Annotated in this window: 54 protein-coding genes, 3 tRNA genes, 2 rRNA genes and 1 pseudogene (1 of these 60 running past the window's edge); 26 read left to right on the top strand and 34 right to left on the bottom strand. The window is 64.6% G+C overall.

Annotated elements, in window-relative coordinates; translation table 11 throughout:
- The 3 genes in view from DNA98_RS14370 to DNA98_RS14360 are tightly spaced (at most 18 nt apart) and all read left to right on the top strand, a layout consistent with a single transcriptional unit that may run on beyond the window.
- Nucleotides 1–177, top strand: partial view of an extracellular solute-binding protein gene (locus DNA98_RS14370; protein WP_158531655.1) — the final stretch only. 1,086 nt of this gene lie to the left of the window's left edge; the window shows 177 of its 1,263 coding nt (coding positions 1,087–1,263); its start codon lies off the left edge, out of view; the stop codon is at nt 175–177.
- Nucleotides 178–195: 18 nt separating this feature from the next.
- Nucleotides 196–1,095, top strand: coding sequence for a carbohydrate ABC transporter permease (locus DNA98_RS14365; protein WP_110531917.1), 900 nt, complete (start codon nt 196–198; stop codon nt 1,093–1,095).
- On the top strand, nt 1,095–1,922 hold the full coding sequence (locus tag DNA98_RS14360; protein ID WP_110531915.1) for a carbohydrate ABC transporter permease: 828 nt from the start codon (nt 1,095–1,097) through the stop codon (nt 1,920–1,922). Before DNA98_RS14365 ends, DNA98_RS14360 begins: the two co-directional genes overlap by 1 nt.
- Here the strand turns inward: DNA98_RS14360 and namA are convergent.
- Nucleotides 1,919–2,980 (bottom strand): NADPH dehydrogenase NamA, encoded by a 1,062-nt coding sequence (gene namA, locus DNA98_RS14355; protein ID WP_110531913.1) that lies wholly within the window; start codon nt 2,978–2,980, stop codon nt 1,919–1,921. The two genes, DNA98_RS14360 and namA, sit on opposite strands and share 4 nt — an antisense overlap.
- A gap of 81 nt (nt 2,981–3,061) precedes the next feature.
- Between namA and pgm the strand changes: the two genes are divergently transcribed.
- From pgm to DNA98_RS14330, 5 genes are all read left to right on the top strand, one after another.
- Complete coding sequence (pgm, locus tag DNA98_RS14350) at nt 3,062–4,708, top strand: phosphoglucomutase (alpha-D-glucose-1,6-bisphosphate-dependent) (RefSeq protein WP_110531911.1); 1,647 nt, start codon at nt 3,062–3,064, stop codon at nt 4,706–4,708.
- Between the two features lie 81 nt (nt 4,709–4,789).
- Nucleotides 4,790–5,185 carry a 4-fold beta flower protein gene (locus tag DNA98_RS14345; protein ID WP_110531909.1) on the top strand — a complete coding sequence of 132 codons (396 nt, stop codon included), beginning with the start codon at nt 4,790–4,792 and terminating at the stop codon, nt 5,183–5,185.
- A gap of 24 nt (nt 5,186–5,209) precedes the next feature.
- Complete coding sequence (locus tag DNA98_RS14340) at nt 5,210–6,355, top strand: acyl-CoA dehydrogenase family protein (protein ID WP_110531907.1); 1,146 nt, start codon at nt 5,210–5,212, stop codon at nt 6,353–6,355.
- Nucleotides 6,356–6,360: 5 nt separating this feature from the next.
- The gene (locus DNA98_RS14335) at nt 6,361–7,113 is read left to right on the top strand and encodes an electron transfer flavoprotein subunit beta/FixA family protein (protein ID WP_110531905.1); all 753 of its coding nucleotides are present in this window, start codon (nt 6,361–6,363) and stop codon (nt 7,111–7,113) included.
- A gap of 24 nt (nt 7,114–7,137) precedes the next feature.
- Nucleotides 7,138–8,085, top strand: a complete 948-nt coding sequence (locus DNA98_RS14330) for an electron transfer flavoprotein subunit alpha/FixB family protein (RefSeq protein ID WP_110531902.1) — start codon at nt 7,138–7,140, stop codon at nt 8,083–8,085.
- A gap of 86 nt (nt 8,086–8,171) precedes the next feature.
- Here DNA98_RS14330 and DNA98_RS14325 read toward each other — a convergent pair whose 3' ends face one another.
- The 3 genes from DNA98_RS14325 to DNA98_RS14315 form a co-directional block, all read right to left on the bottom strand.
- Nucleotides 8,172–9,773, bottom strand: a complete 1,602-nt coding sequence (locus tag DNA98_RS14325) for an MDR family MFS transporter (RefSeq protein ID WP_110531900.1) — start codon at nt 9,771–9,773, stop codon at nt 8,172–8,174.
- Complete coding sequence (locus DNA98_RS14320; protein WP_158531654.1) at nt 9,766–10,206, bottom strand: MarR family winged helix-turn-helix transcriptional regulator; 441 nt, start codon at nt 10,204–10,206, stop codon at nt 9,766–9,768. Before DNA98_RS14320 ends, DNA98_RS14325 begins: the two co-directional genes overlap by 8 nt.
- Before the next feature lie 314 nt (nt 10,207–10,520).
- Nucleotides 10,521–11,054, bottom strand: coding sequence for a DinB family protein (locus tag DNA98_RS14315; RefSeq protein WP_110531896.1), 534 nt, complete (start codon nt 11,052–11,054; stop codon nt 10,521–10,523).
- A gap of 53 nt (nt 11,055–11,107) precedes the next feature.
- Between DNA98_RS14315 and DNA98_RS14310 the strand changes: the two genes are divergently transcribed.
- The 6 genes from DNA98_RS14310 to DNA98_RS14285 all read left to right on the top strand — a co-directional run bounded on the left by DNA98_RS14310 (nt 11,108) and on the right by DNA98_RS14285 (nt 15,430).
- Nucleotides 11,108–11,899: an enoyl-ACP reductase gene (locus DNA98_RS14310; RefSeq protein WP_110531895.1), complete on the top strand. Its 792-nt coding sequence runs from the start codon at nt 11,108–11,110 to the stop codon at nt 11,897–11,899.
- Between the two features lie 81 nt (nt 11,900–11,980).
- A tRNA-Ser gene (locus DNA98_RS14305) sits at nt 11,981–12,071 on the top strand.
- A 38-nt stretch (nt 12,072–12,109) separates the two neighbouring features.
- Nucleotides 12,110–12,204: transfer RNA gene (locus tag DNA98_RS14300), tRNA-Ser, on the top strand.
- Nucleotides 12,205–12,609: 405 nt separating this feature from the next.
- Nucleotides 12,610–13,425, top strand: a complete 816-nt coding sequence (gene folP / locus DNA98_RS14295; protein ID WP_110531990.1) for a dihydropteroate synthase — start codon at nt 12,610–12,612, stop codon at nt 13,423–13,425.
- Nucleotides 13,426–13,782, top strand: a complete 357-nt coding sequence (folB, locus tag DNA98_RS14290; protein WP_110531893.1) for a dihydroneopterin aldolase — start codon at nt 13,426–13,428, stop codon at nt 13,780–13,782.
- Between the two features lie 100 nt (nt 13,783–13,882).
- Nucleotides 13,883–15,430, top strand: coding sequence for a S8 family peptidase (locus DNA98_RS14285; protein ID WP_233493231.1), 1,548 nt, complete (start codon nt 13,883–13,885; stop codon nt 15,428–15,430).
- A 137-nt stretch (nt 15,431–15,567) separates the two neighbouring features.
- On the opposite strand, the gene DNA98_RS14280 is transcribed toward DNA98_RS14285, so the two are convergent.
- Nucleotides 15,568–16,206 carry an MOSC domain-containing protein gene (locus DNA98_RS14280; protein ID WP_110531891.1) on the bottom strand — a complete coding sequence of 213 codons (639 nt, stop codon included), beginning with the start codon at nt 16,204–16,206 and terminating at the stop codon, nt 15,568–15,570.
- Between the two features lie 88 nt (nt 16,207–16,294).
- Here DNA98_RS14280 and DNA98_RS14275 point away from each other — a divergent pair, with 88 nt between their 5' ends.
- On the top strand, nt 16,295–17,485 hold the full coding sequence (locus tag DNA98_RS14275) for an MFS transporter (RefSeq protein WP_110531889.1): 1,191 nt from the start codon (nt 16,295–16,297) through the stop codon (nt 17,483–17,485).
- A 1-nt stretch (nt 17,486) separates the two neighbouring features.
- Here the strand turns inward: DNA98_RS14275 and DNA98_RS14270 are convergent, their stop codons facing one another.
- Nucleotides 17,487–18,287 (bottom strand): DUF72 domain-containing protein, encoded by an 801-nt coding sequence (locus DNA98_RS14270; protein WP_110531887.1) that lies wholly within the window; start codon nt 18,285–18,287, stop codon nt 17,487–17,489.
- A gap of 323 nt (nt 18,288–18,610) precedes the next feature.
- A complete protein-coding gene (locus DNA98_RS14265) occupies nt 18,611–19,951 on the bottom strand; it encodes an MFS transporter (protein ID WP_233493230.1) in 1,341 nt (446 codons plus the stop codon).
- A gap of 105 nt (nt 19,952–20,056) precedes the next feature.
- On the opposite strand from DNA98_RS14265, the gene DNA98_RS14260 reads away from it, so the two are divergent.
- Nucleotides 20,057–20,701, top strand: coding sequence for a helix-turn-helix domain-containing protein (locus DNA98_RS14260; RefSeq protein ID WP_110531882.1), 645 nt, complete (start codon nt 20,057–20,059; stop codon nt 20,699–20,701).
- On the opposite strand, the gene lysA is transcribed toward DNA98_RS14260, so the two are convergent.
- Nucleotides 20,698–21,882: a diaminopimelate decarboxylase gene (lysA, locus tag DNA98_RS14255; RefSeq protein ID WP_110531880.1), complete on the bottom strand. Its 1,185-nt coding sequence runs from the start codon at nt 21,880–21,882 to the stop codon at nt 20,698–20,700. The genes DNA98_RS14260 and lysA overlap by 4 nt on opposite strands.
- Nucleotides 21,883–21,923: 41 nt before the next feature.
- Here lysA and DNA98_RS14250 point away from each other — a divergent pair, with 41 nt between their 5' ends.
- The 7 genes from DNA98_RS14250 (at nt 21,924) to DNA98_RS14220 (ending at nt 28,157) form a co-directional block, all read left to right on the top strand.
- Complete coding sequence (locus DNA98_RS14250; protein ID WP_110531878.1) at nt 21,924–22,625, top strand: gamma-glutamyl-gamma-aminobutyrate hydrolase family protein; 702 nt, start codon at nt 21,924–21,926, stop codon at nt 22,623–22,625.
- Nucleotides 22,626–22,705: 80 nt separating this feature from the next.
- Nucleotides 22,706–23,275, top strand: a complete 570-nt coding sequence (locus tag DNA98_RS14245) for a GNAT family N-acetyltransferase (RefSeq protein ID WP_233493229.1) — start codon at nt 22,706–22,708, stop codon at nt 23,273–23,275.
- A gap of 208 nt (nt 23,276–23,483) precedes the next feature.
- A 23S ribosomal RNA gene (locus DNA98_RS14240) occupies nt 23,484–26,366 on the top strand.
- Nucleotides 26,367–26,443: 77 nt separating this feature from the next.
- Nucleotides 26,444–26,560 (top strand): 5S ribosomal RNA (gene rrf, locus DNA98_RS14235).
- Between the two features lie 11 nt (nt 26,561–26,571).
- Nucleotides 26,572–26,647, top strand: a tRNA-Gly gene (locus DNA98_RS14230).
- 59 nt (nt 26,648–26,706) lie between these two features.
- The gene (gene alr / locus DNA98_RS14225; RefSeq protein ID WP_110531874.1) at nt 26,707–27,822 is read left to right on the top strand and encodes an alanine racemase; all 1,116 of its coding nucleotides are present in this window, start codon (nt 26,707–26,709) and stop codon (nt 27,820–27,822) included.
- Complete coding sequence (locus tag DNA98_RS14220; RefSeq protein WP_110531872.1) at nt 27,819–28,157, top strand: DUF3208 domain-containing protein; 339 nt, start codon at nt 27,819–27,821, stop codon at nt 28,155–28,157. The genes alr and DNA98_RS14220 overlap by 4 nt, the downstream gene beginning before the upstream one ends.
- Before the next feature lie 10 nt (nt 28,158–28,167).
- Here DNA98_RS14220 and DNA98_RS14215 read toward each other — a convergent pair whose 3' ends face one another.
- From DNA98_RS14215 to DNA98_RS14105, 23 genes are all read right to left on the bottom strand, one after another.
- A complete protein-coding gene (locus DNA98_RS14215) occupies nt 28,168–28,974 on the bottom strand; it encodes a glucodextranase DOMON-like domain-containing protein (protein WP_110531870.1) in 807 nt (268 codons plus the stop codon).
- Nucleotide 28,975: 1 nt separating this feature from the next.
- A complete protein-coding gene (gene yvcK, locus DNA98_RS14210) occupies nt 28,976–30,301 on the bottom strand; it encodes a gluconeogenesis factor YvcK family protein (RefSeq protein WP_110531868.1) in 1,326 nt (441 codons plus the stop codon).
- Between the two features lie 64 nt (nt 30,302–30,365).
- Nucleotides 30,366–31,187, bottom strand: coding sequence for an RNase adapter RapZ (gene rapZ / locus DNA98_RS14205; RefSeq protein ID WP_110531866.1), 822 nt, complete (start codon nt 31,185–31,187; stop codon nt 30,366–30,368).
- A gap of 25 nt (nt 31,188–31,212) precedes the next feature.
- Nucleotides 31,213–31,704, bottom strand: a complete 492-nt coding sequence (locus DNA98_RS14200; protein ID WP_174719989.1) for an FKBP-type peptidyl-prolyl cis-trans isomerase — start codon at nt 31,702–31,704, stop codon at nt 31,213–31,215.
- 57 nt (nt 31,705–31,761) lie between these two features.
- Nucleotides 31,762–32,796 (bottom strand): 23S rRNA (adenine(2503)-C(2))-methyltransferase RlmN, encoded by a 1,035-nt coding sequence (gene rlmN / locus DNA98_RS14195; protein WP_110531864.1) that lies wholly within the window; start codon nt 32,794–32,796, stop codon nt 31,762–31,764.
- Between the two features lie 125 nt (nt 32,797–32,921).
- Complete coding sequence (locus DNA98_RS14190; protein WP_129865605.1) at nt 32,922–34,925, bottom strand: sensor domain-containing phosphodiesterase; 2,004 nt, start codon at nt 34,923–34,925, stop codon at nt 32,922–32,924.
- A gap of 138 nt (nt 34,926–35,063) precedes the next feature.
- Nucleotides 35,064–35,297, bottom strand: a complete 234-nt coding sequence (locus DNA98_RS14185) for a hypothetical protein (RefSeq protein ID WP_110531859.1) — start codon at nt 35,295–35,297, stop codon at nt 35,064–35,066.
- 6 nt (nt 35,298–35,303) lie between these two features.
- On the bottom strand, nt 35,304–36,005 hold the full coding sequence (gene moaD, locus DNA98_RS14180; protein WP_110531857.1) for a molybdopterin converting factor subunit 1: 702 nt from the start codon (nt 36,003–36,005) through the stop codon (nt 35,304–35,306).
- A 125-nt stretch (nt 36,006–36,130) separates the two neighbouring features.
- Nucleotides 36,131–36,916 (bottom strand): NAD(P)/FAD-dependent oxidoreductase, encoded by a 786-nt coding sequence (locus DNA98_RS14175; protein WP_158531653.1) that lies wholly within the window; start codon nt 36,914–36,916, stop codon nt 36,131–36,133.
- A 12-nt stretch (nt 36,917–36,928) separates the two neighbouring features.
- Nucleotides 36,929–37,471 (bottom strand): FAD-dependent oxidoreductase, encoded by a 543-nt coding sequence (locus DNA98_RS14170; RefSeq protein ID WP_110531853.1) that lies wholly within the window; start codon nt 37,469–37,471, stop codon nt 36,929–36,931.
- A 276-nt stretch (nt 37,472–37,747) separates the two neighbouring features.
- A complete protein-coding gene (locus DNA98_RS14165) occupies nt 37,748–38,725 on the bottom strand; it encodes an MDR family oxidoreductase (RefSeq protein WP_110531851.1) in 978 nt (325 codons plus the stop codon).
- 4 nt (nt 38,726–38,729) lie between these two features.
- Entirely contained in the window at nt 38,730–39,248 is a 519-nt protein-coding gene (locus DNA98_RS14160; RefSeq protein ID WP_110531849.1) for a hypothetical protein, read from the bottom strand.
- Between the two features lie 52 nt (nt 39,249–39,300).
- Nucleotides 39,301–39,681 carry a VOC family protein gene (locus DNA98_RS14155; protein ID WP_110531847.1) on the bottom strand — a complete coding sequence of 127 codons (381 nt, stop codon included), beginning with the start codon at nt 39,679–39,681 and terminating at the stop codon, nt 39,301–39,303.
- A gap of 106 nt (nt 39,682–39,787) precedes the next feature.
- Nucleotides 39,788–41,065, bottom strand: coding sequence for a cytochrome bc complex cytochrome b subunit (locus tag DNA98_RS14150; RefSeq protein ID WP_110531844.1), 1,278 nt, complete (start codon nt 41,063–41,065; stop codon nt 39,788–39,790).
- A 9-nt stretch (nt 41,066–41,074) separates the two neighbouring features.
- Nucleotides 41,075–41,707 carry a ubiquinol-cytochrome c reductase iron-sulfur subunit gene (locus DNA98_RS14145; protein WP_110531843.1) on the bottom strand — a complete coding sequence of 211 codons (633 nt, stop codon included), beginning with the start codon at nt 41,705–41,707 and terminating at the stop codon, nt 41,075–41,077.
- Nucleotides 41,708–41,757: 50 nt separating this feature from the next.
- Nucleotides 41,758–42,267: a cytochrome C gene (locus tag DNA98_RS14140; protein WP_110531841.1), complete on the bottom strand. Its 510-nt coding sequence runs from the start codon at nt 42,265–42,267 to the stop codon at nt 41,758–41,760.
- A 9-nt stretch (nt 42,268–42,276) separates the two neighbouring features.
- On the bottom strand, nt 42,277–43,080 hold the full coding sequence (locus tag DNA98_RS14135) for a cytochrome c (protein WP_110531839.1): 804 nt from the start codon (nt 43,078–43,080) through the stop codon (nt 42,277–42,279).
- A 163-nt stretch (nt 43,081–43,243) separates the two neighbouring features.
- Nucleotides 43,244–44,014: a sugar phosphate isomerase/epimerase gene (locus DNA98_RS14130; protein WP_110531837.1), complete on the bottom strand. Its 771-nt coding sequence runs from the start codon at nt 44,012–44,014 to the stop codon at nt 43,244–43,246.
- A 115-nt stretch (nt 44,015–44,129) separates the two neighbouring features.
- The gene (locus DNA98_RS14125) at nt 44,130–45,323 is read right to left on the bottom strand and encodes an ABC transporter substrate-binding protein (protein ID WP_110531835.1); all 1,194 of its coding nucleotides are present in this window, start codon (nt 45,321–45,323) and stop codon (nt 44,130–44,132) included.
- A gap of 117 nt (nt 45,324–45,440) precedes the next feature.
- A complete protein-coding gene (locus DNA98_RS14120) occupies nt 45,441–46,646 on the bottom strand; it encodes an ABC transporter substrate-binding protein (protein WP_110531983.1) in 1,206 nt (401 codons plus the stop codon).
- Nucleotides 46,647–46,726: 80 nt separating this feature from the next.
- Nucleotides 46,727–47,500: a carbohydrate ABC transporter permease gene (locus DNA98_RS14115; RefSeq protein WP_110531833.1), complete on the bottom strand. Its 774-nt coding sequence runs from the start codon at nt 47,498–47,500 to the stop codon at nt 46,727–46,729.
- Complete coding sequence (locus tag DNA98_RS14110; RefSeq protein WP_233493228.1) at nt 47,497–48,375, bottom strand: carbohydrate ABC transporter permease; 879 nt, start codon at nt 48,373–48,375, stop codon at nt 47,497–47,499. Before DNA98_RS14110 ends, DNA98_RS14115 begins: the two co-directional genes overlap by 4 nt.
- A 65-nt stretch (nt 48,376–48,440) precedes the next feature.
- A complete protein-coding gene (locus DNA98_RS14105; protein ID WP_110531979.1) occupies nt 48,441–48,941 on the bottom strand; it encodes a bioflim formation protein in 501 nt (166 codons plus the stop codon).
- 117 nt (nt 48,942–49,058) lie between these two features.
- Between DNA98_RS14105 and DNA98_RS14100 the strand changes: the two genes are divergently transcribed.
- Nucleotides 49,059–49,799 carry a hypothetical protein gene (locus DNA98_RS14100; protein ID WP_110531831.1) on the top strand — a complete coding sequence of 247 codons (741 nt, stop codon included), beginning with the start codon at nt 49,059–49,061 and terminating at the stop codon, nt 49,797–49,799.
- 10 nt (nt 49,800–49,809) lie between these two features.
- Nucleotides 49,810–50,886 (top strand): enolase C-terminal domain-like protein, encoded by a 1,077-nt coding sequence (locus tag DNA98_RS14095; RefSeq protein WP_110531829.1) that lies wholly within the window; start codon nt 49,810–49,812, stop codon nt 50,884–50,886.
- Here the strand turns inward: DNA98_RS14095 and DNA98_RS14090 are convergent.
- Genes DNA98_RS14090 through DNA98_RS14080 form a run of 3 tightly spaced genes read right to left on the bottom strand, consistent with a single transcriptional unit; the run spans nt 50,883 to nt 52,987 of the window.
- Nucleotides 50,883–51,524, bottom strand: a complete 642-nt coding sequence (locus DNA98_RS14090; protein WP_110531827.1) for an HAD family phosphatase — start codon at nt 51,522–51,524, stop codon at nt 50,883–50,885. The two genes, DNA98_RS14095 and DNA98_RS14090, sit on opposite strands and share 4 nt — an antisense overlap.
- Nucleotides 51,505–52,572 (bottom strand): sugar MFS transporter, encoded by a 1,068-nt coding sequence (locus DNA98_RS14085; protein WP_110531825.1) that lies wholly within the window; start codon nt 52,570–52,572, stop codon nt 51,505–51,507. The genes DNA98_RS14090 and DNA98_RS14085 overlap by 20 nt, the downstream gene beginning before the upstream one ends.
- A gap of 43 nt (nt 52,573–52,615) precedes the next feature.
- Entirely contained in the window at nt 52,616–52,987 is a 372-nt protein-coding gene (locus tag DNA98_RS14080) for a helix-turn-helix domain-containing protein (protein ID WP_110531823.1), read from the bottom strand.
- A 101-nt stretch (nt 52,988–53,088) separates the two neighbouring features.
- Here DNA98_RS14080 and DNA98_RS14075 point away from each other — a divergent pair.
- Nucleotides 53,089–54,135, top strand: a pseudogene (locus tag DNA98_RS14075) (YifB family Mg chelatase-like AAA ATPase); the annotation flags it as partial.
- Nucleotides 54,136–54,296 lie beyond the last annotated feature (161 nt).

The raw sequence follows: 54,296 nt of genomic DNA, 5'->3' as shown, positions 1-54,296 counted from the left end.
GGCTACTACGGCACCCCTTTCTTGACCCTGGTGGGCTTCCGTTACGCTACCCCTACCGGCACCGAACTCATTCGCAGCGGCCTGCAAAGGATGATCCTGGGCCAAGCCACGGGCCGCCAGGTCGCCGAGGAGATGACCAAGGGCGTGGCCACGTGGTTCAAACCATTCCAAAAGTAGCCGACCTCCAGCCGGTCTATGCGCTTTCAACGGAACTTATGGCTGACCATCTTCCTGGCCCCGGCGCTTTTGCTGATGCTGGTCTTCACGGTCTGGCCGGCCCTCAACGCCTTGAGCTTTAGCCTGTACTCCTGGACCAGCTTCAACCGCGAGGGGTTTGTGGGGCTCGAGAACTTCCGCAAGCTCTTGAGCTTTCCCTTTCGCGAGGCCTTCCTCCGGGCTTTCTCCCACAACCTCTCGGCGTTTGTCGGGCTGATGGTGATCCAGAACGGGGTGGGGTTGCTGCTGGCTTACGCCTTATGGCGGCAACTGCCCCTATTTAGGTTCTTCCGGGTTACGGTGTTTTTGCCGGTGATTCTCTCGCTGGTGGTGGTGGGCTTTTTGTGGCTTCTCTTTCTCGACCCCCTGGTCGGTCCCATCACCAAGATGGCCAACGCCTTGGGGGTGGCGAGCTTCGCCCCGTTGGGGGACCCCAAGTACGCCCTTTTGACCTTAATTCTGGTGAACGCCTGGCGCTGGGTGGGCTTTCCCACCCTGGTGTTTTTGGCCGGATTGAACAGTATCCCCGAGGAGTACTACGAGGCCGCCCGCCTCGATGGGGCCACCGAGGGGCAGGTCTTCCGCCAGGTGATGCTCCCCCTCTTGGCTCCGGCTTTCACCATCGTCGTGATCCTGACCTTTATCGGGGCCATGGAGTGGTTCGAGTTGCCTTATGTGATGGCTGGGGTGAGCGGGAACCCCGGTGGGGCCACCGACACCTTGGGTTTGATGTTTTATCGGCTGGCCTTCGGAGCAGCCTCTGAAGCCACCTCCAATGTGGGGGTGGCCTCGGCCATCAGCGTGGTGCTCTTTGTGATCGTAGGGGCAGGGTCGGCGCTAGGCTCGCTCTACCTGCGCCGCCGGGAGGTGGAGGGCTGATGCGCCGTTTGAGCTTTGCCGATGCTCTATTGCTCGGGGCGCTTGGCCTGAATGCTTTGGGGGTGATCCTCCCGTTGGCCCTGATGCTGATCTCGGCCCTAAAGCCTACCGCGGAGATCTTCGCTTCGCCCTTTGCCTTGCCCAAGGTATGGAGCCTGGAGAACTTCGCCAAGGTTTGGGAGTCGGGCCGCTTCGACCTGTACTTTCGTAACTCGGTCTTCATCACCCTGGGGGCCGAGCTTCTAATCCTGGTCTTTAGCGCGATGGCCGCTTACGCCCTGGGGCGCTTTCGCTTCGGGCTCAACAACCTGCTGTACGTGGTCTTTCTGATAGGCCTGCTGTTCCCGGCCAAGCTGGTGCTGGTGCCGCTTTTCGTCCAACTCAAGCAGATGGGCCTCCTGGACTCGCACCTGGGGCTCATCCTGGTCTACGCAGCGGGGGGTGTTCCGGCAGCGGTCTTCATCCTCACCGGTTTTTTCCGCTCGCTCCCCGCCGACCTCGAGAGCGCCGCGCGGATCGACGGGGCTAGCGAGTGGCAGGTGTTTGCGCGGATCATGCTGCCTTTGGTACGGCCTCAGCTCGCCATCGTGGCCATCTACACCGCCATCCCCATCTGGAACGACTTCCTGCTGCCGCTGGCTTTTCTGCAAAATCCCGCCCTCAAGACCGTCCCCCAGGGCCTATCGGTCTTCTTTGGAGAGTTCGCCACCGACTACGGGCCGCTCTTCGCTGGGCTTACGCTGGCTGCGTTGCCGCTGATCCTCTTGTATTTGCTCCTCTCCGAGCAGTTCATCAAGGGGCTCACCGCCGGGGCCACCAAGGGCTAGCCGGGAAAGGCCCGGTCGTACTGGCGTGGCCAGACCTTTTCGGCTCCCAGCGCCCGCGCGGCCCGGTAGGCCCAGTAGGGTTCGGCCAGGAGGGCTCGAGCCAAAAACACCACATCGGCCTGTCCCTCGCGGAGAATGGCCTCGGCCTGCAGAGGGTCGGTGATGAGGCCCACTGCTCCGGTTTTGAGGCTGGCCTCGCGCCGGACCTTCTCTGCAAAAGGTACCTGATACCCCGGCCCCAGCGGGATCTTCACCCCGGGAACGATCCCACCCGAGGAGCAGTCGAGCAGGTCTACCCCGCGCTTCGCCAGTTCTCGAGCCAAGGCCACCGTGTCTTCGACGCTCCACCCGCCTTCCACCCAGTCGGTCGCCGAGACCCGCACCAGAAGAGGAAGCTCCTCCGGCCAGACTTCGCGCACCGCCTCCACCACCTCGAGCGGGAAGCGCATACGGTTTTCCCGGCTCCCGCCGTACTGGTCGGTGCGGTGGTTGGAGAGGGGCGAGAGGAAGGAATGCAGCAAGTAGCCGTGGGCCATGTGCAGCTCAATCACCTGGAAACCGCCCTCCCAGGCCCGCCTTGCAGCCTGCTGGAAAGCGTTTTTGACCTCCTCGAGCCCCGCTTCGTCCAACTCCTCCGGAACCGGCCAGCCCGCTTGAAAGGCCAGCGCGCTAGGGGCCACCGGGGTCCAGGCATAAAGGGGCTTTCCTCCCTCCCAGGGGCGTGTGGTTCCGGCTTTGCGCCCGGCGTGGGCGAGCTGGATCCCGGCCACCGCCCCATGAGCCCTGATCTTGGCCGCCAGCTCCCGCAACCCCGGGAGGTGGGCGTCCGACCAGATGCCCAGGTCCTCCGGGCTGATTCGCCCCCGCGCCTCCACCGCGGTGGCCTCCACTATGATCAGCCCCACCCCGCCCACCGCTCGGGTGGGGTAGTGGAGGAGGTGCCAGCCGTTTACCTGGCCGTCTTGCTCTTCGCAGGAGTACTGGCACATGGGGGACATGGCGATGCGGTTTTTCAGCGTGACCGAACGAAGCTCGAGCGGCTCGAACAGCAAACTCATAGGCCGGATTGTAGAGGGCGTAGGGAAGAGCGAAGGTGCTCTTAGGGGCAAATTTGGGTAAGCTCTTCTCAAGGAGGCCCTATGTCGCTGCACCCTTTGGCTGGAAAGCCTGCCCCACAGGACATTTTGGCCAATATTCCGCGCCTGATGACCAGCTATTACACCCTCCGGCCCGACCCCGCCGACCCTTTGCAGCGGGTAGCCTTCGGCACCAGCGGGCACCGGGGAACCTCCGCCCACCGCACCTTCAACGAGGCCCATATCCTGGCCATCGCCCAGGCCGTAGCCGAGTACCGCGCCCAGCAGGGCATCAGCGGGCCGCTGTACATGGGCATGGACAGCCACGCCCTCAGCGAAGCCGCCTGGGCGAGCGCCTTAGAGGTCCTGGTGGCTAACGGCGTCCATGTGCGCGTTGAGAAGGGTCGCGGCTATACCCCCACCCCCCTGGTCTCCCACGCCATCCTCTCCTACAACAAAGGCCGCCGCGAGGGCCTGGCCGACGGCATCGTGATCACCCCCAGCCACAACCCGCCCCAGGACGGGGGGTTCAAGTACAACCCCCCCTCCGGCGGCCCCGCCGATACCGGCGTGACCGGGGCCATCCAGGAGCGGGCCAACGCCCTCCTGGCCGAGGGCCTCAAGGGAGTCAAGCGCATCCCGCTCGAGCGCGCCCTGCAAGCCGTCGAAGAGTTCGACTTCGTCACCCCTTACGTGAGCGAGCTCGGCCAGATCCTCGACCTCGCCGCCATCAAGGCCGCGGGCGTGCGCATCGGGGTGGACCCGCTGGGTGGGGCTTCGCTGGCGACCTGGCAGCGCATCGCCGAGCACTACGGCCTCGAGCTCACCGTGGTCAACCAGCGCATCGACCCCGCCTTTGCCTTCATGAGTGTGGACAGGGACGGCAAGATCCGCATGGACTGCTCGAGCCCCTACGCCATGGCCTCGCTGATCTCCCTCAAGGAGCGCTTCGACGTGGCCGTGGGCAACGACCCCGACGCCGACCGCCACGGCATCGTGACCCGCGATGGGTTGATGAACCCCAACCACTACCTCGCCGTCGCCATCCACTACCTCTACCAGCACCGCCCGCAGTGGCCCGCCCGCCTGGGCATTGGCAAGACCCTGGTTTCCAGCAGCATGATCGACCGGGTAGCCCAGGCGCTGGGGCGTCCCCTGGTCGAGGTGCCGGTGGGCTTCAAGTACTTTGTGGATGGGCTCCTGAACGGAACCTTGGGCTTTGGCGGAGAGGAGAGTGCCGGGGCGAGCTTCGTGCGCATGGACGGCTCGGCCTGGAGCACCGACAAGGATGGGATCATCCTGGGGCTCTTGGCGGCGGAAATTCTGGCCAAAACCGGTAAGTCGCCCAGCGAGCACTACCGTGGGCTCGAGGCCCGCTTCGGCGCTTCGGCCTACAGCCGCATGGACGCCCCCGCCACCCCGGCCCAGAAGAAGGTGCTCGCCAACCTTAGCCCCGAGATGGTCGCCGCCACCGAGCTGGCCGGAGAGCCCATCCTGGCCAAGCTCACCCGCGCCCCCGGCAACGGCGAGCCCATCGGCGGCCTCAAGGTGGTCACCCAGAACGCCTGGTTCGCCGCCCGCCCCTCGGGCACCGAGGACGTGTACAAGATCTACGCCGAGAGCTTCCGGGGGGCGGAGCACCTCGAGCAGGTGATGCGGGAGGCCAGAGAAGTGGTGAACGGAGCCTTCCGCTCGGCAGGGGTGCTGTGAGGGGATGCCGGCGGCTGGCCTCGGGGTTGTTGGGCTTGCGGGAGGGGAGAGAAAAACTTATACTCGGTCAAAGGAGCGTCTGTGCGTACTGTCCTGTGGGATAAAAACGGGGATCCAATCCTCTACTGCACGGGGAGCGGCGTGGTCTACACCCTGGCCAACCGGCCGGTGGGGGTGCTGCTCGAGCCGGGGGCGGATGGTTACCGCCAGGTCGTGGACTTCATGGGCGGGCATCGCGGTTGGTATCGAGGCGGGCTCATGTGGGACCGCGAGGGATGCCTTTTCGCCTTTGGCAAGGGGGTCCAGGCGCCGCTGGAACTGCCCCGGGTCAAACCGCTGCGGGCCGAACTCAAGCCCATTCCCGCCCCTGGCCACCCCCTGGCCTTGCCTTCTTCCTTGCCCCCGTTCAGGCCCCAGTGGAGCCAGTACGACGCCGCTTCGTTTTTCGGGACGGAAGAGGAGGTGGAGAGGGGCTGAGGCTTCGGCGCAGGCCATCCGCTTATGGCGATTGATTTTTCCCTCACCGACGAACAAAAACAACTTCAAGCCCTAGCCCGGCGTTTTGCCCGCGAGCAGATCGCTCCCGTGGCCGCCGAGTACGACGCCCGCGAGGAGGTGCCTTGGCCCATCATCGAGAAACTGCACGGGGTGGGCTTGCTCAACGCCATCATCCCCGAGGAATACGGCGGGTTGGGGCTGGGGATGCTCGAGGAGGTCATCATCGGCGAGGAGTTGGCCTGGGGCTGCATGGGCATCTACACCATCCCCATGGCCTCCGACCTGGGCATCACTCCCATCCTGCTGGCCGGCTCCCACGAGCAGAAATCTCGCTTCTTCAAAAAGCTCACCGAGAAGCCGGCCTTGGCCGCCTTCGCCCTCTCCGAGCCCGGCAACGGCTCCGATGCGGCCGCCCTGCGCACGCGGGCGGTGCGAGATGGCGATGACTACGTTTTGAACGGGACCAAAACCTGGATCTCCAACGGCGGGGAAGCCGAGGTCGTGGTGGTGTTCGCCACCGTCAACCCCGAGGCCCGGCACAAGGGCGTCGTCGCCCTGGTGGTGGAAAAGGGCACGCCCGGCTTCAAGGCCAACAAGCTGCACGGCAAGATGGGGCAGCGGGCTTCCGGGACCTACGAGCTGGTGTTTGAGGACTGCCGGGTTCCCGCCGCCAACCTGCTGGGCAAGGAGGGGGATGGCTTCAAGATCGCCATGAACACCCTGGACAAGACCCGCATCCCGGTGGCGGCAGGCTCCATTGGGGTGGCGCGGCGGGCCCTGGACGAAGCGACCAAGTACGCGCGTGCGCGCGAAGCCTTCGGCCGGCCCATCGCCGAGTTCCAGGCCATCCAGTTCAAGCTGGCCGAGATGCTCATGGGCATCGAGACCGCCCGGGCCTACACCTACTACGCCGCCTGGCTCACCGACCAGGGCCTGCCCCAAGCCCACGCCGCGGCCATCGCCAAGGCCTACGCCTCGGAGATGGCGTTTGAGGCGGCCAACCAGGCCATCCAGATCCACGGCGGCTACGGCTACATGCACGAATATCCCGTCGAGAAGCTGTTGCGCGACGTGAAGCTCAACCAGATCTACGAGGGCACCAACGAGATCCAACGCCTGATCGTCGCCCGGCATATCCTGAAGGGGTGAATCCGATGAAATTCATTGCGGTCATACGGCAAGTACCCGACAACGAAGCCAAGCTCCGCGTCGAAGGGGGGCGGGTGGGCTACGAGGGCGCCACGCTGATCCTCGACCAGATGGACGAGTGGGGCGTGGAGGAGGTGATCCGCCTCAAGGAGCAGCACGGCGGCGAAGCGGTGATCGTAGCGCTCGGCCCCGAACGCTTTGAAGAGGCCATCCGCACCGCCTTGGCGATGGGGGCAGACCGGGGGGTTCACCTCGTCACCGATACCCCCCTCGACCCCATCACCCAGGCCCAGGCCTTGGCCGACACCATCCGCGACGAGGCCCCTACGCTGGTCTTCACCGGCGGGCAGCAGTCCGACTGGGACTCGCAAGCGCTGGGTGCAGCCATCGCCGAAGCCCTGGGCTGGCCGGTGGTAACCTGGACGACCCACCTCGAGCTCGAGGGCGAAGGCGCTTCCGCCAAGGCCAAGCACGACCTGGACGAGGGGGCAGAGGTGGTGCGGGTGGCCCTCCCCGCCGTCTTTACCACCCAGCAGGGCCTCAACGAGCCGCGCTACCCCACCCTGCCGGGCATCATGAAGGCCAAGAAGAAGGAGATCCGCAAGGTTCCTATCGCTTTCGAGGGCAAGGTGGAGATCCTCGAGCAGACCATCCAAGAGCGCCAGCGCTTGAACAGAATCATTGACGCGACCAAAGACCCGGTGGCCGCAGCGAACGAGCTAGTGCGCTTGCTGCACGAAGAGGCGAAAGTGATCTAGCCGCAGGAGTTGCCCGGAGGAAAGATGATCTTAGTCGTACTCGAACACGATGGAACCCGCCTGCGCAAAGGGGCCCTCGAGGCCCTCACCCGCGCCCGAGAGCTCAACGCCATCGCCGGAAGCGTGGCCGGCGTGCTGATCGGCGAGAACCTCGCGGCGGTGGCGGAGGAGGCTAGGAAGTACGTCCATACCCTCTACTTAGCCGAGGTTGGCGCCTACACCGCCGAGAAGTGGGCGGCGGCGGCCTATGCCGCGCAGCAGAAGGCCGGGGCCCAGGTGGTGGTGGCCACTGCGAGCCGCCAGGGGCGCTCGTGGACCCCCCGGCTAGCCTTCAAGATGGGGGCGGCCCTTCTCGAGGACACCCTCGAGACCCACACCGACGGCTCCAAGATTATCGCCACCCGTTACAGCTTCTTGAACCGCGTCACCGAAAAGCAGGCGGCTGCGCTTCCGGTGGTCTTCACCGTCAAGCCCAACACCACCCCAGCGGCTGCGCCGCTGGGTTCCGAGGGTGCGGTGGAGAGCCTAGACATCGAACTCCCGGCACCCCGGGTAGAGGGGCTCGAGCGCGTAGCCGAGCAGAAGAAGGGGGTTTCCCTCACCGAAGCCACCGTGGTAGTGACCGGCGGGCGCGGGCTGGGTGGCCCCGAGGCTTTTGCCAAGGTGGAAGAGCTGGCCGAGCTGCTGGGTGGCGCTGTAGGGGCCACCCGCGCGGTGGTGGATGCAGGTTGGCGGCCGTATAGCGAGCAGGTAGGGCAGACCGGCAAGGTGGTGCAGCCCAATGTTTACTTCGCTTTGGGGGTCTCGGGCGCGGTGCAGCACCAGGCGGGGATGAACAAGAGCAAATACATCGTGGCGGTGAACAAAGACGCCGAAGCCCCTATCTTCAAGATCGCCGACTACGGCATCGTGGGCGACGTGCACCAGGTGCTTCCGGCGCTGATCGAGGCGGTGAAGAAGCTGAAGGACTAGGCCACGGGCGGGGTTCGCGCGGTACGCTAAACGGTGGGCTCGCGCCGGGCGTGGGTAAGGCCCGAAGTACCCCGCGCAGGGCGAGCCTAGTCATCCGCCGCCGAAGGGGCCGGTTGGGTGGCAGGAGCGGGCCTCGAGCCTCGCAGCTCGAGCTGCGGCAGCCGCGTTACCACCAAGAGGGCCAGCAGGCTCGAACCTGCGGCCACCAGGAAAATTTCCGATAGGGCCCCGCTTACCGTCAGGCGCAGGCCATGCAGGACGTGCTCGGCGAAGCTCGGGCCGCTTAGCCGGCTCAGGGCCGCCTGGGTGCGCTCCAGGGCTTCGGGGCTGTTGAGGATCTCCGGGTTGGCGAGCTTGGCGATGGCCGCCGCCGGGAGCTGGCGCGCGGCGGCCCCCAGGTGCTCGAGGAGGTGGTGGTTCAGGTAGAGGCTCATCAGGCTGCCGAACACGGTGGCGGCCACGGTGGAGCCAATCTGGCGGAAGAACTGGTTGGCGCTGGTGGCCATACCCAGTTCGGCCTTGGGCGCGGCGTTTTGTACGGCCAGGGTCAGCAAGGAATTGATCGGACCCAGGGCCAAACCCAACAGCACCATGGCGGCGAAGGCCAACCACAGCGGGGTTTCCGGGCCTAGCCGGCTGGTCAGGGCCAGCGCCACCACCATCGCGGCGGAGCCCGCCAGGATGTAAGGCTTGTAACGTCCGGTGCGGCTCACCCTCTGTCCGGCTAGGGTGCTGGTAACGATCAGCCCCAGCATGAGAGGGGTGAGGACGATGCCTGAACCGGAAGCCGAGGCTTGCCGCACGCTTTGCATATAGAGGGGCAGGTAGAGAATAGCCGCGTACATCCCGGCGGTGTTGAGAAAGCCGGCTAGGTTAGCCACCCGGAAGGTGGGGTTTTTAAACAACCGGAAGTCGAGGAGCGGGGCCACGGCCCGCCGCTCCCATTGCACGAAAAACCCCCCAAAAACCGCCGCTGCCCCCAATAGGCTGAGGGTCTGCCAGGAGAGCCAGGGGTAAGTGCTACCGCCCCAGGTCAGGCCCAGCAGCAGCGGGACCACCGCCGCTGTGAGCAGCACTACTCCCGGGTAGTCCACTCGGCTTTGTGCCGGAGCCCGGCGGGAGGGCAGGTAGCGGGCGATCACCCATAAAGCGATAACGGCGAAGGGCAAGTTGACGAAGAATACCCAGCGCCAGCCCATGTGATCGGTGAGGAACCCGCCCACAATCGGGCCGATCACGCTGGAGAGCCCCCACACCGCCCCGGTGTAGCCCTGGTAACGCCCGCGTTCGAGGGGGGTGAAGATGTCGCCGATGGTGGTAAAGGCCATGCTCATCAGCACCCCGCCCCCGATGCCCTGGAAGCCGCGGAAGAGGACCAGCTCGAGCATATTCTGGGAAAAGCCGCTGAGTACTGAGCCCGCGGCGAATAGCACGATGCCCAGCAAAATCAGGGGCTTGCGCCCATAGAGGTCCGAGAGCTTACCGGCCACCAGTACTGCTAGGGTGGAGGTGAGCGAGTACCCGATAAAGGCCCAGGCATAGTATTGCAACCCGCCCAGCTCGGCGATCACCCGGGGCATAGCGGTACCCACCACGGTGAGGTTCAAGGAAGACAGGAAAAGCACCACCAGCACCCCTACAAAGGCCAGGATCTTCTCTTGTTCGTTCATGGGGGTGGATTCAGACATATTGGGCCTCCCGCAAATAGGGCTCGAGGGCCTGCAAACCTTCCAGGGCTCGCTCGAGTACCGGCTGAGGGATCTGCCGGTAGCGCTGGGTGAGGATCTGTTGGGCAGTTTGCCGGGTTTTTTGACGAATTCGCTGGCCTTCAGGGGTCAGCCGCAAATGGAATCGGCGCAGGTTGAGGTTGTCCACATCCCGTTCCACCAGGCCGCGCTCGACCAAGTGGTTGAGGATACGGCTGATGGTAGGGGCGGGTATTTGCAGCTCGCGCGCGAGGTCACTGGGGCTATGGACCCCTTGGTCAATGAGGCGCAGCACGTTGATCTCGCTGAAGTTGAGCTGTAGGGTGGCCTCGAGCGGACCGTCTAGGGCTGCCCGAATCTGCCGGGAGAGCCGAAGGATGGCCGAGGCGAGCTCGAGAAGGGAGGTGTCGTTCACTGCTTTATTTTCATATGGAAGACTTTCATATGAAAGTAATTCAGGGCACAGTCCTGCCCTCCGGCGGCCTGAGAGAGAGGGGGCGTGGGGCTATTTGAAACCGGGGTTGCTGTGGCGAGGCGACCCCCGCGTCCACCGCAGGTGAAGCGGGTAGGGGGCAGGGCCGCACCACCGGCGAACCCCAGGGCGGGGCATCGTCGCGAAACCGCCGCTGGGGGATGGGTACGGCCCGTGGTCACGAGCGCAAGCCCGTACCTTGTGAGTGGCGCGGTTTTCGCCGCGCAGCGGGGTAAGTCGGGTCGCAAAATTTGCGCCTAGCTGTTCAATCGCGCCCTAATCTGCTCGAGGTGGTGCTGCTCGTTATAGACCAAGGTTTGTAGCCAGCCCAACGCGGTGAGTTCCCCGAAAAAGGGGTGGCGGAAAGTGGGAGGCTGGGCGATACCCCCTTTGCTTTCGGCGACCTCGAGCAGCAGCCGTTCCCGCACTGCCCGCAACCTGTCGAGAACCTCCTGTCGTGAGAGCCCTCCTTTGGGCTGGACAGCGGGCGGAGCCACCAGGCGGCCATCGGGCCGGGTCTGGCCAGGGGGACCAGCGGGGGGAAGCTCCATCTGCCCCCGGGCCACCTTCCGCAGCATGCGGATCACCTTTCCGCCTGCCTCCTCCACCAAAGCGATGTGTTCCATTTCCTCTGCGGGGCTCCACTGCTCGGGCTTGCGCCGGGTGAAAAACTGCTCGTCGCTCAGGTTTTCGGCCAGGTGCAGCAACTCCCGCCGCGAGCGCTCCAGCTGTTTCAGGCAGTGCTCGGCGTCACCGTAGCGGGCGAGAAAATCGCTAGAGAAATGGAGCATGGGGGACTCTCCTTTGCGTACAGTCTACCCCTCCTGGGCGGTAGAATACCGCCATGATGGAGATTGACCTTTCCGGCAAGCGTGCCCTGGTGATGGGCGTGACCAACGAGCACAGCCTGGCCTGGCCGATCGCCCAAAAGCTGCGCCAGGCTGGTACGAGTCTGGCCTTCAGCTACCAGGGTGAACGCTTACGCGATAAGTTGCACAAGCTCACCGCGGACATCCCGGGGGTGCTGCTCTACGAGGTAGACGTAACCAACGAAACGGCCCTCAAGGCCATGTTCGCCGACCTCAAGGAGAAGTGGGGAAGCCTCGACTACTTGGTGCACTCCATCGCCTATGCCCCCCGTCAGGCGATGGAGGGCCGTTTCATCGAGACCACCGCCGCCGACTGGAACACCGCCCTCCAGGTCTCGGCCTATTCTTTGGTGGCGGTGGCCCGTGAGGCCGAAGCGCTATTGAATCCGGGGGGTTCGATCATCACCCTGACCTACTACGCCGCCGAGAAGGTGGTCCCCAAGTACAACGTGATGGCCATCGCCAAGGCTGCGCTCGAGGCCAGCGTACGCTACTTGGCGTACGAACTCGGCCCCAAGAACGTGCGGGTCAACGCGGTAAGCGCAGGGGCCGCCCGCACCGTGGCGGCCATGAGCATTCCCGGTTTCCGCAAGATGACCGCCAAATATAGTGCCATCGCCCCCCTAAAGCGCATGATCACCCACGAGGAGGTGGGCAACCTGGGCTTCTACCTGCTCTCGCCGCTCTCTTCAGGCACTACCGGGCAGACGGTGTATGTGGATGCTGGCTATTCCATCATGGGCATGGACCTCTCGGAGGAAGGGTAGGGCTCCTGCCCTCTCAGCTTGACAACTGCCCCGCCCTTTCGCATAGTGATAGAGCGGCCATACGAGGGTGACCTCGCTTTTGGAGGGATGGCCGAGCGGTTGAAGGCGGCGGTCTTGAAAACCGCTATGGGCGCCAAGCCCATCGGGGGTTCGAATCCCTCTCCCTCCGCCAAGCTGACCCCGTTGAGGGGAGCGGACAAGGGAGTTTTTGGAGAGGTGGCCGAGTGGCTGAAGGCGGCGGTTTGCTAAACCGTTATAGGGGACTAAAGCCCCTATCGGGGGTTCGAATCCCCCCCTCTCCGCCAACAGGGACTGGGAAACCAGTCCTTTTTCTTTGGGGTCGTCTGCTCTCGGTCGAGAAGTGGTGGACGTACCCCCATGAATGGCGGATGGCCACGGCGACCCCAAACCTCGCAGGCGTGGCCCTCCTACGCCCTCAAGAACCAGGGTCTGGACCACCCAGAGGGGTTATGACCTGGCCAAGTTCGGCATGGGGGACGATGATGGTCGCCGCCCGGATGGTGGGCGAGCCGCTCCCCTCCGGTAGGCCCGGTGTCCACCTCGAGACCAGGCCCTCACCCTCTGGATGTAGGAGCACGGTCATGAGCGCGCCGGAGCGCCCCGCGAGGGCTATCTGGTCGGCCCCGGCCAGGTGCCGAATCCCGCCTACCGCAGCGAGATTCTCGATCCGGCCCTAAAATGCGCTTGTGATCCTGCACCTGCGTGAGCACAGCTTGGATTTGTCTCGAGTGCGCTTGATGGGGATTTTGAACCTCACCCCGGATTCCTTTTCCGACGGCGGAAAGTATCAGGAGGTGGAAGCCGCCCTCGCTCGAGCCCGTGAGATGATCGCTGAGGGTGCGGACCTCCTCGACCTGGGCGGGGAGTCCACCCGCCCCGGAGCCCTTCCGGTATCGCCGGAGGAGGAAAGGAGGCGGGTGCTGCCGGTCCTCGAGGCCCTGCTCCCGTTGGGTATCCCGCTCAGCATCGACACCCGCAAGCCGGAGGTCGCCGCCGAAGCCCTGGCCATGGGCGCCCACTTGCTCAACGACGTGACCGGGCTGCGCGATGGGCGGATACTCGAGCTTTGCGCTAGATATCAGGTCCCGGCAGTCATCATGCACATGCCGGTGCCCGACCCAGCCACCATGCAGCAGCACGCCGAGTACGCCGACGTGGTAGCGGAGGTCAAGGGGTTTTTGTCGGCGCAGGCCGAGAAAGCCCTAGCCGCTGGGGTTCCTCAGGTGGTGCTCGATCCGGGGTTCGGCTTCGGCAAGAAGGCGGCGGGGAACCTCGAGCTGGTGCGCCACCTGGATCAACTGGTGGAGCTGGGGCATCCGGTGCTGCTCGGGGCCAGCCGCAAGCGCACCATCGGAGAACTCACCAGGGTGGAGCGGCCCGAGGACCGGGTGGTGGGCTCGGTGGCGATGCACCTCTACGGGGTGATGAAGGGAGCCCGCATCTTGCGCGTTCATGATGTGAAGGCCCACCGGGAGGCCCTGGACGTTTGGGAGGCGGTGGGGTAGATGGGGCGGATCGTGCTGGCGGGCCTCGAGTTTCACGCGCACCACGGGGTGATGCCCGAGGAGGGGCGCTTGGGTGCGCGGTTCATCGTGGACGTGGAGATGGAGGTGGCCTTCGAGGGCAAGGGGGACCGGCTCGAGGAGACGGTGGACTACGGCAAGGTGTACGAGGCGGTAGCCTCGGTGGTGACGCGGGAGCGGTTTTACCTCATCGAGGCCCTGGCCGATCACCTGGCTGAGCGGCTCATGCGGGAATTCCCCCGGCTCGAGGGACTTACCGTGCGTGTCCACAAGCCGCATGCGCCCATCGCCGGGGTGTTCCGCGACGTGTATGCCGAGACTTGGCGTTCACGCCGATGAGCCCGGTCTTGAGCGAGGGTTGAGCCAAGGGCTTCGTCTAAAGCGCTTTTAATGCGATCTGCATACTGCTTCGGGTTTGCCCCTCTACCGTGAGGGGAGTATGCGAAGAACATGGGTTTTTACTGCGTTCCTCGGAGTGTTGGCCCTGGTCGCGTGTAGCCCCTCGAGCCCCCCGGCTACCCAACCGCCCTCCATCGGCGAGGGGAATACCTCGGAGTTGGCCCCGGTGTATAACCTGGACAATCCCGACCGCATCCCTGGGCGCTACATCGTGGTGTTCAAGAAAGGGGTGAGCGGGACGGAGGCGCAGCACCAGGTCGGCCTGCAAAGCCAGCGGCCCGGCGTGCGGGTGTTGCAGGTTTACACCGCCGCCGTCAAGGGCTTCGCGGCGGTGATCCCCGACAGCGAACTCGAGCAGTACCGCCGCAACCCCAACGTGGCCTATGTCGAGGCCGACCAGAAGGTGGTGGTGACGGCCATCCAAAACAACCCCGACTGGGGCCTGGACCGCATCGACCAGCGCAACCTTCCGCTGGATGGCAAGTACACCTACACCGCCACCGGCGCGGGGGTGAACGCCTACGTGATCGACACCGGCATCCAGACCGACCACCCCGAGTTCGGCAGGCGGGCCAAAGTCGGCTTTGACGCCACCGGCGGGAACGGCCAGGACTGCTACGGGCACGGCACCCACGTGGCCGGGATCATCGGGGGGAACACCTATGGGGTGGCCAAGGGCGCGACCCTCTATGCGGTCCGGGTGCTGGGCTGTGACGGCTCCGGAACCGTCGCCGATGTGATCGCTGGGGTGGAATGGGTGACCAAGAACGCCCAGAAACCCGCGGTGGCTAATCTCAGCCTCGAGGCCGGCGACTCCACCGCCCTCGACGACGCGGTGCGCAACTCCATCGCCTCGGGCATCCCCTATGCGGTGGCGGCGGGCAACTTCGCCCGCGATGCCTGCGCCAGCTCCCCGGCGCGGGTCAGCCAGGCCCTCACGGTGGGCTCCACCGCTCCCAATGACGCCCGCTCCTCGTTCTCCGACTACGGGAACTGCCTCGACCTGTTCGCCCCCGGCGAGAATATCCGCTCGGCTTGGATCAACGGTGGTGACCAGCTCCAAAGTGGAACTTCCATGGCGGCCCCCTTCGTGGCCGGGGTGGCAGCCCTCTACTTGGAAAACCACCAAGGGGCCAGCCCCGACGCGGTGAACGCGGCGATCCTGGATGGGTCCACCAGCGCAAAGGTGCAAAACCCCGGCGACGGCTCGCCCAACCGGCTCCTCTTCAACCTGCAAGGGAACTCCGGCGGCAGCCCCACCCCACCTCCCAGCGACGCCCCCTGCACGGGCTGCGAGAAGTACACCGGCTCCTTGAGCGGCCCCGGCGACGTGGCCTACCAGCCGAACGGCACCTACTTCCAGGCCGCCAGCGGCATCATCAAGGGCTGGCTCAAGGGCTCGAGCGGCACCGACTACGACCTCTACCTGTGGCGCTGGAACGGCTCGGCCTGGGAGGTAGTGGCCAGCTCAGCTACCGAAGCTCGCGACGAAAACATCAGCTACACCGGACAATCTGGCTACTACATCTGGCAGATCTACGCCTACAGCGGCTCGGGGCCGTATGAGTTCTGGATGCAGAAGCCGTAAAACAGCGGGTCCGTACGTCGAACGAAGAGGATCGGTCCCCTAGGTGTACGGCGGTACGCCGTCCCGATTTTTTCCCCCGCGTTTAGCGTCTGGCGTTTTGCGTATTGCGTATGGCGTACGACGTACGACCCAAAGCACTAGCTTTTAGCCTTCAACCTTTCCTCATACTCTCTTCGCGCTCGGATCGCCAGGGGGGCCTGCAACACCCAGTGCAGCCTGGCGGGGTCGGGCTGGCTTTCGTACCAGAGGGTGAAGAGGTCCTGAAGGGTGGGGTAATCGGCTTGGGTGGGGATGCGCTCGAGCCGTTCACCAGCCCGCACCACCCCTTCCTCCAGCACCCGCGCGTAAAACCCGGGCCGGGCAGCCTGCTTGAACTTCCTGACCCAGCCGGGGTCGCCCATCCGGGCGGCGAAGACCCCGCAGGGAATGCGGGGTGCGCTCACCTCGAGCAGCACCGCCCCCACCTGGAAGCGGTCCCCAATCCTCACCGGTTCCGCTCCAAAGGTGGAGAAGGTCAGGTTCTCCCCGAAGGTTCCCGGCTCGAGGGGGTGCCCCAGTTGCTCGGCCCACCAGGCGTAATCATCAGCGGAGTAGACGTACACCGCCTGGTCGGGGCCGCCGTGGTGCTTGTGGTCGGATATGGTGTCGGTTTCGAGGCCCAGCTTCCCTACCCGCACCGGATGGGCTACCGGGGTCTTGTAGATGCCCGTCGAGACCGTACGCGGCCCAACCTGGAGGCCTCGAGCCGAGCCGACGTTGACCGAGAGCAGATGCATTGCCCTATCCTACCTTGCCATCCCGAGCTGAGGTATGTGTCGCCCTGGACAATTGTCCCCCCCGACCTTGGGCGTACACTGGGGGCCGATGCGTCCTTTGCCGCTGCTATTTCTCACCCTGTTCAACTCCATCCTTGGCCTTTCGGTCCTGTTTCCTATCATCGGGCCGCTGGGCCGTGAACTGGGCTTCTCCGAGTTCCAGGTGGGCCTGTTCTCTACCGGGTACGCCGTGATGCAGTTTTTGCTGGCCCCCTACTGGGGTCGCCGTAGCGAGACGGCGGGCCGCAAACCGATCCTGCTTTTAGGCATCTTGGGCTTCGCGATGGGGTTTTTCCTCTTCACCTTTTTGGGTTGGCTAGGCTTCCGGGAAACCCTAGCCGGCCTGCCGCTGTACCTCAGCATGCTGGGGGCGCGGCTTTTGGGTGGGGCCTTCTCCTCGGCCACCCTGCCCACCGCCCAGGCCTACTTGGCCGATATCACCAGCCGAGAGGACCGCACCCAGGGCTTCGCCCTTTTGGGGGCGGCCTTCGGGCTGGGGGTGATCTTCGGCCCGGCCATCGGCGCGGTGCTCTCGGGGTTTGGGTTGCTGGTTCCGGTGCTGTTCTCGGCCTCGTTGGCGGTTTTGAACGCGATTTTCGTCTATTTCGTCCTCCCCGAATCCCGCACCGCGGAGGCGCGGCCCGCCCAACCGCCCAAGCTTTCGATTTTTGACCCGCGCATCTGGCCGATCCTGCTGTTGGGCTTTATCCTCAACCTCTCCTCGGTGGCGATGGAGCAGACGGTGGCCTTCTACTATCAAGACCGGCTCTCCCTCAGCGCCGAGCGCACCGCGCAGACGGTGGGGATCGCCCTGGCGGTATTTGGGCTGGTAGCCGTGTTTATCCAGGGCTTTTTGGTGCGGTGGGTGAAATGGCCCCCGCGCCGGTTGCTGGCGGTAGGGTTGCCGCTCGCGTTGGCGGGGTACGTGGGGCTGGTGCTCTCGAGCTCATTTCCTACCCTCACCCTTTCCCTGGTGCTCTTGGGGGCGGGTGGGGCGCTGGCCACCCCTGGGGTCACAGCCGCGCAGTCGCTGGCGGTCTCGGATGCCGAGCAGGGGGTGGTGGCGGGGCTCTCGAGCTCGGCCCAGGCCCTGGGGCGGATGTTGGGGCCGATGGTGGGGACGAGCCTTTACGGCTTGCACCCGCCGTATCCTTATGTGTTCTCGGCGCTGCTGATCATGCTGGGGATCCTGTTCTTTTTGAGCCGAAGCGACGTGGGGAGGCTCGAGGCCAACTTGTAGCCTACAAATAGGTCTCGAGCAACCCCCGCAGCATCCGCAGGTTCTCGAGGGCATGGCCCTTTGTCGTGTTGTTGAAAATAAACCAGGCTTGGGTGATGTTCTCCTCTTCCTGGGCCTCTACCAGGGAATGCACCCAAAAGCCCAACTCCTCGGCGGTGTAACGATAGTCATGCCGCTCGGACTGGTTTTTGCCCTCGTACCACTTCTCCTTGTTACGCCCTGAGAGCCGGATGTAGGCCACTTCGCTGGTGAGGTGGAGCTGGTTTTTGGGCAGACCTGGGAGCGGCGGGTAGTCGGGGCTGACCCAGATCAGGCCAGCTTTCCTGAACGCCGCACGCACTTCGTCGTTGTCCCAGGAGGCGTGGCGGAACTCCACCGCGAGGCCGCCCGGAGCCAGCCCTTGATCGGCGAAGCGCTCCGCCAAGGTGGCCAGATACTTGCGGTTTTCGGGGGTGCGGTGGAAGGACTGGGGGAACTGGGCCAAAAAGGGACCGAGCACACCCGCCTCGCGCAGGGGGGCCACCGATTCGAAGAGGCGCTGGTAGTCCTCGTCGGTAGCGCTTCGGTCGTGGGTCATGGACTGGTGGATCTTGATGGCCCAGTGCACCCGGCCCCCGCTTTTCTTGAGCATCCCGCCGAAGGCCTTGCGGCCGGGGATGTTGTAGAACGAAGAGTTCAGCTCCACTGCGTTGAAGTGTTGCGCATAGATCGAAAGCCACTCCTCTCGCTTGGCCTCGGGGGGGTAGAGCAGGCCCACCCAGTCGTCGTTGGTATAGCCGCCGGTGCCCAGGTAGAGTTCCATAGGCCGATTGTAGTCTGGGAGCTTGGGAAAACCTCCACCGCCAAATCGCCGGATCGGACCAAATGGACTGGGGCGCGGCCCTTACGGCTATGGTCATGCCCCAGCGAAAACCGTGCTCGATCTAGGCTGTGGTCGGGGCGTTGCCAAGACCTCGAGGTCGGCTGAGGAACTCCGCCCACCATCCCTGTCACCTGTGTGGCCCGGGGCCAGTAGAGGAGCACCACGCCATGCGGGAGACTGCGCGACAGCGCCCCATTTCCCACCCGAAGCACTTCGCCATCGCCCTTCGATGGCGGCCAAGACCGGCAGGTGGTTTGAGGGGTTTAACCTGGACTTCCTGCCGTAGCTTCGTGGGTCTGGGCGTGGTCGGGGATGAGCTCCTCGGCGCCCCGGATCGCCGGGATCATATACGCCCCCAGGGCCACGACCACCTCCGCTGCCCCGGCCAACACCAGCATCAAGCCCATCCCGGCTCCCGGGCCTACCCCCACCAGAGGGCCGAAGGTGTCGGTCAAGGCTCCGCCCGGCATGAGGGCCGGGCTGAAGAGGCGGTCGGCAGCGGGCCCGGCCAAGAGCATGGCGACGGGGCTGGCGAGCCAGGCGATCATCCGCCGTGCCGAGAACACCTTGCCCTGGATATCCGGGGGTACTTTAGCCTGCCAGATAGCTTGGTTGGAGCCGTTCAGGATCGGGATGATGAGCGAACCCAAAAAAGCGGCGGCCATCCAGATCGGGAGGCTTTGCCCGATTCCCATCGGGATCGTGCCGAGCAGACCGCTTAGGGCCATGCCGAAGAGCACCCCTTTCACCTTGCGCTTCGGCCCGCCCCAGACCGAGAGCAACAGTCCACCCAGCACCCCGCCGAGCCCTGCCGCCGACTCCACCGAGCCCAACGCCAGCTGGTTCTGGCCGGTCCTCGAGAGGATCATCGCGGCCATCACGGTGAAGCCGAAGTTGGAAAACAGGTTGACGCACAAGAACACCGTCTGCAACCCGAGCAGGCTGGGGCGGGCCAGGATATAGCGAAAGCCAAACAAAGATTCTTGCAAGAGGTTGCCTTGGGCCTGGAGCCCCTCCGCACTGGCCCTGGGCTGGGGGATGTGGACCCATGCCAGGGTGAGGATGGCGATCACGAACGAGGTGATATCGAGGAGCAAGATCCCTTGCAGACCGATCGACCCCAGCAGCGCCGCCGCCAGGATGGGCGCGCTAACCTGCGAGGCGGACTCGGCCAGCGACATCATCCCCGAGGCCCGGGCGTACTGGCCCTTGGGGATCATGGTGCTGATGGCCGCCGAGTACGCGGGCCACTGGAAAGCCTGGAAGGTTCCTACCACAAAGCCGCCTGCGTAGAGGTGCCAGATCTGCAGGTGCTCACTCGAGTACAAGAGAAAAATCGCTAGCCCCACCGTGCCCCCGGCGATATCCGAGAGCATCATCACCAGCTTGCGGTTCCAGCGGTCTACCAGGGCTCCGGCGGTGGGGCTAAAGAGGATCAGCGGCAGGAAGGTGAAAAAGCCCATCAAAGCCAAGGCCGTGGCCCGCTCGGTCTCCTTGAAGACGTAGAGGGTCATGCCGAACTGGGTCATGGCACTGCCCAATAGCGAGAGCAGTTGCCCGGACCAGACGATGGTGAAGGCGGTCATGCCGCTGGGGGGTCGCATACCGTAGCGGTACTTCCCCCGACCCGGCTCGGGTCAGGAGAGTATAGGCGCAGGGTAGAGGGTCTTTACTCCAGAGAAAAGTTCACTTTTGGAGTAGAGTGGATTATGCTCCAGGCGCCAGAAAAGCCCCAGGTGTTGGAAATCCGTAACACCCTTGCAGCTCGCATCCTGGCCGACCCCGATATAGCGGTATACCTCAAACCCTTCATGCGGGGTCCCACCACGGTCAAGGCGGCGGCCGAGGAGGGCAAACTCTCGATCCAGAGTATGCACTACCGGGTGCTGCAAATGCTACGCGCAGGCTTGCTCGAGGTAGTGGGCCTCGAGCCCCGGCGAGGACGCCCCATCAAGCGCTACCAGGCCATCGCGCGGGCCTTTCGGGTTCCGCTCGAGTTGGTGCCGCCGGCCTCCTTGGCGGCGCTCGAGGACGCCGTTTTCTGGAAACGCAGCTTCGAGCGGGGGGTCGCGCGGGCGCTGGGGTTGCCCAAGTACGAACGTCAGCTCCTGGTCCGGCTCAATGAGGACGGGATCATGCTGTGGGGCTCGGATGCCGGTGGAGATGCGCAGGATTTCTTGGACGAAGCCTCTCCAGCGGTGCTCAACTTTTGGAGTGCGGGGCTGCGGCTCAGCCGGGCCGAGGCCAAAGCCCTGCAGCGCGAGCTGTGGGAAGTGTATGCGCGCTACGAGCACCGTCGCGGCCCGGAGAAGTACGTCTTGCACTTGGGGCTGGTCCCGAAGCCAGAGGGCTAAACTTCTTCCGCGAGCAAAGCTTCCAGGCTTTGCGGCCTGCGCAGCACCTCCCACTCGGCCCCGGTCCACAGAATCTCGAGCGGCCTCGGGTGGTCGAGGTAGTTGCTGCTCATGCTGCTGCCGTAGGCTCCGGCCTGTAAGATCGCCAGCGCATCGCCCTCTTTCGGCGTAGGGAGCGGTACGTCTCGGGCCAGCACGTCCCCCGACTCGCACACCGGCCCGGCCAGGTCCCAAGCCTGCACCTCCGGGCCTTCGTAGAGCGGGATCACCGGGTGTTGGGCTCCGTAGAGCATGGGGCGCAGCAGGGTCATCATCCCGGCGTCCACCAGCAGATAATTCCGCCGGGTGCGCTTGGTTCCCCAGACCCGCGTGACCAGCACCCCTGCCTCAGCTACCAGGTAGCGGCCCGGCTCGAGCCAGAGCCGGGCCCCAAACTTATCCGCGAGTTGTTGCGCCGCTTCGGAGACCCCTGCCGGATCGAAGTTCAGCCCGAAGCCCCCGCCCAGGTTCAGCACTTGGGTCGGGCCGATACGCTCATAGAGGGCTTCCAGAACGCGGTAGCCGTCCTGAAAATCCTCCTGGCTCTCCAAGGCCGAGCCCAAGTGGAGGTGCAGCCCGAGAAACTCTAGCCCCGCCTGCTTGGCCCGCCTCACCGAGGCGGGGACCTCGGCGGCCAGGATACCGAACTTGCTCTCGCCGCGCCCGGTAGCTAGGTGGTCGTGGGTGGCGATGGGGAGGTCGGGATTGACCCGCAGCAGCACCTTCGCCCCGGGGAGAAGGCGGGCGATGCGCTCTAGGTCGGCTAGGGAGTCAACCCCTAGGATCGGAAGGCCTGCCCGCTGGAGCTCTTCGAGCATGGCCGGGGTTTTTACCGGGCCGTTCAGCAGGACCTCTTCCGGTGTATAGCCTGCCCGGTACGCGCGCAAGACCTCGCCTAGAGAAACCGCCTCGAGCCCAACCCCCCATCCCCGCAAGCGCCGCAGGATGCCCAGGCGGGGGTTGGCTTTCATCGCATACAAAAGCCGGGCACGGGGGAAGGATTGGCGGAGGGCCTTCACGCGGGAGTGTATACGCGTGAGGTCATAGGCATAGAAGGGGGTTTCGTAGCGCTGCAGGGCTTCCTGCAGCGCCTGTTGAAACTCCGGGCGCAGCGGCGCCGAGGGAAAAGGGGTGGCATCCATCGGCTCGTATCGTACCCCGGCATAAAGAGTACAGTGGAGGCATGCTCATCGGCGTCAGCGCGCAGTACCGCACCACGGGCGAACTCATCCGCAGCAAGATCTGGGGGCTGCTCGAGCCCTACGTCAAAGCCCTGGAAGCCCAGGGGGCATCGGTCTTAGTGATCCCCCCCCAGCCCGAAGATCGGCTAGCCACCATCCTCGATAGCTTGGGCGGTTTGTTGTTGCCCGGCGGGGTGGACGTAGACCCGGCCCACTTTGGGGAAGAACCCGTTCCCGAGTTGGGCGAGGTGAGCCCGGAGCGGGATGGGCTCGAGCTGTACCTGGCCCGCTACGCCGCGCACCACGGGATTCCTACCCTCGGCATCTGCCGCGGCATCCAAGTGATGAACGTAGCCCTGGGTGGCTCGCTGTACCAGGATTTGCCTACTCAGGGCTTTCAGGCCGTGCAGCACTACCAGAAATCCGAGCCCGGGGTGGTGGCCCACTCGCTCGAGCAGGTGGGGGAAAGCCCGCTCTCGCGGCTCTTTGAACCGCGCTTCCGGGTGAACTCCTACCACCATCAGGGCCTAAAGGAGCTAGCCCCCGGCCTGCGGGAGGTGGCGCTCGCGCCCGATGGGTTGGTAGAAGCGGTGGTGCTCGAGGGGCACCCGTTCTTTATGGGCGTGCAGTGGCATCCTGAGTTGCTGCCGCAGCAATGGGGCATTTTCCGGGCGCTTATCGAGGCTGCCCAGCAGAATTCCTAGACTGCCCACCCAAGCCTCGGCAAGCGTACTAAAACACGAACCGGAGCTAGCTGAACTGGGCGCGGTATCCTGCTAGCAACATGTTTCGACTCGAGTCCCCCCGACTAGCCTTGCGCACTTTCGAGGATCGTGACCTCGAGGCCTTTATCCGCTACCGTTCGGACCCCGAGGTGGCCCGCTACCAAGGCTGGGAGGTGCCCTATCCCCGGGACAAGGCGGTGGAATTCCTCGAGCGGGCGAAGGCTGCGGTGCCCGCCGTGCCGGGCCAATGGTATCCGATGGCGCTCGAGCGCAAGGATAACGGCGAGATGATTGGGGAATGCGCTTTTTGTCTCCTTCCGGATGGCCAGCAAGCCGAGATGACCATCACCCTCTCTCGTGCCCACCAGGGTCAAGGCCTCGCTCGGGAAGCCTTGGAACGCCTGCTGGAATACCTCTTCGGGGAACTCAAACTGCATCGCGTCCGAGCCAACACCGACGTAGAAAACCACCCCTCCTGGCAGCTCATGGTCCGCCTGGGGATGCGGCTCGAGGGGACATTCGTGCAAAGCTTGTGGCTCAAGGGGCACTGGGCCAGCGAATACGCTTACGCCATCCTTCGCGAGGAATGGGAGCAAAAACGGCGTGGAACTGTGCAGCCGGGCGGCTAGGGCGGCGTGGCCATAAGTTGCCGCGCCTTGGAAGTTTTTTCGTCTGCGGGACGCTATTTTTAGGGTCTTGACCCCGGGTGGCCGGGAAGGGGTTGACAAGATTTGAAGCACTTGATACCCTCTTCGTTGCGCCTATCGGAAGGTAGGCGGGGGATCATGAAAAGTGGGCAGTAAGGGAGCGGCGAGATAAGGTTGTATAGTTGCCGAGGGTCAAGATGATAAGGGCACACGGTGGATGCCCTGGCACCCGAGCCGAGGAAGGACGTGATTACCTGCGAAAAGCCACGGGGAGCTGGTAGTAAGCGGAGATCCGTGGATATCCGAATGGGGGAACCCGGCCTGTGGGGACACAGGTCACCGCGCGAGCGGGGGGAACGCTGGGAACTGAAACATCTAAGTACCAGCAGGAGAAGAAAGAGAGATCGATTCTCTGAGTAGCGGCGAGCGAAAGGGGAGAAGCCTAAACCTTCGAGCGTGCTCGAGGGGGTAGAGGGGCTCCCGATAGCGAAGCGGAAGTCTAGCCGAGGAGTCTGGGAAGGCTCACCGGAGAGGGTGAAAGTCCCGTAGGCGAAAGGCGGAGGCTAGCTGGGGGTACCCGAGTAGTCTGGTGTTCGTGGAACGCTGGGCGAATCTGCGCGGACCACTGCGTAAGGCTAAATACTCCGGGTGACCGATAGTGGACCAGTACCGTGAGGGAAAGGTGAAAAGAACCCCGGGAGGGGAGTGAAATAGAGCCTGAAACCGTGTGCTTACAAGCAATCACGGCGCCGAGAGGTGTTGTGGTGTGCCTATTGAAGCATGATCCGGCGACTTACGCTAGCCAGCGAGCCTAAGCCGGGAGGTGGAGGCGAAGCGAAAGCGAGTCCGAAGAGGGCGGGAGTTGGTTGGCGTAGACCCGAAACCCAGAGAGCTAGCCCTGGCCAGGCTGAAGCCGAGGTGACACTTGGTGGAGGGCCGAACCGGTTGGAGATGCAAATCCTTCGGATGAGCTGGGGTTAGGAGTGAAAAGCTAACCGATCTGGGAGATAGCTGGTTCTCCCCGAAATGACTTTAGGGTCAGCCTCGGGTGCTGATTCCGGCCTGTAAAGCACTGATTGGGCTAGGGGGCCTACCAGCCTACCAAACCCTGTCAAACTCTGAAGGGTCGGAAGGGGAGCCCGGGAGTGAGGGCACGAGTGATAACATCCGTGTCCAAGCGCGGGAACAACCGAGACCGCCAGTTAAGGCCCCGAAGTCTAGGCTAAGTGGATAAGGATGTGGAGTTGCTGAGACAGCCAGGAGGTTGGCTTAGAAGCAGCCATCCTTTAAAGAGTGCGTAATAGCTCACTGGTCGAGTGATTCTGCGCCGAAAATGATCGGGGCTTAAGCCTAGCGCCGAAACTGCGGGAGACTTGGAGAGATCCAAGGCTCGGTAGGGGAGCGTTCCCTATGCCGAGGAAGCCATTCTGTGAGGGATGGTGGAGGTACGGGAAGTGCGAATGCCGGAATGAGTAACGATAAATGGGGTGAGAATCCCCATCGCCGAAAGCCCAAGGTTTCCTACGCCATGGTCGTCAGCGTAGGGTTAGGCGGGGCCTAAGGGGAAGCCGAGAGGCGAACCCGAAGGGCAACTGGTTAATATTCCAGTCCCACTTTCAACAGCGAAGGAGGGACGCTCTAGGCTAGGCGGACCGGAGCCATGGACGAGCCCGGCCAGAAGCCCAGCGGGAGCTGTAGGCAAATCCGCAGCTCGATACCGGTGGGTGGTGGGGAAGGCGCAAGCTGATAACCTGCCGAAGCCAGGGAGCCAAGAAAAGCTTCTAAGCATATGTTGGGAGTGCCCGTACCGCAAACCGACACAGGTGGGCGGGTGTAAGAGCACCAAGGCGCGCGAGAGAACCCTCGTTAAGGAACTTTGCAATCTAGCCCCGTAACTTCGGGAGAAGGGGTGCTTCGGGTGGCGCCGCTTGCGGCGCCACGAGAAGCCGCAGTGAATAGGCTCTGGCGACTGTTTACCAAAAACACAGCTCTCTGCGAACTCGAAAGAGGAGGTATAGGGAGCGACGCTTGCCCGGTGCTGGAAGGTCAAGGGGAGGGGTGCGAGCCCTGAACCGAAGCCCCAGTGAACGGCGGCCGTAACTATAACGGTCCTAAGGTAGCGAAATTCCTTGTCGGGTAAGTTCCGACCTGCACGAAAAGCGTAACGACCGGAGCGCTGTCTCAACGAGGGACTCGGTGAAATTGAACTGGCTGTGAAGATGCGGCCTACCCGTGGCAGGACGAAAAGACCCCATGGAGCTTTACTGTAGTCTGGCATTGGTTTTTGGTCACTTCTGCGTAGGATAGGTGGGAGCCGGTGAAGCTGGGCTTTCGGGCTCGGTGGAGGCGAGAGTGAAATACCACCCTGAGGTGACTGAAGACCTAACCCTGGGAGGGGGACAGTGCTTGATGGGCAGTTTGACTGGGGCGGTCGCCTCCTAAAGAGTAACGGAGGCGCCCAAAGGTTCCCTCAGCGCGGACGGAAACCGCGCGGCGAGCGCAAGGGTAGAAGGGAGCCTGACTGTGAGGCAAGCGAGCCGAGCAGGCGCGAAAGCGGGGCCTAGTGAACCGGTGGTACCGTGTGGAAGGGCCATCGATCAACGGATAAAAGTTACCCTGGGGATAACAGGCTGATGATTCCCGAGCGTCCATAGCGGCGGAATCGTTTGGCACCTCGATGTCGGCTCGTCACATCCTGGGGCTGAAGAAGGTCCCAAGGGTTGGGCTGTTCGCCCATTAAAGTGGCACGCGAGCTGGGTTCAGAACGTCGTGAGACAGTTCGGTCTCTATCCGTCACGGGCGAAGGAAGGTTGAGGGGGGCTGCTCCTAGTACGAGAGGACCGGAGTGGACGTACCGCTGGTTTTCCGGCTGTTCTTCCAAGGGCATAAGCCGGGTAGCCAAGTACGGGAGGGATAACCGCTGAAAGCATCTAAGCGGGAAGCCTGCCCCAAGATGAGCCTTCCCACTTGCGAGAGGTAAGGACCCCGGTAGATGACCGGGTGAATCGGCCAGGGGTGTAAGTGCAGCGATGCATTGAGCCGACTGGTGCGAATCGTCCGAGGTCTTGACCTTTGGCTGCAGTGATGCGAGCCGATCTTCCTACTGCCCACGAGTATCCCCGAGGTATATGAGAGGTAGAAAGAGGATACCCCTGTGCCCATAGCGGCGTGGAACCACCCGTACCCATTCCGAACACGGAAGTGAAACGCGCCTGCGCCGATGGTACTCGGCCCGCGAGGGCCTGGGAGAGTAGGGCGGTGCAGGGGTTTTTTGTTTTGCGGGAGTAGCTCAGTTGGTAGAGCACAACCTTGCCAAGGTTGGGGTCGCGGGTTCGAGTCCCGTCTCCCGCTCCAGCTTCCCCTCACCCTTCCCTGGGTGGGGGGGTTTGTTTTTAGGCGATAAACTACAACTTATGCGTCCGGCTTGGCTCGAGATCAACCTAGACTCGTTGGCCCATAATGTTGCCTTGCTCCGCTCTAAGACTCTCCTAGCCCAGTTGGTGGGGGTGGTGAAGGCCAACGCTTACGGGCATGGAGCGGTTCCAATTGGGAAGGAGCTGCTGCGGCTAGGAGCTTGGGGGCTCGCAGTAGCGACCGTCGACGAGGGCCGCGAACTCCGCTTGGGAGGGATCCAAGGCCGGGTTTTACTGATGGGCAGCTTGCATCCTGACCAGGCTCGAGAGGCGCTGGAAGCCGACCTGATCGCCAGCCTCTCCACCTTCGAAGGAGCGCAGGCGCTCGACGCGGCGGCGCGCGCTTTAGGAAAGATCGCCGAGGTTCACCTCGAGTTTGATACGGGTATGGGCCGGGTGGGGTTTCCCTGGGAGGAGGCGCAGCGGGTAAAGGAGGCGCTCGAGCGCTTTTCTCACCTCAAGGTGACCGGGCTTTACTCGCACTTTGCCGACGCGGAAGAGAACCCCGAGTTCACCCGGATGCAACTCGCCCACTTTCGACGGGTGCAGGAGGTGTGGGGGCCGGGATATTTTTGCCACCTGGCAAACTCGGCCGGGGTTTTCAACTTACGCGACTACGGCTTCGACGCTATTCGCCCGGGGATTGCGCTGTACGGGCTCTTACCAAACTTGGGCCTCAAACCGATCGCCCGCCTGCTGGCCAAGCCCACCCTAGTCAAGCAGCTCCCGCCAGGAAGAAAAATTGGCTATAGCGGGCTTTACACCACCCGGGACTACGAGTGGATCGCCACCTTGCCGGTGGGCTACGCCGACGGGATGCCGAGGCTCGCCTACAACCGGGCGACCGTGCGGCTTTCCCAACCCTCGGGGGCGGGATGGGTTTGTCCGGTGGTGGGGCGTATCTCGATGGATCAGGTCACCGTGCGAATACCTGGGCCGGTGAACCTCGATGCGGTGTTCGAAGTGCTCACGGCGGACTTTGACCCCGGCTCGAGCCTGTGGGGCTGGGCCGAGATGACTGGCACGGTAAGCTATGAGCCGGCGGTACGGCTCGCCGCGCGGCTGCCCCGGGTGTACCTGCGCGGGGGGGTAGAGGTAGCCAGGGTGGAGCCATGAAAGGCATCAAGCTATTTCAGGGCTACCTTTGGTTTCCCCGCGGCCTCGAGTTCGAACCCAGGGAAACCCTTCCCGCCGAGCTCGCCCAAGGTCTGCCGGATGGTCCGGTACATCTCTTGCTCGACGAGGTTCGCCCACCGTTTGCTTTCTTTGAGGACGGCACCCCCACCGAGGGGCAACGCTTTTTTCAGGTCACGGCGCTGATACTCACCGAGAGAGAACCGCTCGAGCTCAAGCCCCTCACCGCTTCGCTCCGCGAAGAGCTAGACCCTTACCTTCAGGCTACGCCCGAGGGAGTGGGGTGGTTGCTGCTCGAGGATTTGCGGCCGGTGTGAGCTGTACGTTTCAAAACCGGATATCGAGGTCGAAATCCTCTGGTTTTTCCTTGGCCGTGGGTTCCTTCGCGCCCGGGGCGGCTGGCTGAGGTTTGCGGGGGACCTGGCCTGCTCTGGGCCGACGGCGCGGAAAGACAAAGGCCAGCACGATGGCGAGGAACCCGGCCGCCGCCACCCCGATGGCCCAGGGCAAAGGGCTGCGGGCACCCCGGACCGGGGCCAGCACCCCGCTTTGGTAGGCCTGGGCTTGGTGCTCAGAGAGCACGTCCACCGCAGCCGGGGCTCCGCTAGGGGCATCCAACACCCAGCCTCCCCCGCCAGGGCGTACCGGGCGGAAGCCGGTGGGGGTGAAGGGGTCGTAGAGGCCCACCGTGACGTAGTAGCCGTAGTCGCCAGGGGGGAGGTCGGGGAAGACCTCGAGCCAGTCGCCCTCCTTGCGGGCCTGAACCTCTTGACGCCGGCCATCCGGGCGGAGCGACTCGGCCTTCCAGCCGCTCAGCAGGTAGGCTTCGTCCCAGCCATGCCCAGCGGGCGTTTTGAAGCCTGCGCCGGGGAGTTCCTGGCCACCTTCGGCCCCCTTCGTGGGTTCGCTTTCTACGTAGATACCCACGACGGCCAGCGAGAAGCCGAGCGGGGCGGCCTGGGGGTTAGGGTAGCGGGCCAGCCGTACCCTGAGTACCAGCCGCCCGTCTCGCTCGAGAGCCTGGAAGCCGGTCAGGTCGGCGAAGCCGCTTTCTGCGTAGATGGCGGCGGTGGGATAGGCATAGCCCAGCCCATGGTCGTCGCCGAGGGGATCGGTGAGGAGAAGAGGGGTCATACTAGCACAACGCGATGAGCGCCCGCACCAGTTTACCGGGATCGTGCTGGGCGTAGGGGCCTTGTTCGAGGAAGTCCCCCTGGATGACCTGTACGCCGAGGTTCTCGAGCGCCTCCAGGTCCAGGGTTACCGGTTGCTGTCCTTCTGCGCCATAGCGCTGCAGCAACCCGGGATCTATGGGAGCGGTGTGGACCAGCACGATATCCGGGCGGCGGCCCAGGTGGGCCGCTACGGCCTGGTAGTGTGCGCAGAGCGAGAGGTGGTCGGTTTCGCCGACTTCGGTCATTACGTTGGCGATGTAGCAGATTCTGGCCGGAGCTTGCCGAATGGCCTGGGCGATCTCCGGCGGCAAAAAACTGGGGATCACGCTGGTATACAGGCTACCCGGCCCCAGCACGATCAGATCGGCGCGGCGCAGGGCTTCCAGGGCTTCGGGCATGGCCGGGACCTCGGCGGGCTCGAGGCCCACCCGAAGGATGCGCCCCTGGCCGTGGCGCAGCCGGGATTCGCCCTCCTCGCGGCTTCCGTTTTCGCGGATGGCCCATAGCTTGGCTGGGCGGTCGGTGGCTGGCCAGACCGCTCCCCGCAGCCGCAGAATGCTGTTGGCTTGGCGGATGGCGGCGGCGAAGTCGCCGCCTTGGCTATCGCTGCGGGAAGACGCGGCAAGCTCGTACAGGCTCACCAGCATGAGGTTGCCGAAGGTATGCCCCTCGAGCTCGCCACCCCGGGCGAAGCGGTACTGCATCAGGTCGGGCAGGCCCTCGGCGTCGGAAAGCGCGGCCAGGCAGTCCACCAGGTCGCCCACCGCGGGGATCCCGAAGGAGGCGCGCAGTCGCCCGGTGCTTCCCCCGTCGTCGGTGGCGGCCACGATGGCGGTGAGGTTGGCGGTTTCCTGCTTGAGGCCTCGCAAGACCCGCGACAACCCGGTTCCTCCGCCCAGGGCCACGATGCGCGGGCCGTTCTCTAGCCGCCGCCGGATGTAGACCTGCTCGGGCACGGTGTCGGGGTCGGCCAGCGCGGAGAGCACGCTGCGGTTCATCCAGCGGATACCCAGGAAGACCAGCACCACCCCCAAGGCCATCCAAAAGAGCCCCGAGAGCCACTGGGGTAGGCCCAGCAGCACGGCCCAGCGGGCGAGCTGGAAGAACCCGCTCACCAGCGGGCCGTCCCAGGTGAGCTGCACCACCCCCAACAGGAGCAGCAGACCGCCGATCAGGGCGATCAGGGCGTAGCGCTTGACCCGCATCCCCGGCAGCAGCCAGCGGCGCGAGAGCAGCCGTCGGCGCCTGGGGCGGGGCGGGGTCTTGACCGGGGAGTAGGCCCCCATTCAGGGCCTCCCGCGGTTTGAGGGCCGGTCTAAGACTCGAGGAAGATCCAAGCAGGGCACGGGTTCACTCCTTGGCCAGGTCGCGGTGCTCGACTTCCACCCGCAGGCGACCCTCGAGCTCGCGGGCCAGCCGCTCCACCACCGCCACGCTGCGGTGACGGCCTCCGGTGCACCCGACCGCTACCGTGTAGGCTCCCCGGCCTTCGGCCTTGGCCCCCTCTGCGGCCAGCCCAGCGGCGCTGCGCAAAGCCCCGTAGAAGGGTTCGCCTTCGGGTCGGCTGAAGACGTAGGCGGCCACCTCGGGATCGGTACCGGGGCGGGGTTTGAGCTCGGGGACGTAGTAGGGGTTGGGTAGGCTGCGCACGTCGAGCACCAGGTCAGCATCTTGGGGGGGCCCCCACTTGTAGCCGAAGGAGATGAGCCTGAGCACAAAGCCCTCCTCCTCGCCCAGGGCCTCCTCGAGCGCGTTCTTGAGCTCGCGGGCGCTTTTGTCGCTGGTGTCGATGATCAGGTCTGCCCGTTCCCGTAAGGGGGCCAGGGTGTGCCGCTCGGCATCGATCTCGGCAAGCAGGTTGCCTACCCCTAACGGGTGCAGCCGGCGCGAGAGGTTGTAGCGCTTGAGCAGGATCTCGGGGCGGGCCTCGAGGTAGATGAGAAAGGGGTGAAGCTTTTGCAGTACCTCTTCCACGCCCTCCAGAAGCTTCCCTGTGCGGATATCCACCACCACCGCCGCCCGCTCAACCCCGGCCTTTTCCAGATGCTCCAGAAGGCGAGTCCAGAGCGCGGGGGGCAGGTTATCCACCGAAAAATAGCCCAGATCCTCGAGGGCGAACCGGGCGGTGGTCTTGCCCGCCCCGCTCTGCCCGCTGACGACCACGAAGCGCATCATCTGGAGTATATGCCTAGCTCGGCTAGGGCTTGGTCACCTTGAGCAGCTCCACGTCGAAGATCAGGGGCGAGTTGGCCGGGATGTCGGGGCTAGGGCTGGCCGCACCGTAGGCCAGGTTGGCGGGGATGAACAGCCGTCGCTTGCCGCCCACCTTCATGCCCACGATCCCCGAGTCCCAGCCGGGGATGACCTGGCCCGCCCCGAGGCGAAAGGAGAAGGGCTGGCCCCGGTCGCAAGAGGTGTCGAACTGCTTGCCGTCGGCCAGGCGCCCGATATAGTGCACCTCCACGGTGTCGCCGGTGATGGCTTCGGGGCCGGTGCCGACCTGGGTATCCTCCAGCTTGAGTGCGGTGATGCTGGCGGGGTCCAGTTTGGCGGCTTGGGGGCGGTTGGTGCAGAGGGTAGAGGCGGCTGTGGCGGCGTTGGGGCTGGATTTCGGGCGGGTCAGCAGGAAGATGGCCCCCACCCCCAGCCCTACCAAGACCGCAATGACGCTCAGGGCAGTTCGGTTCATACCGCAGCCATTCTATTGGGGATAGATGAGAGGCGTCAGCGCAGGGGGCCTTGCGGCTTATGAGGCCCCCCGGAGGGCGAGCTGGCCACAGGCTGCCCCTACATCGCGCCCCCGGCTCCAGCGCACCGAGACCGGGATTCCCGCCCGCTCGAGGGCTGCGGCGAACGCGAGGATCTTTTCTTTGCCCGTGCCCTGGTGGGGGGCCCCTTCCCAGGGGTTCCAGGGGATGAGGTTTATGTGTGCGGAGAGCCCGGCCAGGAGCCCAGCCAGCGCCCTGGCCTGCCAGAGGTGGTCATTCAGGCCCTTGAGCAGGGTGTACTCCAGCGTCACCCGCCGTTTGGTCTTGGCGTAGTAGTGCCGCACCGCCTCCATGATCTCGGCGATGGAGTAGCGGTGAGCGGTAGGGATGATTTTCTGCCGGGTCTGGTCGTCGGGGGCGTGAAGGGAGAGGGCCAGCCGCACGCCCAGGTCTTCTTCGGCCAGGCGGTAGATCCCCCGTGGGATACCCACCGTGGAAAGGGTGATCCGGCGCGGGCTCATGGCCAGGCCCTGGGGGTCAAGCATCCGGCCAATGGCCTCGAGTACGTGGTTCAGGTTGAGCAGAGGCTCTCCCATACCCATCAGCACCACGTTTCTGATCTCGCGCGGGGAGTGGCCCTGGTGATGGGCCGCGAAGAGGATCTGGTCGAGAATCTCCGCCGCGGTGAGGTTGCGGCCAAAGCCCATCCTCCCGGTAGCGCAAAAAGTACAGCCCGCCGGGCAGCCCACCATGCTGGAGATGCAGATGGTCTTGCGGCCCGCGTAGGGCATGTAGACGGCTTCGGTCTTCTGGCCGTCCCAAAGGGTGTAGAGGTACTTCACCGAGCCGTCTTGGCTCACGAAGGGGGTCACCTGGGTGAACTCAGAGACCCGGTATTGCTTGGCCAGTTCCTGCCGCAGGCCCTGGGGAAGGTCGGTCATCTCGCTCCACTCCCTCACCCCGCGGGCATACAGCCAGTGCGCGATCTGTTGCTTGCGGTAGCCCTCGCCGGGCAGGGCTTGGGGGGCCAGGCCCAGGATGGAGGAACGAGGATCGGCCACCGGTAAGTCCATAACGCCTCAGTATAGGGGAGCGGTGCGGGGCTTGAACTGCCCGGTTCACCTTTCTGCCGGTTCGTTCGGGAACAGGTGGTCTTAGGGGAGCTGAGCGTTTTGCGTATTACGACTTACCGGCGCCCTTAGCGCCCTACCCCCCACACCAGCAGCGCGCCCAGGTCTTCGGCAGGGACCGGGCGGCCCAGCGCGTGGCCTTGCCCCAGGTCGAAGCCCAGCTCTCGCATGGCGTCCACCTGCTCTTGGGTCTCGAGCCCCTTGGCCACCGCCTGAGCTCCCAGGGCGTGGGCCAGTTCGACCAGCGCCTTGGCCAGGCGGGCGTTTTCCAGCGTGCACAAGGTCGGGCTCAGCTTGAGCCAGTCCGGCGAGCAGCGCTGGAGTTCGCAGAAGGGCAGAGGGTTGGCCCCGAAATCATCGAGGGCGATCCTGACTCCGATCCCTTTGAGCGCGCGCAGGGTCTGGCTGAGGGTTGCCAGATCATAGAGTAGCGCTTCCTCGCGGATCTCCAGCACCACTCCGCCGGGGGCCAGGCTGCGCTCGGCCACCAGGGCGGCTAGGGTTCGAGGGAACTCGGGGTTCAGCAACGAGTCGGTGGAGAGGTTGAGGGTGAACTGCACGCTGGGGTCTACCGACTGGAAGACCGTGGCCTGCTCGAGCACCTTTTGGAGGGTCCAGCGGTCGCCTGCCTCCATCAGCCCGGCCTGCTCGGCGATGGGCAAGAACTCGCTGGCGCTACGCTGGATCTTGGCCCCCTTGCGCCAACGGGCCAGGGCTTCGACCGCCGCGAGTTGGGAGGTGGCCAGCCGGTAGAGCGGCTGGAAGTGCAGCTCGAGCTCACCCCGCGCCAGGGCGTTCTCCAAATCCACCGCCTCGGGGACGGCCAGCCGGATGCCGCCCCCTGCCGCTTGGGCTTGCTGGCAGGCTTGGGCCGCCCGGTTCCAGAGTTCCTCGGGGTCGCTGGCGTCCTGGGGGAAGAGGGCCAAGCCCAGGGAGAGACCAGCCTGACGTCCCAAGGCCGCGCGCAGCCGCTGAAAAAGGCGGCTGGCCAGCTGCGCCCCACCTCCGGGCCGCCGCACCTCGCCCAGAAACACGAACTGGCCGTTTTCCAGATCGGCGACCAAGTCGCTTTGGCGAACTCCCGAGGCTAGCTCGCGGGCGATTGGGATATTTTGGCCGGGAGGAGGCTCCAGCGCGATGCGCACCAAAGCCAGCGAGCGGTTCCCCCGCTTGGCCTGGATTAAAAGCGGCCCCAACCGGGCGCGGAACTCCTCTCCGCTGGCCATCAGGCGAGGGCGCTGTTTCTCCTCGAGCGCTTTGATCCGCTCGGCGGTGCTGCGGAAGCGCTCGGCCTCCAAAAGCCGCCCCAACAAATGGCCCAAAAGGGCCGCAAAGGCCTGCTCCTCGCTGCTCCAGGAGCGGGGTTGGGCGCTTTCCAGCCACAGCACCCCGCCCAACCCTTCCTCGGTATGCACGGCGACCTGCATCAAGGCCCGCACCCCGCGGGGGATGAGCCAGGGGCGAAGTTCGGCCACCCGGGCATCCTTGCCGGTGTCTTCTATCGCCAGCACCAGGCTGCGCTCGAGCACTGTGAAAAAGACCGGGTGGGTCTGGGGGCCGATCTGCTCCGAGGGGGAGTTTCCCGGCCACTTCCACAGCAGGTTGGGGGTGCCGGGTGCACGCAGCCAGATGTTGACCCCAGAGAGCCCGAGGTTCTGCCGGGCCGCCTGGGCGATGGTGGCCAGCCCATCCTCCAGGGTGACGAAGGAAGAGCGGTCTAGCTGCACGATGGTGCGCTGCCAGCCCTCTTGTACCAGGGGGGGCTGGCTGGTCTCGAGGCGGATCTCCACCAGCAGAGCCTGGAAGGTCTCGACCAGGGTCAACCGGGCCGACTCGCTTAGGGTGTAGGAGCGGGCCCCCAGGTGCAGCTTAGGGGGGGCATAGGCCGCCTCGGGGTGGGTCCAGGGCTGGCGGCTCATCAGGTGGACCAGCAACTCCTGTAACTGGTAGGGCCGGAGCAACGCCCCCTTGGCCCCCCCTAGCCGAATCAGGGCCTCTTGGGGGTGCAGGCAGTACTCGACCAGCAATGGCGACCGCTCCACCGAGAGCGGGGCAAACAGTTTCCAGCTCACCTCATCCAAGGAGGGACCTCCCTGTTGCTGCGCTCTCTCCCATTGCCATATCGCCTTTCTCTAAAGAATTCCTGTTGCGGCGCGAACGAGTTTTTACCAGTGTATCCGGGCCGACCTTCGTGGGCGCGCCATTCCCCCTCATTGGCGCGGGGCTTGGCGACCCGTTGGCCATCCGGCCAGCGCTCCTAGCGCTAGCAGCACGAAACCTAGCGGAAGCGGCCTGACGAGCAGGGCTGCCACCAGACCGGCTAGCAAAAGCCCCAGCCCCACCCGGCCCCGCCTCCGAACCCAAGCCCGTACCCCTAGCAACCCCAGCACTCCCGGCAGCAGCCAAAGGGCCCAGCGGAGCAGGATCAGGGGGAGTTCGGTCATTAGACATTATAGCTGGAACCCGGAAGGGGTGTGCCCCTCAACCCAGTGTGAGCCGTCCGGAGCAAACTCTTTTTTCCAAATCGGCAGGGTTTGCTTGACCCGTTCGATGGCATACCGGCAGGCTTCAAAGGCCTCCGGGCGATGGGGGGCTGATACGACGATCAGGATCGAAGCCTCCGCCGGGTGGACCCGGCCCGTGCGGTGCCACAGAGCTATCCGGCCCAACACCCAGCGCTGGCGCATCTCGGTGATGATCTGGCGCATCGTCGCCTCGGCCATGCCGGGATAGGCTTCGTACTCGAGGTAGGTCACCTCTTTGCCCCGGTTGGGGCTACGGGTGGTGCCTAAGAAAACCACCACCGCCCCATACGGTGGCGCGCTGGCCCACTCCACATAGGGCTGGAGGTTCAGAGGCTCGGGGGTCAGACCAAAGCTGTTCTGCCCCTCATCGCCTACTGAGCCCTCGGCGTTCCCGCCGGAGACCGGCGGCAAAAAGGCCAGCTCATCCCCCTCGTGCAAGGGGTGATCGGCCTTGATGAAGCGCTGGTTCACCGCCGCCAACCCACCGGAAAGCTCGAGGCCAGGGAAGCGAGCTTCCAGGGTTTCTTTTGCCGTCCTCACCGTAGCGTCTTGAGGGAGTTCGAGCTCGAGCGCGCCGGTTCCGGCCTGCTCTCGAAACAACGCGAATAAAAGTACCCTGACCCGCATAGTTCTAGCTTACCGTGAAAGACCTACGCCAAACGCGGTGGATCGTCCTCTCGGGGCTCCCCGGCTACGTAGATGTGCCTCCTCGAGCCCTGCTTGTCAGGGCTCGAGGAGCGGCGAGAAGAGGGCTAGGAAGGGTAAACCGGTTGGGATCTGGCGTGCGGCAGCGGTGCTTGGGGAAGGCCTCGCATGGCCAGGATCTCCCGAGCGGCCCGCCGCCCGCTGGCGTAGGCCCCATGGACGGTGGCGGCCCAGGCGTTGGAGGCGGTGTGTTCTCCGGCGAAGAAAAGCCGGCCCGCTACCGGTTTGGCCAGGATAGCCCGCGCGCCGGAGGCCCCTACGCTGGCTTTGCTGTAGGCACCTAGCGCCAAAGGATCGTCCCGCCAGTGGACCAGATGGGCTTTGCTGGGGGTCAGGTGGGGCTGGCCCAGGGCCTGGCGTAAGGTCTCGAGGCCCTTCTGCAGGGCCTGCTCCTGGGGCATCCGCAGAAGCTCGCGGGCCTTGGGGCCGGTAGCCAGCGAGGTTAAGATCTCGATCTTTACGCCGTGGCCGCGCGAACTGCTCCACCACTCGTCGGGGTTCGCCCCGGGCACGTAGAGCTCGTTGATGCCGGGGGGAAAGATCGGGTGGTCGAAGTGGTAGAAGAGCTTGACTGCATCGGCCACCCCCAACAGGGCCAGGGCCTCGAGCTTCTCCGCGGGCAACTCGGGTATGAAGCGCACCTGTCGGGCCTTGAGAACGCCTAAGGGCAAGGTGACCACCGCCTGGTCAGCGAAGTAAACCCGTCCGTCGGCGCTGATGGCTTTCACCCCAAAGCCACCCCACTCGAGCACTTCCACCCTAACCCCCAGCCGAATGTCCAGCGGGGGGAACACTGCGCTCCCGGCGGACCTCTCGGGGTCCAGACCGGCCAACTTTATCGCTAGTTAGTCATAGCCGTCGAGGATGCGGTAATCCCCTTCCTCGGCGGACTTGTCGCGGAGGAACTCGAGCGCGGCCTTGGCGCTCAAAGCTTCTGGGCGGTCAAAATCGGAGATGTACTCCTGCAGCTTATAAGGGATCCGGTCGCCGTGGAGACCATTACGCCTTAGATACTCCGCCAACGACTCCTCCCCCCTGGCCTCGGGCCAGGCCAGCGCCCGGATGTCCGCAAAGCACCGCTGCTGGTAGCCTACCTCCGCTACCGAGCGCAAACGCCCATCCGGCAGGCGCACCAGGGTGTCGTCTTGTTGGTTGATGGGGTAGGTTCTGAGCTGGAACGTCTGGGCCAGAGCCCAAGTAGGAACCTGTGAAGAGTGGATGAACTCGGCTCCTAGTTCGATAGGTACAGCGGCAAAGCTACGGTTGGTGTGGATGCGTCCTCCGACGCGGTCGCGGGCCTCGAGTACGGTGACTTGGTGGTTTGCCCTTCTCAGCTCCTGAGCGGCGGCCAGTCCGGCTACGCCGGCTCCTAGAACAAGCGTTTTCATCGAACACCTCTTTTACACTGCTTCTGACCTTTCTCCCGAGAATTGTTGTGGATGCTCGGGCATCACCCTGCCGACTTAGATGCTCCATCGTGCCGTGGCATACGGCATGGTGGCAGTTCGTCGAGATTCCTAAGCGACGTGCTCAGCGTGCGCCGACGGGCAGCGCGATCAACGAATAGAAACCCCTCCTTTCGGGCTTGGCGTTCCCCAGATTCAGGTCTGGGGTTTCCTCATTGTAGCCGATGAAAAGAGGCCAAGAGAGTTTCAAGCTGCTTTTCAGGCGTTGACGTCTACCACCACCCGCCCCCGCACCTGCCCCTTGAGGATCTCCTGGGCTAGGCGGGGAACCTCGCCCAGGGGTACCACCTGGATCATGGCCTCGAGCCGCTCCATAGGCAGGTCCTGGGCTAAGCGCCTCCAGGCCTCGAGCCGCTTTTCCCGCGGACACATTACCGATTCGATGCCCAGGAGGTTCACCCCGCGCAGGATGAATGGGAAGACCGTGGTCTTGAGCTCAGGCCCTCCTGCATTGCCGCAAGCCGCCACGCTGCCGCCGTAGGCGGTCTGGGCCAGCACTTTGGCCAGGATTTCCCCGCCCACCGTATCCACCCCCCCGGCCCAGCGCTCGGACTCGAGGGGCTTAGCCGGGGCCGCCAGCTCAGCACGCTCGATGATGCTCGTAGCCCCTAGCGCCCTCAGGTACTCGTAGGCGTCTTTCCGGCCAGTAGAGGCGGCCACCTTGTAGCCCTGCTGGGCCAGCAAGGCTACAGCTATACTCCCCACCCCGCCTGCTGCCCCGCTTACCAGCACCTCGCGTTCCCGGGAGAGGCGGTGCTCCTCCAGCGCCTTCACCGCCAGCATTGCCGTAAACCCCGCCGTGCCGATGCCCATGGCCTGCAGTGGGCTCATCCCGGGGGGTAGCGGCACCAGCCACTCGGCTTTCACCCGGGCCATCTGGGCCATCCCGCCCCAGTGGACCTCCCCTACCCTCCATCCGGTCAGGAGCACCCGGTCCCCCGGTTGGTACTCCGGCGAGGCCGACTCCACTACCGTCCCGGCGAAATCAATGCCCGGAACCATGGGGTAGCTGCGGATCACCTTGGCCTGGTTGGTGATGGCCAGCCCATCCTTGAAGTTGAGGCTGGAGTACTCCACCCGCACCCGCACGTCTCCGGCGGGAAGCTCGGCCTCGTCGATCTCGCGGATCTGCGGCTGGCCTTCGGCCTCGAGGATCAGGGCTTTGAATTTCGCCATACTGCTACTTTACCGAACTCCCAAAAGGAGCGGGCAGCCCCAAAAGCCGGGCGATCTCGGCGTGGCGCTTTTGCTCCTGCAAGAAGCCCAGACCGCGCTTGCGGTAGATCCACGATTTGAGCGCGCGGGCGTTCTCGGGATGACCGAATGGCCGGGCCAGCCGCTCGATGTCTCCCGCTTCGGGTTTTACCGTTTCGCTCACGTACGAGCAGACCGGGCAGCCCAAATACATGGGATTGGAGTCGTAGGCGAAGATTTGTTCGCCCCGGTCGTAGATCCAGAACAACAGCAGCTCGTCCTCGAGGTTCAGCACCGCCAAAGCCAGGGCCTCGAGCTTGCGCGAGAGTTCTTCGGCCAACGGAACGATCTCATCTTGTTGGGCGTAATAGGTCTCGAAGGTGGGAGGAGGGAGGGTGACCACCGCGTAGCCGTCCACGCTCGAGACGGTTCCGCTGCGCTCTCCCAACACCCCGCGCACGGCCTGGGGGTTTACCTCCTTGAGGTATATCTGGCGATAGCTCATCCCCTAAAGCTTAGACCCGCCGCAACATCATGGTGTGAGCGGGCTGAAGCTTTTAGAGGGGGGCAAACAGGTCCACGGTATGGCCGTCGGGGTCCTTGACTTGGGCGTAGCGCTGGCCCCAGAAGGCGTCCCAGGGTTCTTTATGGCTTTGGTAACCAGCCCCTACTAACTCGGCGTACTTGGCGTCCACCTCGGCGGGGCTGTCGCAGAGGTAGGCTCCGGCGTGTACAGGGTGAAGTTCATAGCTGGGGTCGAAGCTCCGCATCACCTCCAGGGTGTCCCAGGCAAAGCGCAGCCCGCCTGGCAAGCTCGCCTCGACGTGCCCCTCCCGGTCGGCTTCTGCCGGAAGGTCAAATCCCAGACGGCGGTAAAAGTCCAGCGAAGCTTTCATGTCCCGCACCACCAGCCCTACCAGATCGAGTCGAATCCCCATAAATACCCCCTTTGATTACGCTATTAACATACACCTCGAGCCGGGAGGGGTCAAATCAAAAACCCTCCCCGAGGTGGGGAGGGTGAGGCCCTGGCTTCTCGGGGCATCAATCGTCGGCAGCTGAGCCCTGTAGGCCCCCTACCTGAGACTCTTGTGAGGCCTTGCCGTAAAAAGCCCGCAGGATCACATAGGCCACCACCCCGGTCAGGATCGGCACAAACAGCACCAGTACCCATAGCAGGGCATTGGGCAGGTTGAGGTCGATCTTGTAGCCGGCCAGGGTGGCCATGATGTAGAACATCAGCATCCCGATGACAAAGCTGGTGCGTCCGGGGTGCTGGCTGGGGAGCTCGAGGTAGCGCTGTTTGTGGGGCTGGGTATCAATGAAGGGGATGGCCGCTGCACCCAGGATGATCAGCGTAGGCACGAAGATCCCGCCCCAGAACTGCGGTCCGAAGGTGGCTCCCAACAGCTCAAACTTCCAGTTGCTGGGGATCATCTGCAAGATCCCGTAGATCCATAGGAAGTACCAATCGGGCTTGACCGCCGGGGTGTTGGCGGTAGGGGGGCCATAGGCCTGGACCGGGTGAGCCAGAAAGATCCCCGCGATCAGCGTGGCCACCGCTACATAGACCAGAAACAAGATCCCCGCCATGATCCCCTGGGAGGGCAGCGCCGGAACGCCCAGGATCTTGCCCGGGCTGACCCGCTCGGCGTACTTGGGCTGGGTGTGCTTTTGCTTGACCATGATCAGCAGGTGCAGCCCGATGAGGGCGATCAGGGTTAGGGGTAGCCACAACACGTGCACCGAGAAGAGCCGGGGGATCATCTGGGTGTTGGTGTTGGAAAACTCTCCGGCAAAGAGGATGTTGACCAACACCCCACCCACCCAAGGCGCGGCTGCCCCGATCTCGTAGCCGATCTTGGTCGCGGTGATGGCGTAGTTATCGAAGGGCAGGGCGTAACCGGTGAAGGCGGTGACGATGGCCAGCACCAACAGGCCGATTCCCACCAACCAGTTCAGCTCGCGGGGCTTTTTGTAGGCTCCCGAGAGGTGGATGCGGATCATGTGCAAGAAAGCCGCCGCGATCATGATGTGGGCCGACCAGTGGTGCAGGCTGCGGATCACCGCTCCAAAGGGCAGGGAGTCGATGTAGAGAATGGAAGCATAGGCCGCGGGCAGCTTCTGGCCGTCGGGGGTGGTGACCTCGCGGATGGAAGGCTCGTAGTTCAGGGTCAGGAAGACCCCGGTGAGCACCAGCACGACAAAGGCAAAGAGGGTAATCTCACCCAGAAAAAAGGTGTGATGCACCGGGAAAGCCTTACGGAAGAGCTTGCTGTTGAGCCTATGGAGGTCTAGACGTTCGTCCAACCACTTATACATGCTCCCCTCCTAGACATCGGCCCCGGGCTTGAACAAGAACCCCGCTGCGGCCACGATGCGGTTGCCCTCGAGCTTGATGGGCAATTGCGGTACCGGGCCGGGCGGCGGCCCCGCCACCACTTTGGCGCCTTGCCGCGGATCGTATTCCCCACCGTGGCAGGGGCAGTGCCACACGTTATTCTTCCACTGGCTGATGGTGCACCCCAGGTGCTTGCAGATGGCCGAGTAGGCCACGATCCCCTGGGCCGCGTATTTTGCCGTCTCCGGGCTCAGGGAGGAGGGCTCGAGCTGCATCACCATGATGGTGTTGGTGGCGAGCTGGCTCTTGACCACGTTGTTCTCGGGGTTTTTGGGGTAAGCGATGATGAAAGGTGGATCGGACTTCTGGGCCGCTTGGAGGTCGGCGGGGGTAATGTCCTGCCCGGCCTTGGCTCCCTGCGCCCAAACCAGCACATCCCCAGCCTTCACCGGCTCTTTCTCCGGGGTGATCACTACCTTGGGGATGAAGCCCACACCCACGTACAAAGTCGAGAGCACCGATAGCCCCACCCCCACTCCGATGGCCGCTTGCAACACGGCCCGGCGCTTGATGTGCTCTTGTTGCTCCTGCACCGGATCAATCGAGTGTTCAGTGTGTTCCATGTTTTGCCTCTTATTTTGCTACCGCTGCGCACAGGTTGGGGTAAGGCAGCTTACCAGGGGAAATCCCCCTTCTCGTCTTCGGCCACCACCTCCTCGGGCAGGAAGAACTTTTTGTACAAGGCGGCCAGAAAAGCAATCACCAACATCATCCCCGCGAAGATCAACCCCTGCAGCCAGGTGGGGTTGGCGGCGGCCACTTCCGCGGGCTTGAGGGGATTGGCGGCGTAGGAGAAGGTGATGAGCCGCACAAAAAAGCCGGAGAGCATCACCAACAAAAGCGACAGTACGATGCCTGCAGTCACCGGGGCGCTGCCGGGTTCGGGTTGGCGGATGCCGGGGTGTAGCTCCTGGCCCTCCAGCCAGTTCGACAGCAGGCCGATGAACCCGTAGACAAACAGCACCAGGGCAAAGGCGATGAGCCCAATCCCGCCCACCGAGAGGTGATCCACGTTCTCGCCCGCCAAGCGGCTGATGTGCTGGCGGTTGAGCATCGCCATCACAAAAAGCGTCACGGCAAACAACAGCGAGAAGGTGGGGATCACGTTATCGTTGCGGTACATGCTCCCTCCTTATCGGGCGGCTTTGGCTTGTTCGGGCTTTACGCCGCCAAACTTGTTGCCCCAACTGTTGCGGACATAGGTGGCGACCGCCGCGACTTCCTCATCGGAAAGCTGAGCAAAGGCCGGCATCGGCTGGGTGTACTTCGTCCCGTTCACCGTGACCCCGGTGGTAAGGCCGTGGATAACGGTCTTGACCACGTGCTCAGCATCGGCCAGGTTGGGGTTTCCGGCCAGGGGTGGGAACGCCCCGGGCACCCCAGTGCCGCTTGCCTGGTGGCAGCCCGCGCAGTTCGCGCTGAAAACCGTCTCGCCTTTGGTGAGCAGGGCCTGATCTACAGGGATAGCCTCCCCGCCTCCAGCCTGCGCGCCGCCCGTGGTGCCGTGCCCACCTTCGGCGGCGGCTTCGGTCTTCGCCACTTCCTTGATCACCTCGTTGAACCCCGGATTGAGGGCGAAGAAGCCCCAGACCCCTCCCAGCACCACCACCGCGGTGACGAGGAAGCCCACCAGGGGGAAGCGTGAGGGCGGAGGAGGGAGCTGGGGATCGCCAACTCGGATGGTCATCTCGAGGTTCCCGCTGACCTCTTTGCCCTCCTCGAGCCCCTCCACCGCCACCCCGGGGGTATTGCTCACTTTAAAGGGAATCTCTTTGACTTCGCTTCCGCCTCCACGGTAATAAGTCACTACCCGCATCAGGTGATCGCCGTCGGGGAGTTTGGTGGTATCGAGGTTGACCTTGAAGGGCGGCTCCTTGAGCACCTGGATGGGTTCTTTCGCGTTGTCGATGTAGACCTCAATCCGCTCGATGGGCATCTATCTTCCTCCTGGCCAGTCTGGAGTGCCTGGCAACCGTACCAAAGATTACCAGATCACGGCGTGGGCGGTGCCCCCTCGTGACAAGTGTAGTTAAGACGGTCGGGGCAAATGTCCCTTAACCGGCCATAACGGATGAATTATAGTCACAACTTTTGTCCCCTTATCCCAGCGCCTCACCCCGCAGGATCGCCACGCTGCGGCGCACCCCTTCGGCACCGCCTTGCACCTCGAGGGCTGCCGTTCCGCTAAAGCCCTGGAGCTTGCGGCGCACCCAGGCCCAGTCCACGGTGCCCTCGCCTACTACCAGATGTTCGTCCTGCTGTCCCTGGTTGTCGTGCAGGTGCCAATGGATGAGGCGGTCCGAGAGGGCCTGATAGTAGCGCTTGTAACCCCCTGGACCCAGCTCGATCTGACCGTGCCCCACGTCGAGGCAGAAGCCGTAGGCGGGGTGATCGGCGAGCAGGTGCTTGAGCTCATCCACCCCCTCCACAAGATCCTCCTGGGAGAGGTGGGTGTTCTCGAGCGCGATGGGGGTGGGGGAGGGCTGGAGCGCGGCCAGGGCCTCGGCCAGTCTGGCCCGGGCATATTTGAGGGCGACGTCGCTCCTGAGGGGAACCTGCCCGGTGTGCATCACCGCACAGGCGGCCCCGATGGTGTGAGCGAACTCGAGGGCGGCCCGGGTGCGCTCGAGGGAGCTTTTCCAAGCCAGCGGTACCAGGCTGGCCAGGTTGAGATCCACGAAGGGCAGGTGCAGGGTAAAGCCCACCCCGGCCGCACGGCCCATCTCGGCGAGTTCTCGAGCCGAAGGCAGCCGGGGGTCCATTTCGTGTTGGTCGTAAGCGATTTCCAATAGCAGCCCTAGCTCGGCCGCCAAGTCAAAAGCGGCAGGATACTCGAGGCCAGCGGTGAGGGGGCTGAAACCCAAGCGCATGGTGATCCTACGCTAACCCCAACGACCCGGGAACGGTGTTTATATCGCACACCGCTGGTGGAGCCCCGCGCCTTTGAGCCCTTGGGAGAACCCATCGAGCAGGGTTTTTACCTGGCTATCTGGCCGCTTCTGCCTTGCGCTGGGCCTCCTCGAGGGCTTGGCGGGCGGGGACGTTGCCCTTGAGGGCTTTTTCCAAGGCCTCCTCCAAAAAGTTCCGCCACACCGCGAACTGCGGCACCCGTGGGCGGGGCTGGGCGTATCCTACCTGCTGGAAGGCCACCCGGCGGTAGGGGTTTTCCTTATAGAAGCCCTCGAGCAAGGGTTCTGCCGATTTTCGTATCGGCACGTAATATGAAGCTTGCACCCACCTCGCGACGACCTCGGGTTCCATCAGGTACTTCCAAAACTCCACCGCCCCGCGCTGCTGCTCGGGGCTGGCCCCCCGCAACACCACCAGCTGCGCCCCGCCCAAAGGTACCTTGCCCCCTGGCTCGCGCGGCACCGGAGCTACCCCCAGCTTGAAGGCAAACGAGAAGTTCTCCGCCGCAGGCCAGTTGGCAATAGAGGCGAAGACCATCATGCCCTTGGTGCGCACGAAGTCGAGCTGGGCGAAGGTGGCCTCGGCCAGGTTGCGCACCGAGATGACCCCGCTGCGGTTCAGGTTTTGCAGGAACTCGAGGGCCTCCACCACCTGGGGGGAAGTAAAGTTGGGTTTCCCGTCGGGGGTCACGAGGTTGCCCCCACGGCTGGTGACCATTGCCTCGAAGGTCCAGGACTCGGTGAGTGCGATGAAGCCCCGGCTCTGGCGGCTGCTCAGCGCTCGAGCGACCTCCTCGAACTCCTTCCAGTTGGTCGGGACCTTCAAGCCCCTGGCCCGCAGCTGGTTCTCGTTGAAGAAAAGCACCGGGGTGGAAGTATTGAAGGGGAGCCCATAGCGCTTGCCGCCGATGATTCCATAATCCCAGGCCGCCTCGAACAAATCCCCCTCAAAAGGCAAACCGCGCACCAGATCGTCCAGGGCTACCGCGCTGCCCTCGGCCACCAGGCGAGGGAAGAACACCACCTCGGCCTGGTACAGCACCGGCGCGCCCCCTGCCCGCAGCGCGGAGACCAAACTATTTTCCTCGTCGCGGTAGTCGCCCTTGTACACCGGAACTACCCGGAAGCTGCGCTGCTTGGCGTTGAACTCCTTGGCGAACTGGTCGATGGCCCGGCCCGCTGGCCCGTCCATGGCGTGCCAGAAAGGGATCTCTACCTGCGCAAAGGCCAGGCTAAAGGCCAGAAAAAGCCACGCTAGAACTCGCTTCACAGTTCCCTCCTGCACCGATGCCGCCCATTTTACCTTTGCATAATGGCGATTTGTCATGGGAAAGGGCAGGTCGGTGGGAGGAAACCCCAACCCGCGAAGTGGCGGCGGGCCTCGAGCTTATTTGCGTTCGACGGCAGCGGCCTTGCGCTGGGCCTCCTCGAGCGCTTGGCGGGCGGGGACATTGCCCTTGAGGGCTTTTTCCAGCGCCTCTTCCAAATAGGCGTACCACACCGTCATCTCAGGGTCTTGGATCCAGGGTCCCGCTCCTTCCACCTGGCTGAAGGCCACCCGGCGGCGGGGGTCTTCTTTATAGAAGTCCTCGAGCAGGGGCTGAGCGCTGCGGCGCATGGGCAAGTAGTAGGTAGCCTTGACCCAGCGGGCGATGTTCCTGGGCTCCATCAGAAAGCGCCAGAAGGCCACCGCGCCCCTGACCTGCTCCGGGCTGGCCCCCTTGAGCACCACCAGCGCCCCGCCCGCCAGCGGAACCCTCCCGCCCTGCTCCAGCGGCACGGCGGCCACCCCCAGGCGGAAGGGAATGGGGGCGCGGTCTTCGATCAGCGGCCAGATGGTGATGGGGGCCAGGCCCATAAAGGCCTTGGTGCGTAGGAAGTCGGCCACCGAAAACTGGGCCTCGGCGATGTTGCGGCTTTGGGCGTGGCCTGCGCGTACGATCTTCTGCAAAAACTCGAGCGATTCCACCACCTTGGGGTGGGTGAAGTCCGCTCGGCCCTGGGCGTTGGTCAGGCTGCCTCCACGGCTCATCACCAGGACGTTGAAGCTCCAGATATCGCTGGAGACGATGAGCCCCTTGGCGGCGCGGCCGGAGAGTTTGGCTGCCGCTTCGGCCACTTGGCTCCAGTCGGTGGGGACCGAGATATTGCGGGCGCGGAACTGGTCGGCGTTATAGAAGAAGATCGGCACCGAAAGCCCGATGGGTAGCCCATATGTCTTGCCCTGAAATCGGCCGGTCTCGAGGAAGCCCGGGTAGAAGTCGTTGGGCAGGTTGCCCAGGTGCTCGTCCAGCGGCAGCGCGATCCCCTCCTTGACCATCTGCCCCAGGAAAGAGATCTCGGCGTGGAACAAGGTAGGAGCACTCCCCGCCCGCAGCGCGGAGAGCAGCTTGAGCCCGGCCTCGCGGTAATCGCCCTGGTAGCGCGGGGTGATCTTGTACTGGCTCTGGGCGGCGTTGAACTCCGCCACCATGGCCTCGAAGGGTTCCTGGCCAGGCGGCCCGGCGGTATGCCAGAGGGTGATCTCGAGCGGCTTTTGGGCCAGCCCCAAGCCGAGCACAACGAAGATGACGATTCCCAGACGGTGCAGCATGTTCACCTCGAAGGCCGGAGGGATGCCCCGACCCCTAGCCAGTTTGCCACGAAGATGTTTGAGAAGTTTGGCGGCTGCATCTACCCCTTCAAGCCTTCCTCCACGCTCTCCACCACCCGCCGTTCGTAGGCCAGATAGACGAGCACCAGCGGGAGCGTAGCCGCCAAAGCCGCCGCCGAGAGGATCCCCCAGTCGGCGGGGTATTTACGTTGGAGGTCGGTGAGCCAAGTCTGCACGGTTTTCCATTCCTCCCCGGCCACGACGCGCGGATAGAGCACCAGGTTCCAGTGCGCGGCGAAGGCCAGCACCCCGGCGGCCACCAGCGTAGGGCGCATAAGGGGGAAGAGGATGCGGCTGAGCAAAACGCGGTGCCCCGCCCCGTCTAGCCGGGCGGCCTCGAGCAGCTCCTCGGGGATCGAGCGCATCGCCCCATAGAGCAAAAATACCGTGAAAGGGCTGGCTGCGAAGGGCAGGATCAGGGCCCAGACCGTATCGAGCAGGTGCAGGCCCTTGAGCAGGCCGTACAGGGGAACCAGCAATAGCTCGGCGGGTACGGCCAGCAAGAGCAGGAAGAAGGGGAGCACCCGGAGCCCTTCCTTGATCGCGTAGGCGGCCAGAAAAGCCGTGAAGAGCTGCAAAAAAGTGACCAGGCTCGAGACCACCAGCGAAAATCCCATCCGCCCCCAAAACCCCTCCTTGGCCAGCACCTGGAAGTTCGCCAGGGTAAAGCCGAAGCGGCGGAACAGTTCTCCCGAATACACGATCTCCTGCGGGATAAAGGCGGCGAAGGCCATCCACAAAAAGGGCAGGGCGACCAAAAGGGCGGTGATCGAGACGAAGAGGTGGCGGATCATTCGCCCTCCCGCAGCAACCGGGCCTGGGCGTAGGCGAAGCTGAGGGTCAGGACCAGCACGATCACCGTGACGGCGGCGGCGTAGCCTAGCCGGAAGTTCTCGAAGCCACTCTCGTAAAGGTAGTAGCCGAGCACCCGGGTACCCCCGAAGGGGCCTCCACGGGTGAGCAAAAACACCGCGCTATACGACTGCAAGGCCAGCACCGTGCCGATGACCAGCAAGAAGGTAACGGCGGGGCGGAGCAGGGGCAGGGTGATGTAGCGGAAGGCCTGGGCGGCGCTAGCGCCGTCCACCGCTGCGGCCTCCAGAAGCGTCCTGGGGATCGCTTTGAGCCGCGCCGAGACCACCAGCACCCCGTACCCCACGTGCCGCCACAGGGTGAAGAGCACCACCAACACCAAGGCCCAGAACGCCTCCTGGTCCCAGCGGGGGATGGGGACAAGGGCGGCTAGAGCCCCGTACTCGGGGGCGAAGAGGGTGTACCAGGAGAGGGTAGCCCCCCCCAGCGTGACCAGCCCCGGCAGGAACAACAGCGCCTTGACCGGGCGCTCGTAGCGCTGGCCGTCCAGGGCCAAGGCCAGCAGCACGGCCAGCAGCACGAAAGCCGGCAGGGCCATGGCCATGAAGTACAAGGTGGTGCGCAGGCTAGCCCAGAAGGCCGCGTCGGTGAGGATCCGGCGGTAGTTTTCCAGCCCCACCTCCTTGGGTTCGCTCAGGCCTGACCAATCCCAGGTGGAAAACCGCAGCACGTCGAGAAAGGGATAGAGGATGAACAGCGCCAGCAGCCCGATGGCGGGCAGGGCGAAAAGGTGGGCCGGGTTAAAGCGCCAGGCCCTCTTGGGTCGGGCGGGAAAAGCTGTGGGTCTCGAGGTCATAACTGCACCGGGAGGCTGGACTCGCCGCCCGAATCAGTCTACCCGACCAAGTTCAGCTCCCTGCCTTACCACAGGTACAGCAGCGAGATCTTCAGCGGGTAGCGATCGGAGGTGGCCGCTTCCAGGGCTACTGGATCTAAGTAAAATCGCGCCCCTAGCCCGTAGGCCAGGTGGAAACCATCCTGGTAGCCCAGCCCCAGGGACGCGGAGATGGCTCCACCGGGGACCTCGAGGGTAGCCAGCGGCTCCAGGTGAATACCGAATCCGCTATTGATATAGCGCAGATCGAGCCCCAGCCCCACCGACATGGGAAGATCGCCTACGGTCAGCGCGGGCAGCAAATTAGCCTTGGCCAGCACCCATACTGAGGGGGCATTGGGCAGGATGGCTTCCACGTCCAGCCCGGTGTCGATGCCCAAGGGGCTGAAGGGCAGGCCCAGGCTGCCCTGGAGGGTGAGGCCCCGGTTGAAGCCATACCCCACCCCGACGGTGTTCTCGGGGTAGGCGGGGGCCTGGGCGGCGGCCAGACCGGCGAGCACGGTAAGGGTGGCGAGCATTCTCTTCATCGTCTCCTCCAGACGCCCCGCCGCAGCGCAGCGGGTGCGGAATCGCCCCATCATAGCAAGGGAGTGGGGTGGCCCGGGTTTGCCCATGCTCACAAAAACTTGAGGTTTAATGGCCGCATGCTTCATCCGCTGTATCTTCCCGGCGAGCCCCACCCTGCCGACGCCGCTCCGCTTCGCGACTTGCCTTTGCTGGTATTGGTCGGCCTTACCGGGGTGGGTAAGTCGAGCGTGTTGCGTGCCCTCGAGTACCCCACCCTCCCCGACCGCCGCGAGGTAGTGGACCGCTACGTGTTGCCGCTTTTCGGGGCTAAGCCCCCCCTCGACCGCGCCGCGCGCTTCGCGCTCACCCGCCGCTTCCGTGAGGAGCACCCCGGCGGGGTCGCCGAGGCGCTGGCAAACGCGCATGCCCGGCCCACCTGGCCCTTGCTGTTCGACGGGCTGCGGGGCAGGGCCGAGGTGGGCTATGCCCTCGAGCACCTTCCTAAAAGCTACTTTATCGTCCTCGAGGCGAAAGACCTGACCCGGCTGTCGCGGTTGCTGCACCGAAGGGACAGCTTCGACCAAATGCAGGTAGGCTCCGCCGACTTGAAGGCCATCCACGAGCTGGCCCAGGGAGTGCTTTCGCAGGATGAGCTCGAGCAAGCCCTCTCCTGGGGCATCCCCCCCGAAGACCTCATCGCCAAGCTCAAGATCGTGGCGGAGGAGCGCAAGAACTACGACCCCGAAGGAGCCCGCCAGGTCTTGCAAAATAGCCCCCGGGCCCTCTTCCTCGACACCGAGGCCTTGACGATCGAAGAGGAAGTCGAGGCCATCCGGAGTTTCGTAGGGCGTCTTGCGTTTCGCGGCTCGCCTCTATAGCGTTTAGCCTATGGCCCGCATCACCCGCATCACCCTCCGGCCCTTCCGGCTTCCCCTCAAAGGGGCTTTGCGCTGGGGCAAATCGAGCGAGCTGACCGACCTCGAGCACCTCCTGGTCGAGGTCGAGCTCTCCGACGGCGCCATTGGGCGGGCCGAGATCCCCCCCCGCCCAACCATCTACGGCGAGACGGTGGGGAGCGTACGGGCGGCGCTCGAGTACCTCACGCCCCGGCTTCTGGGGCTCGAGGCCGAGGACACCTTGCGAATCCGGGCGGTGCTGGAGGGCTTCCCCGGCAACCATACCGCCAAAGGTGGCCTTGACACCGCGATCTGGGAAGCCTGGGCGAGGAGCCAGGGACAGGAGTTATGGGGGGTGCTGGAGCCCCACCACCGGCGGGTCCGGGTGAGCTATATCCTGGGGATCGCCGACCCCGAGGAGATGCTAGCAGACGCAAAAGCGGTCTACGAGGCGGGGGTGCGGGTGCTCAAGGTGAAGGTGGGCCGCGACCTGGTAGGCGACCTCGAGCGCCTTGCCCTGCTCCGCCAACGCTTTCCCGACATCGCCCTTTATGCCGATGCCAACGAGACCCTGGGCCTCGAGGAGGCCGAGGCCTATCTACGGGAGTGGGCCAAGGCCGGGCTTTTGTACGTCGAAGAACCCCTGCCCGCGGAGGAGGTCTTGGCCCGGAAAAGGCTCAGGGCGGCGGAGATTTTGCCGATCATCGCCGATGATTCGTGCTTCACCCTGCGCGACCTGCGCCGCGAACTGCTGCTCGACACCTTCGACGTCTTGAACCTCAAACCCGCGCGCAGCGGGGTCACCTGGACGCTGGAGATGCTGACCCTGGCGCGACAAGCGGGCAAGCGGGCAATGGTCGGTTCCCAGGCCCAGTCGAGCTTCGGGGCCTGGCAGACGGCCCTGCTGGCTTTTCAGGAAGGGGTGGATGAACCCAGTGAACTCTCCTTCCATCTCAAGGCGGAGGGGGGTTTTTTGGAGTTCCCTCCGCTTCGGGAGGGCTGGCTGTACTGGGAAGACCTGGTGCGGTGCCGCTTTGACGAAGCGGCGTTCGCGCAATATGCCCTCTAGCTCCGCTCGAGCTGCTTCCACAGCTGGGGATCGCGGAAATTCCTAACGAGGAGAAAGGCCCCGGCGCGTTTTAGGGCTTCGGGGGGATGGCCGGTGGTGAGGCCAATGGTAGGAATCCCCGCCTCTACGGCGGCCCTCACTCCTGAGGGGGAGTCCTCGAAGGCCAGGGCCTCGGCGGGCTCCAGCCCCAGCCGCTCTAGGGCGGTGCGGTAGGGCAGGGGATCGGGCTTCCCGGCGGCCAGCTCCTCGGCCAGCACCACCAGGTCGAACTCCAGGCCTAGCGCCTGGAGCACGTGCTCGGCGTTGGAGCGCGGGGCGTTGGTCACCAAGGCCAGCGCCAAGCCCCGCTCCCTCGCCCAGCGCCACAGCTCCTCCAGCCCCGGCAGGGCCTCCAGATCTTGCGCTAGCTCGCGAAAGCGCTGCTCTTTGGCCTCGATCAAGGCGGTGCGCTCGAGTGGCGAGAGGTGGGGCAGCAGCCGGGATACGATCTCGGGGTTGAGGTGGCCGCTGATGTGCTGCTGGTAGAAGGCGTGATCCCCCCGGATGCCGTGGGGGAGCAGGACCTCGAGCCAGGCCTGCTCGTGCAGGCGGTCGGTGTCGGCCAAGGTGCCGTCGAGGTCAAAGAGCAAGGCGCGCATCGAGCCTCCTGAGGCTGTGGGTCAGGGTCAGCAGGGCCAGGCTGGCCCCGAGCAGGCCCCAGGGAACCCCCGTGACCGGCAGCAGGGCCAACAGCGCCGGAATCAAGGTGCTTCCACCGGCTCCGGCATACAGCGCGTAGGCCACGGCGCTGACGCCCATCCGCTCTTGGCCCAGGGTCATGAGGGTGGTGAAGATGGGGCCGATCAGCAACCCCGCCAGGGGGAATAGCAGCGGCAAGGGTGGCAGGAAGTACAGCAGCGCCACCCCTGCCGCCCCGCAGACCAGCCAGGTCAGGTGCCGCAGGGGATCGCGGGCCACCCAGTAGCTCAACAGCAGGCGCCCTACGGTGAAGGCCACCCAGTACAGCGAGAGCAGGGCTCCCGCCAGCGCCGTGGGGTAGCCCAGCTCCTTAAAGTAGGCCCCGGAGAAGGTGGCAAAGCCCTGCTCGAGACCGGCGTACATGGCGGTCGCCAGCGCCAGCAGCCACATCCAGCCCGCAACCCCATGCCCATTGGCCACCCTGACCACCTGGCCCGCCGGAGCCCTCCACACCAGCAGCGCCCCCGCCAAGGCCGTCAGGGCAAAGACCACCAAGACCTCACGCCAAGGGAAGAGACTCACCAGAAAGGGCGTGGCGATGGCCCCCAGGCCAAAAGCCGCGTTGACCTGGCTCAGCACGACCATGCGCCGCTCGGGGTAGAGCTCGCCGGGCAGGCTGTTGCCGTTGAGGTTGATCGCCCCCACGCCCAACCCCAGCGGGAAGGCCGCCCACAGGATGGTCTCGAAGCTCCGTGCCGAAGCCACCCCTAACAGCCCCAGCCCGGCCAAGGCCATCGCCAGCGAAAACCACGGATGGCGCGCGGGGGTGAGGCGGGAGAGGGTTAGCCCCGCCAACAGCCCCGCCAGGTACAGGTTGAAGTACAGCGAGAGCCTCGAGCCCACCTCGAAAGCCTCCTGCCACTGGGGCAGAAGCCCTCCGGGACTGGCCGCGATGATGCCGGAGAGAAACAGGGAGAGGACGCTTCCGAGGGTCAGCCGAAGGCGCATCTTGCCATTGTACCGAGCCTGCCCGCGCCATCAAGAACCGCGCTCACTTCTCGAGCCACTCCCGCAGATAGTCGGCCACCATCGCGCTGAGGCTCCGCCCCTCCCGCAGCGCCTTCTCGAGCAGCCGCTCCTTCTCCTCCAGGCTCAGCGGCAGCCACATCGCCACGTGCTCCCGGCCGTTCTCCACCTTGTACTCCCCGCCGAACCTGTCGAGCTGCACCACGCCTTCCCTCACGCCCTCCTCCTTCGCCGGAGCCCTGAGCCACTCCAGCAGCGCCGAACGTAAAAAACGCCACTCCCGCCCCACCTTGCGCCCCGGCAGGCTGCCCGAGCGGGCGAGCTGGTAGACCAGCGTCTCGCTGACCTTGAGCAGGGCCGCGGCTTCCTCGAGGGTCAATACTTCGTCATCCGCCATCAAAGCCTCCTTTCAATCCCCAAATTGCACTATCTGATACTAATTGTCAATATACCCGCGACACGACAGGACGGCATCTTTCGGATAGACTCTGGAATCGGATGCTTGCCCAAGTACGAACCTATAGCCTTTACGGCCTCGAGGCCCTCCCCGTCACCGTGGAGGTGGACGTCTCCGCGGGGATGCCCAGCTACACCGTCGTCGGCCTGCCCGACAAGGCCGTGGAGGAATCGCGCGAACGGGTGCGCTCGGCGCTCAAGAATTCGGGTTTTCCCTACCCCCAGGGGCGGGTAGTGGTCAACCTGGCCCCCGCCGAGCAGCGCAAGGAGGGCAGCCACTACGACCTGCCCATCGCCCTGGGGCTGCTGTGCGCCCAGGGGGTGGTGCCGCAGGCTGGCCTCGAGGGGATTGCAGCGGCGGGGGAGCTGGGGCTGGACGGGGAACTGCGGGCCGTGCCGGGCGGGGTCAACCTGGCCCTGGGCGCCCTGGCCGAGGGCTTCAAACTGCTGATACCCGCGGCCTCGGCGCGGGAGGCAGCCCTGATCGAGGGGGTCGAGGTCTATGGCCCTCAGAGCCTGCGCCAGGCGGTTGGGTTCCTCACCGGCGAGTGCTCCTTGGAGCCCACCCCGCCCCCTGAGAGCGTGGATGCGCTCGAGGCCGTCCCCGACCTGCTCGACGTGAGAGGACAGGCCAAGGCCAAGCGGGCTTTGGAGATCGCCGCCGCCGGGGGCCACCACCTGCTGATGGTGGGCACGCCGGGCTCGGGCAAGACCATGCTGGCCAAGCGGATGCCGGGGCTTTTGCCGCCCCTCTCCCGCGAAGAGGCCCTGGAAGTTACCCGCATCCACTCGGCGGCGGGCAAGCTCGTGGGCGGGGGGCTCATCCGCACGCCCCCCTACCGCGCCCCGCACTCCACCATCTCCGACGCCGGGCTCATCGGCGGGGGCTCGGTGCCCAAGCCGGGCGAGATCTCCTTGGCCCACCGGGGGGTATTGTTCATGGACGAGTTCCCGGAGTTCTCCCGCGACGCGCTGGAGGTGCTCAGGCAGCCTCTGGAGGATGGGGTGGTGACGGTCTCGAGGGCCAAGGCCAGCCTGACTTTTCCCGCAAAATTTTTGCTGGTGGCGGCGATGAATCCTTGCCCGTGTGAGGTGCAATCTGCCCGAACCGGTAACGTACCTCTACTTCAATCTCTCCCTTTCCTGGACGCACCGTCACCCCCTCCACCAGCTCCCGCACCACGGCCTGCTTCTCTTCCGGGGTGAGGCGCTCTATATTCTCGCGCAGGCGAGAAGCCAGGTCTTCCAGG

This window comes from Meiothermus sp. Pnk-1, from assembly GCF_003226535.1.
Taxonomy (GTDB): Bacteria; Deinococcota; Deinococci; order Deinococcales; family Thermaceae; genus Allomeiothermus.
This window is presented reverse-complemented; position numbering and strand designations above follow the sequence as displayed.

What these genes read in the sequence shown, in the direction of transcription:
- namA (WP_110531913.1), bottom strand. Translation starts at nt 2,980, where the DNA reads ATGAGTTTGCTGTTCGAGCCGCTCGAGCTTCGTTCGGTCACGCTGAAA.
- alr (WP_110531874.1), top strand. Translation starts at nt 26,707, where the DNA reads ATGCGTCCGGCTTGGCTCGAGATCAACCTAGACTCGTTGGCCCATAAT.
- DNA98_RS14340 (WP_110531907.1), top strand. Translation starts at nt 5,210, where the DNA reads ATGGCGATTGATTTTTCCCTCACCGACGAACAAAAACAACTTCAAGCC.
- DNA98_RS14265 (WP_233493230.1), bottom strand. Translation starts at nt 19,951, where the DNA reads ATGCGACCCCCCAGCGGCATGACCGCCTTCACCATCGTCTGGTCCGGG.
- rlmN (WP_110531864.1), bottom strand. Translation starts at nt 32,796, where the DNA reads ATGGACTTACCGGTGGCCGATCCTCGTTCCTCCATCCTGGGCCTGGCC.
- DNA98_RS14080 (WP_110531823.1), bottom strand. Translation starts at nt 52,987, where the DNA reads ATGGCGGATGACGAAGTATTGACCCTCGAGGAAGCCGCGGCCCTGCTC.
- DNA98_RS14105 (WP_110531979.1), bottom strand. Translation starts at nt 48,941, where the DNA reads ATGAAGAGAATGCTCGCCACCCTTACCGTGCTCGCCGGTCTGGCCGCC.
- DNA98_RS14085 (WP_110531825.1), bottom strand. Translation starts at nt 52,572, where the DNA reads ATGCGCCTTCGGCTGACCCTCGGAAGCGTCCTCTCCCTGTTTCTCTCC.
- DNA98_RS14215 (WP_110531870.1), bottom strand. Translation starts at nt 28,974, where the DNA reads ATGACCCCTCTTCTCCTCACCGATCCCCTCGGCGACGACCATGGGCTG.
- DNA98_RS14150 (WP_110531844.1), bottom strand. Translation starts at nt 41,065, where the DNA reads ATGTATAAGTGGTTGGACGAACGTCTAGACCTCCATAGGCTCAACAGC.
- DNA98_RS14170 (WP_110531853.1), bottom strand. Translation starts at nt 37,471, where the DNA reads ATGAAAACGCTTGTTCTAGGAGCCGGCGTAGCCGGACTGGCCGCCGCT.
- DNA98_RS14280 (WP_110531891.1), bottom strand. Translation starts at nt 16,206, where the DNA reads ATGCATCTGCTCTCGGTCAACGTCGGCTCGGCTCGAGGCCTCCAGGTT.
- DNA98_RS14335 (WP_110531905.1), top strand. Translation starts at nt 6,361, where the DNA reads ATGAAATTCATTGCGGTCATACGGCAAGTACCCGACAACGAAGCCAAG.
- DNA98_RS14275 (WP_110531889.1), top strand. Translation starts at nt 16,295, where the DNA reads ATGCGTCCTTTGCCGCTGCTATTTCTCACCCTGTTCAACTCCATCCTT.
- pgm (WP_110531911.1), top strand. Translation starts at nt 3,062, where the DNA reads ATGTCGCTGCACCCTTTGGCTGGAAAGCCTGCCCCACAGGACATTTTG.
- DNA98_RS14285 (WP_233493231.1), top strand. Translation starts at nt 13,883, where the DNA reads ATGCGAAGAACATGGGTTTTTACTGCGTTCCTCGGAGTGTTGGCCCTG.
- moaD (WP_110531857.1), bottom strand. Translation starts at nt 36,005, where the DNA reads ATGCGGGTCAGGGTACTTTTATTCGCGTTGTTTCGAGAGCAGGCCGGA.
- DNA98_RS14090 (WP_110531827.1), bottom strand. Translation starts at nt 51,524, where the DNA reads ATGCGCGCCTTGCTCTTTGACCTCGACGGCACCTTGGCCGACACCGAC.
- rapZ (WP_110531866.1), bottom strand. Translation starts at nt 31,187, where the DNA reads ATGCGCTTCGTGGTCGTCAGCGGGCAGAGCGGGGCGGGCAAGACCACC.
- DNA98_RS14135 (WP_110531839.1), bottom strand. Translation starts at nt 43,080, where the DNA reads ATGCCCATCGAGCGGATTGAGGTCTACATCGACAACGCGAAAGAACCC.
- DNA98_RS14100 (WP_110531831.1), top strand. Translation starts at nt 49,059, where the DNA reads ATGCTTCATCCGCTGTATCTTCCCGGCGAGCCCCACCCTGCCGACGCC.
- DNA98_RS14330 (WP_110531902.1), top strand. Translation starts at nt 7,138, where the DNA reads ATGATCTTAGTCGTACTCGAACACGATGGAACCCGCCTGCGCAAAGGG.
- DNA98_RS14310 (WP_110531895.1), top strand. Translation starts at nt 11,108, where the DNA reads ATGATGGAGATTGACCTTTCCGGCAAGCGTGCCCTGGTGATGGGCGTG.
- DNA98_RS14130 (WP_110531837.1), bottom strand. Translation starts at nt 44,014, where the DNA reads ATGCGCTTGGGTTTCAGCCCCCTCACCGCTGGCCTCGAGTATCCTGCC.
- DNA98_RS14160 (WP_110531849.1), bottom strand. Translation starts at nt 39,248, where the DNA reads ATGAGCTATCGCCAGATATACCTCAAGGAGGTAAACCCCCAGGCCGTG.
- DNA98_RS14360 (WP_110531915.1), top strand. Translation starts at nt 1,095, where the DNA reads ATGCGCCGTTTGAGCTTTGCCGATGCTCTATTGCTCGGGGCGCTTGGC.
- DNA98_RS14365 (WP_110531917.1), top strand. Translation starts at nt 196, where the DNA reads ATGCGCTTTCAACGGAACTTATGGCTGACCATCTTCCTGGCCCCGGCG.
- DNA98_RS14325 (WP_110531900.1), bottom strand. Translation starts at nt 9,773, where the DNA reads ATGTCTGAATCCACCCCCATGAACGAACAAGAGAAGATCCTGGCCTTT.
- DNA98_RS14145 (WP_110531843.1), bottom strand. Translation starts at nt 41,707, where the DNA reads ATGGAACACACTGAACACTCGATTGATCCGGTGCAGGAGCAACAAGAG.
- DNA98_RS14270 (WP_110531887.1), bottom strand. Translation starts at nt 18,287, where the DNA reads ATGGAACTCTACCTGGGCACCGGCGGCTATACCAACGACGACTGGGTG.
- DNA98_RS14260 (WP_110531882.1), top strand. Translation starts at nt 20,057, where the DNA reads ATGCTCCAGGCGCCAGAAAAGCCCCAGGTGTTGGAAATCCGTAACACC.
- DNA98_RS14140 (WP_110531841.1), bottom strand. Translation starts at nt 42,267, where the DNA reads ATGTACCGCAACGATAACGTGATCCCCACCTTCTCGCTGTTGTTTGCC.
- DNA98_RS14185 (WP_110531859.1), bottom strand. Translation starts at nt 35,297, where the DNA reads ATGACCGAACTCCCCCTGATCCTGCTCCGCTGGGCCCTTTGGCTGCTG.
- DNA98_RS14200 (WP_174719989.1), bottom strand. Translation starts at nt 31,704, where the DNA reads ATGAACCGAACTGCCCTGAGCGTCATTGCGGTCTTGGTAGGGCTGGGG.
- DNA98_RS14315 (WP_110531896.1), bottom strand. Translation starts at nt 11,054, where the DNA reads ATGCTCCATTTCTCTAGCGATTTTCTCGCCCGCTACGGTGACGCCGAG.
- yvcK (WP_110531868.1), bottom strand. Translation starts at nt 30,301, where the DNA reads ATGGGGGCCTACTCCCCGGTCAAGACCCCGCCCCGCCCCAGGCGCCGA.
- DNA98_RS14115 (WP_110531833.1), bottom strand. Translation starts at nt 47,500, where the DNA reads ATGATCCGCCACCTCTTCGTCTCGATCACCGCCCTTTTGGTCGCCCTG.
- DNA98_RS14155 (WP_110531847.1), bottom strand. Translation starts at nt 39,681, where the DNA reads ATGGGGATTCGACTCGATCTGGTAGGGCTGGTGGTGCGGGACATGAAA.
- DNA98_RS14220 (WP_110531872.1), top strand. Translation starts at nt 27,819, where the DNA reads ATGAAAGGCATCAAGCTATTTCAGGGCTACCTTTGGTTTCCCCGCGGC.
- DNA98_RS14120 (WP_110531983.1), bottom strand. Translation starts at nt 46,646, where the DNA reads ATGCTGCACCGTCTGGGAATCGTCATCTTCGTTGTGCTCGGCTTGGGG.
- folB (WP_110531893.1), top strand. Translation starts at nt 13,426, where the DNA reads ATGGGGCGGATCGTGCTGGCGGGCCTCGAGTTTCACGCGCACCACGGG.
- lysA (WP_110531880.1), bottom strand. Translation starts at nt 21,882, where the DNA reads ATGGATGCCACCCCTTTTCCCTCGGCGCCGCTGCGCCCGGAGTTTCAA.
- DNA98_RS14165 (WP_110531851.1), bottom strand. Translation starts at nt 38,725, where the DNA reads ATGGCGAAATTCAAAGCCCTGATCCTCGAGGCCGAAGGCCAGCCGCAG.
- DNA98_RS14095 (WP_110531829.1), top strand. Translation starts at nt 49,810, where the DNA reads ATGGCCCGCATCACCCGCATCACCCTCCGGCCCTTCCGGCTTCCCCTC.
- DNA98_RS14250 (WP_110531878.1), top strand. Translation starts at nt 21,924, where the DNA reads ATGCTCATCGGCGTCAGCGCGCAGTACCGCACCACGGGCGAACTCATC.
- DNA98_RS14245 (WP_233493229.1), top strand. Translation starts at nt 22,706, where the DNA reads ATGTTTCGACTCGAGTCCCCCCGACTAGCCTTGCGCACTTTCGAGGAT.
- DNA98_RS14110 (WP_233493228.1), bottom strand. Translation starts at nt 48,375, where the DNA reads ATGACCTCGAGACCCACAGCTTTTCCCGCCCGACCCAAGAGGGCCTGG.